Source organism: Thermomonas sp., from assembly GCF_025993755.1.
Lineage (GTDB): Bacteria > Pseudomonadota > Gammaproteobacteria > Xanthomonadales > Xanthomonadaceae > Thermomonas.
Genome location: NZ_JAMQHN010000136.1, coordinates 1 through 55,622 on the forward strand (window position 1 = coordinate 1; position 55,622 = coordinate 55,622).

At 68.9% G+C, this 55,622-nt stretch carries 54 protein-coding genes and 1 other RNA gene; 40 read left to right on the top strand and 15 right to left on the bottom strand.

The window, feature by feature from the left end; all coding sequences use genetic code 11:
- The 13 genes from Q0X16_RS09770 to Q0X16_RS09830 all read left to right on the top strand — a co-directional run.
- A partial coding sequence (locus Q0X16_RS09770) for an ATPase, T2SS/T4P/T4SS family (protein WP_297833562.1) occupies positions 1-820 on the top strand: 820 nt, incomplete at its 5' end.
- Positions 821-824: 4 nt separating this feature from the next.
- Entirely contained in the window at positions 825-2,042 is a 1,218-nt protein-coding gene (locus Q0X16_RS09775) for a type II secretion system F family protein (protein WP_297833563.1), read from the top strand.
- A gap of 99 nt (positions 2,043-2,141) precedes the next feature.
- Positions 2,142-2,573 (top strand): type II secretion system major pseudopilin GspG, encoded by a 432-nt coding sequence (gene gspG, locus Q0X16_RS09780; protein ID WP_297833564.1) that lies wholly within the window; start codon positions 2,142-2,144, stop codon positions 2,571-2,573.
- A 14-nt stretch (positions 2,574-2,587) separates the two neighbouring features.
- On the top strand, positions 2,588-3,112 hold the full coding sequence (locus tag Q0X16_RS09785) for a GspH/FimT family pseudopilin (protein WP_297833565.1): 525 nt from the start codon (positions 2,588-2,590) through the stop codon (positions 3,110-3,112).
- On the top strand, positions 3,109-3,579 hold the full coding sequence (locus Q0X16_RS09790; protein WP_297833566.1) for a type II secretion system protein: 471 nt from the start codon (positions 3,109-3,111) through the stop codon (positions 3,577-3,579). Before Q0X16_RS09785 ends, Q0X16_RS09790 begins: the two co-directional genes overlap by 4 nt.
- Positions 3,576-4,271, top strand: coding sequence for a general secretion pathway protein GspJ (locus Q0X16_RS09795; RefSeq protein WP_297833568.1), 696 nt, complete (start codon positions 3,576-3,578; stop codon positions 4,269-4,271). Before Q0X16_RS09790 ends, Q0X16_RS09795 begins: the two co-directional genes overlap by 4 nt.
- Positions 4,268-5,095 (top strand): type II secretion system protein GspK, encoded by an 828-nt coding sequence (locus Q0X16_RS09800; RefSeq protein WP_297833570.1) that lies wholly within the window; start codon positions 4,268-4,270, stop codon positions 5,093-5,095. The genes Q0X16_RS09795 and Q0X16_RS09800 overlap by 4 nt, the downstream gene beginning before the upstream one ends.
- Complete coding sequence (locus Q0X16_RS09805; RefSeq protein WP_297833573.1) at positions 5,092-6,252, top strand: PilN domain-containing protein; 1,161 nt, start codon at positions 5,092-5,094, stop codon at positions 6,250-6,252. The genes Q0X16_RS09800 and Q0X16_RS09805 overlap by 4 nt, the downstream gene beginning before the upstream one ends.
- Positions 6,242-6,841: a type II secretion system protein GspM gene (gspM, locus tag Q0X16_RS09810; protein WP_297833575.1), complete on the top strand. Its 600-nt coding sequence runs from the start codon at positions 6,242-6,244 to the stop codon at positions 6,839-6,841. Before Q0X16_RS09805 ends, gspM begins: the two co-directional genes overlap by 11 nt.
- Positions 6,831-7,568, top strand: a complete 738-nt coding sequence (locus Q0X16_RS09815; protein WP_297833577.1) for a general secretion pathway protein GspN — start codon at positions 6,831-6,833, stop codon at positions 7,566-7,568. Before gspM ends, Q0X16_RS09815 begins: the two co-directional genes overlap by 11 nt.
- Positions 7,565-9,808, top strand: coding sequence for a type II secretion system secretin GspD (gspD, locus tag Q0X16_RS09820; protein WP_297833579.1), 2,244 nt, complete (start codon positions 7,565-7,567; stop codon positions 9,806-9,808). Before Q0X16_RS09815 ends, gspD begins: the two co-directional genes overlap by 4 nt.
- On the top strand, positions 9,805-10,659 hold the full coding sequence (locus Q0X16_RS09825) for a glycosyltransferase (protein WP_297833581.1): 855 nt from the start codon (positions 9,805-9,807) through the stop codon (positions 10,657-10,659). The genes gspD and Q0X16_RS09825 overlap by 4 nt, the downstream gene beginning before the upstream one ends.
- A gap of 20 nt (positions 10,660-10,679) precedes the next feature.
- Positions 10,680-11,486 carry a glycosyltransferase gene (locus Q0X16_RS09830; protein ID WP_297833711.1) on the top strand — a complete coding sequence of 269 codons (807 nt, stop codon included), beginning with the start codon at positions 10,680-10,682 and terminating at the stop codon, positions 11,484-11,486.
- Positions 11,487-11,532: 46 nt separating this feature from the next.
- Here the strand turns inward: Q0X16_RS09830 and Q0X16_RS09835 are convergent, their stop codons facing one another.
- The 4 genes from Q0X16_RS09835 to Q0X16_RS09850 form a co-directional block, all read right to left on the bottom strand.
- Positions 11,533-11,874, bottom strand: coding sequence for a carboxymuconolactone decarboxylase family protein (locus tag Q0X16_RS09835; protein ID WP_297833583.1), 342 nt, complete (start codon positions 11,872-11,874; stop codon positions 11,533-11,535).
- Between the two features lie 76 nt (positions 11,875-11,950).
- A complete protein-coding gene (pyrF, locus tag Q0X16_RS09840; protein ID WP_297833713.1) occupies positions 11,951-12,766 on the bottom strand; it encodes an orotidine-5'-phosphate decarboxylase in 816 nt (271 codons plus the stop codon).
- A 146-nt stretch (positions 12,767-12,912) separates the two neighbouring features.
- On the bottom strand, positions 12,913-14,577 hold the full coding sequence (ettA, locus tag Q0X16_RS09845; protein ID WP_297833585.1) for an energy-dependent translational throttle protein EttA: 1,665 nt from the start codon (positions 14,575-14,577) through the stop codon (positions 12,913-12,915).
- A gap of 102 nt (positions 14,578-14,679) precedes the next feature.
- Positions 14,680-15,693 (bottom strand): YeiH family protein, encoded by a 1,014-nt coding sequence (locus Q0X16_RS09850; RefSeq protein ID WP_297833588.1) that lies wholly within the window; start codon positions 15,691-15,693, stop codon positions 14,680-14,682.
- A 148-nt stretch (positions 15,694-15,841) separates the two neighbouring features.
- Here Q0X16_RS09850 and glyA point away from each other — a divergent pair, with 148 nt between their 5' ends.
- From glyA to thiL, 8 genes are read left to right on the top strand one after another with little or no spacing between them, the layout of a single operon-like run.
- Positions 15,842-17,110 (top strand): serine hydroxymethyltransferase, encoded by a 1,269-nt coding sequence (glyA, locus tag Q0X16_RS09855; protein WP_297833591.1) that lies wholly within the window; start codon positions 15,842-15,844, stop codon positions 17,108-17,110.
- A gap of 12 nt (positions 17,111-17,122) precedes the next feature.
- The gene (gene nrdR, locus Q0X16_RS09860) at positions 17,123-17,683 is read left to right on the top strand and encodes a transcriptional regulator NrdR (protein ID WP_297833594.1); all 561 of its coding nucleotides are present in this window, start codon (positions 17,123-17,125) and stop codon (positions 17,681-17,683) included.
- A 35-nt stretch (positions 17,684-17,718) separates the two neighbouring features.
- A complete protein-coding gene (gene ribD, locus Q0X16_RS09865; protein ID WP_297833716.1) occupies positions 17,719-18,780 on the top strand; it encodes a bifunctional diaminohydroxyphosphoribosylaminopyrimidine deaminase/5-amino-6-(5-phosphoribosylamino)uracil reductase RibD in 1,062 nt (353 codons plus the stop codon).
- Positions 18,780-19,382: a riboflavin synthase gene (locus tag Q0X16_RS09870; protein ID WP_297833597.1), complete on the top strand. Its 603-nt coding sequence runs from the start codon at positions 18,780-18,782 to the stop codon at positions 19,380-19,382. The genes ribD and Q0X16_RS09870 overlap by 1 nt, the downstream gene beginning before the upstream one ends.
- Positions 19,379-20,485, top strand: coding sequence for a 3,4-dihydroxy-2-butanone-4-phosphate synthase (ribB, locus tag Q0X16_RS09875; protein WP_297833599.1), 1,107 nt, complete (start codon positions 19,379-19,381; stop codon positions 20,483-20,485). Before Q0X16_RS09870 ends, ribB begins: the two co-directional genes overlap by 4 nt.
- Before the next feature lie 32 nt (positions 20,486-20,517).
- On the top strand, positions 20,518-20,997 hold the full coding sequence (ribH, locus tag Q0X16_RS09880; protein ID WP_297833602.1) for a 6,7-dimethyl-8-ribityllumazine synthase: 480 nt from the start codon (positions 20,518-20,520) through the stop codon (positions 20,995-20,997).
- A 40-nt stretch (positions 20,998-21,037) separates the two neighbouring features.
- The gene (gene nusB / locus Q0X16_RS09885; protein WP_297833605.1) at positions 21,038-21,493 is read left to right on the top strand and encodes a transcription antitermination factor NusB; all 456 of its coding nucleotides are present in this window, start codon (positions 21,038-21,040) and stop codon (positions 21,491-21,493) included.
- 33 nt (positions 21,494-21,526) lie between these two features.
- The gene (gene thiL / locus Q0X16_RS09890; RefSeq protein WP_297833606.1) at positions 21,527-22,468 is read left to right on the top strand and encodes a thiamine-phosphate kinase; all 942 of its coding nucleotides are present in this window, start codon (positions 21,527-21,529) and stop codon (positions 22,466-22,468) included.
- A 43-nt stretch (positions 22,469-22,511) separates the two neighbouring features.
- Here thiL and Q0X16_RS09895 read toward each other — a convergent pair whose 3' ends face one another.
- The 5 genes from Q0X16_RS09895 to Q0X16_RS09915 form a co-directional block, all read right to left on the bottom strand.
- Entirely contained in the window at positions 22,512-23,387 is an 876-nt protein-coding gene (locus Q0X16_RS09895) for a hypothetical protein (protein WP_297833608.1), read from the bottom strand.
- A gap of 90 nt (positions 23,388-23,477) precedes the next feature.
- Entirely contained in the window at positions 23,478-25,439 is a 1,962-nt protein-coding gene (locus Q0X16_RS09900; RefSeq protein ID WP_297833610.1) for a M1 family metallopeptidase, read from the bottom strand.
- Positions 25,440-25,534: 95 nt separating this feature from the next.
- Positions 25,535-26,908: an FAD-linked oxidase C-terminal domain-containing protein gene (locus tag Q0X16_RS09905; protein ID WP_297833612.1), complete on the bottom strand. Its 1,374-nt coding sequence runs from the start codon at positions 26,906-26,908 to the stop codon at positions 25,535-25,537.
- An 11-nt stretch (positions 26,909-26,919) separates the two neighbouring features.
- Positions 26,920-27,303: a YraN family protein gene (locus Q0X16_RS09910; protein ID WP_297833615.1), complete on the bottom strand. Its 384-nt coding sequence runs from the start codon at positions 27,301-27,303 to the stop codon at positions 26,920-26,922.
- Positions 27,290-28,636 carry a penicillin-binding protein activator gene (locus Q0X16_RS09915; protein WP_297833617.1) on the bottom strand — a complete coding sequence of 449 codons (1,347 nt, stop codon included), beginning with the start codon at positions 28,634-28,636 and terminating at the stop codon, positions 27,290-27,292. The genes Q0X16_RS09910 and Q0X16_RS09915 overlap by 14 nt, the downstream gene beginning before the upstream one ends.
- Before the next feature lie 69 nt (positions 28,637-28,705).
- Between Q0X16_RS09915 and rsmI the strand changes: the two genes are divergently transcribed.
- Positions 28,706-29,530, top strand: a complete 825-nt coding sequence (gene rsmI / locus Q0X16_RS09920; RefSeq protein ID WP_297833619.1) for a 16S rRNA (cytidine(1402)-2'-O)-methyltransferase — start codon at positions 28,706-28,708, stop codon at positions 29,528-29,530.
- A gap of 276 nt (positions 29,531-29,806) precedes the next feature.
- Here rsmI and rnpB read toward each other — a convergent pair.
- Positions 29,807-30,157, bottom strand: an RNA gene (gene rnpB / locus Q0X16_RS09925) — RNase P RNA component class A.
- A gap of 27 nt (positions 30,158-30,184) precedes the next feature.
- A complete protein-coding gene (locus tag Q0X16_RS09930; RefSeq protein ID WP_297833719.1) occupies positions 30,185-30,946 on the bottom strand; it encodes an NRDE family protein in 762 nt (253 codons plus the stop codon).
- Positions 30,947-31,259: 313 nt separating this feature from the next.
- On the opposite strand from Q0X16_RS09930, the gene mraZ reads away from it, so the two are divergent.
- The 15 genes from mraZ (at position 31,260) to lpxC (ending at position 48,166) form a co-directional block, all read left to right on the top strand.
- Positions 31,260-31,706 (top strand): division/cell wall cluster transcriptional repressor MraZ, encoded by a 447-nt coding sequence (mraZ, locus tag Q0X16_RS09935; RefSeq protein ID WP_297833622.1) that lies wholly within the window; start codon positions 31,260-31,262, stop codon positions 31,704-31,706.
- On the top strand, positions 31,703-32,689 hold the full coding sequence (gene rsmH, locus Q0X16_RS09940) for a 16S rRNA (cytosine(1402)-N(4))-methyltransferase RsmH (RefSeq protein WP_297833625.1): 987 nt from the start codon (positions 31,703-31,705) through the stop codon (positions 32,687-32,689). Before mraZ ends, rsmH begins: the two co-directional genes overlap by 4 nt.
- Positions 32,689-32,952: a cell division protein FtsL gene (ftsL, locus tag Q0X16_RS09945; RefSeq protein WP_297833722.1), complete on the top strand. Its 264-nt coding sequence runs from the start codon at positions 32,689-32,691 to the stop codon at positions 32,950-32,952. Before rsmH ends, ftsL begins: the two co-directional genes overlap by 1 nt.
- Before the next feature lie 56 nt (positions 32,953-33,008).
- The gene (locus Q0X16_RS09950) at positions 33,009-34,796 is read left to right on the top strand and encodes a penicillin-binding transpeptidase domain-containing protein (protein ID WP_297833725.1); all 1,788 of its coding nucleotides are present in this window, start codon (positions 33,009-33,011) and stop codon (positions 34,794-34,796) included.
- The gene (locus tag Q0X16_RS09955; RefSeq protein WP_297833629.1) at positions 34,793-36,265 is read left to right on the top strand and encodes a UDP-N-acetylmuramoyl-L-alanyl-D-glutamate--2,6-diaminopimelate ligase; all 1,473 of its coding nucleotides are present in this window, start codon (positions 34,793-34,795) and stop codon (positions 36,263-36,265) included. The genes Q0X16_RS09950 and Q0X16_RS09955 overlap by 4 nt, the downstream gene beginning before the upstream one ends.
- Positions 36,262-37,641 carry a UDP-N-acetylmuramoyl-tripeptide--D-alanyl-D-alanine ligase gene (murF, locus tag Q0X16_RS09960; RefSeq protein ID WP_297833632.1) on the top strand — a complete coding sequence of 460 codons (1,380 nt, stop codon included), beginning with the start codon at positions 36,262-36,264 and terminating at the stop codon, positions 37,639-37,641. Before Q0X16_RS09955 ends, murF begins: the two co-directional genes overlap by 4 nt.
- A 75-nt stretch (positions 37,642-37,716) precedes the next feature.
- On the top strand, positions 37,717-38,802 hold the full coding sequence (mraY, locus tag Q0X16_RS09965; protein WP_297833635.1) for a phospho-N-acetylmuramoyl-pentapeptide-transferase: 1,086 nt from the start codon (positions 37,717-37,719) through the stop codon (positions 38,800-38,802).
- Positions 38,802-40,139: a putative lipid II flippase FtsW gene (ftsW, locus tag Q0X16_RS09970; RefSeq protein ID WP_297833640.1), complete on the top strand. Its 1,338-nt coding sequence runs from the start codon at positions 38,802-38,804 to the stop codon at positions 40,137-40,139. The genes mraY and ftsW overlap by 1 nt, the downstream gene beginning before the upstream one ends.
- 26 nt (positions 40,140-40,165) lie before the next feature.
- On the top strand, positions 40,166-41,221 hold the full coding sequence (gene murG / locus Q0X16_RS09975) for an undecaprenyldiphospho-muramoylpentapeptide beta-N-acetylglucosaminyltransferase (RefSeq protein WP_345780289.1): 1,056 nt from the start codon (positions 40,166-40,168) through the stop codon (positions 41,219-41,221).
- Positions 41,218-42,675, top strand: coding sequence for a UDP-N-acetylmuramate--L-alanine ligase (gene murC / locus Q0X16_RS09980; RefSeq protein ID WP_297833642.1), 1,458 nt, complete (start codon positions 41,218-41,220; stop codon positions 42,673-42,675). Before murG ends, murC begins: the two co-directional genes overlap by 4 nt.
- On the top strand, positions 42,672-43,619 hold the full coding sequence (locus Q0X16_RS09985; RefSeq protein WP_297833644.1) for a D-alanine--D-alanine ligase: 948 nt from the start codon (positions 42,672-42,674) through the stop codon (positions 43,617-43,619). Before murC ends, Q0X16_RS09985 begins: the two co-directional genes overlap by 4 nt.
- On the top strand, positions 43,616-44,389 hold the full coding sequence (locus Q0X16_RS09990; protein ID WP_297833647.1) for a cell division protein FtsQ/DivIB: 774 nt from the start codon (positions 43,616-43,618) through the stop codon (positions 44,387-44,389). The genes Q0X16_RS09985 and Q0X16_RS09990 overlap by 4 nt, the downstream gene beginning before the upstream one ends.
- Positions 44,386-45,624 carry a cell division protein FtsA gene (ftsA, locus tag Q0X16_RS09995; RefSeq protein WP_297833649.1) on the top strand — a complete coding sequence of 413 codons (1,239 nt, stop codon included), beginning with the start codon at positions 44,386-44,388 and terminating at the stop codon, positions 45,622-45,624. The genes Q0X16_RS09990 and ftsA overlap by 4 nt, the downstream gene beginning before the upstream one ends.
- Before the next feature lie 76 nt (positions 45,625-45,700).
- Positions 45,701-46,963: a cell division protein FtsZ gene (gene ftsZ, locus Q0X16_RS10000; RefSeq protein WP_297833652.1), complete on the top strand. Its 1,263-nt coding sequence runs from the start codon at positions 45,701-45,703 to the stop codon at positions 46,961-46,963.
- 288 nt (positions 46,964-47,251) lie between these two features.
- A complete protein-coding gene (lpxC, locus tag Q0X16_RS10005; RefSeq protein WP_297833655.1) occupies positions 47,252-48,166 on the top strand; it encodes a UDP-3-O-acyl-N-acetylglucosamine deacetylase in 915 nt (304 codons plus the stop codon).
- A gap of 155 nt (positions 48,167-48,321) precedes the next feature.
- Here lpxC and Q0X16_RS10010 read toward each other — a convergent pair whose 3' ends face one another.
- Positions 48,322-48,840 (bottom strand): DUF721 domain-containing protein, encoded by a 519-nt coding sequence (locus Q0X16_RS10010; RefSeq protein ID WP_297833658.1) that lies wholly within the window; start codon positions 48,838-48,840, stop codon positions 48,322-48,324.
- A gap of 5 nt (positions 48,841-48,845) precedes the next feature.
- Between Q0X16_RS10010 and Q0X16_RS10015 the strand changes: the two genes are divergently transcribed.
- The 3 genes from Q0X16_RS10015 (at position 48,846) to Q0X16_RS10025 (ending at position 53,227) form a co-directional block, all read left to right on the top strand.
- Positions 48,846-49,799 carry a M23 family metallopeptidase gene (locus Q0X16_RS10015; protein ID WP_297833661.1) on the top strand — a complete coding sequence of 318 codons (954 nt, stop codon included), beginning with the start codon at positions 48,846-48,848 and terminating at the stop codon, positions 49,797-49,799.
- A gap of 148 nt (positions 49,800-49,947) precedes the next feature.
- Positions 49,948-52,653 carry a preprotein translocase subunit SecA gene (secA, locus tag Q0X16_RS10020; RefSeq protein WP_297833663.1) on the top strand — a complete coding sequence of 902 codons (2,706 nt, stop codon included), beginning with the start codon at positions 49,948-49,950 and terminating at the stop codon, positions 52,651-52,653.
- Between the two features lie 184 nt (positions 52,654-52,837).
- The gene (locus Q0X16_RS10025; RefSeq protein WP_297833666.1) at positions 52,838-53,227 is read left to right on the top strand and encodes an NUDIX domain-containing protein; all 390 of its coding nucleotides are present in this window, start codon (positions 52,838-52,840) and stop codon (positions 53,225-53,227) included.
- A 33-nt stretch (positions 53,228-53,260) separates the two neighbouring features.
- Here Q0X16_RS10025 and coaE read toward each other — a convergent pair whose 3' ends face one another.
- From coaE to Q0X16_RS10040, 3 genes are read right to left on the bottom strand one after another with little or no spacing between them, the layout of a single operon-like run.
- Positions 53,261-53,881, bottom strand: coding sequence for a dephospho-CoA kinase (gene coaE, locus Q0X16_RS10030; protein ID WP_297833668.1), 621 nt, complete (start codon positions 53,879-53,881; stop codon positions 53,261-53,263).
- Between the two features lie 41 nt (positions 53,882-53,922).
- Complete coding sequence (gene proC / locus Q0X16_RS10035) at positions 53,923-54,798, bottom strand: pyrroline-5-carboxylate reductase (RefSeq protein ID WP_297833670.1); 876 nt, start codon at positions 54,796-54,798, stop codon at positions 53,923-53,925.
- A gap of 21 nt (positions 54,799-54,819) precedes the next feature.
- The gene (locus Q0X16_RS10040) at positions 54,820-55,515 is read right to left on the bottom strand and encodes a YggS family pyridoxal phosphate-dependent enzyme (RefSeq protein ID WP_297833727.1); all 696 of its coding nucleotides are present in this window, start codon (positions 55,513-55,515) and stop codon (positions 54,820-54,822) included.
- Between the last annotated feature and the right edge of the window lie 107 nt (positions 55,516-55,622).

Here is a 55,622-nt window from a genome sequence, read left to right on the forward strand (position 1 = left end):
GAATTTCGACAAGCTCGGTTTCAGCGACCACTTCATGTGGCGTTTCAACAAGGTGCTCGAGCAGCCGCACGGCATCATCCTCGTCACCGGCCCGACCGGCTCGGGCAAGACCACCACCCTGTACACCGCGCTGTCGCGCCTGAACACGCCGGGGGTCAAGATCATCACGGTCGAAGACCCGATCGAGTACCAGATCGAGGGCATCAACCAGATCCAGGCCAAGCCGCAGATCGGGCTGGATTTCAACAATGCGTTGCGCGCGATCGTCCGCCAGGATCCGGACATCATCATGATCGGCGAAATGCGCGATCTGGAAACCGCGCGGATCGCGATCCAGTCGGCGCTGACCGGCCACCTCGTGCTCTCGACCCTGCACACCAACAATGCCGCCGGCGGCATCACCCGCATGCTCGACATGGGCGTCGAGGACTACCTGCTGACTTCCACCGTCAACGGCATCCTTGCCCAGCGGCTGGTGCGGCGGCTGGAACCGACCCACGCCGAGCGCTACCTCGCCACGCCGGAGGAAATCCAGAAGTTCGGACTGCGCAAGTTCCATCCGGACGGCGAGATCTACCTGTATCGGCCACGCCCGTCCGAGCTGTCGCCCACCGGCTACCTCGGCCGCACCACCATCATGGAATTGCTGGTGATGGACGACGAGATCCGGCGCGCGGTGATGCGCCACGCCGGGATGGAGGAGATCGAACGCCTGGCCCGCCGCAGCGGCATGCACACCATGTACGACGTCGGCATCGCCAAGGCGCTGCGTGGCGAAACCACCATCGAGGAAGTGCTGCGCGTGACCGAGGGCAATTGATCCCATGGCGCTGTATCGCTACAAGGCGCTGAACGCGCGCGGCGAAACCCTGACCGGGCAGATGGAGGCCGCCAGCGGCGCCGAGGTGGCGGCGCGCCTGCAGGAGCAAGGCCATCTTCCGATGGAGGCCAGCCTCGCTTCCGAAGCCGGCGGCGATTACAACTGGCGCGCGCTGTTCAAACCCAGGCCGCTGGCCGGCCCGCGGCTGGTGCAGTTCACCCAGCAGCTGGCAACCCTGCTCGGCGCCGGCCAACCGCTGGATCGCGCCCTCACCATCCTGCTCGAGCAGCCCGACGACGACGCTTCCAGGCAGGTTCTGGGGGACGTCCGCGACACCGTGCGCGGCGGCGCTTCGCTGTCCTCGGCGCTGGAACGCCACCACGATACCTTCGGTCGCCTGTACGTGAACATGGTGCGTGCCGGCGAGGCCGGCGGCAGCCTGCAGGACACCCTGCAGCGGCTGGCGGACTATCTCGAACGCGCCCGCGCGTTGCGGGTGCGGGTGACCAACGCGCTGGTCTATCCGGTGATCCTGCTGGTGATGGTCGGGCTGTCGCTGCTGTTCCTGCTCGGCTACGTGGTGCCGCAGTTCTCGGCGATGTACGACAGCCTCGGCGCCGACCTGCCGTGGTTCTCGCGGCTGGTGCTGGGCGTGGGCGATTTCGTGCGCAATTGGTGGATCGTGGTGTTGGCGGTGCCGCTGCTGGTGCTGCTGTGGATCGATCGCAAGCGCCGCGACCAGGAATTCATGCTGCGGCTCGACGGCTGGCTGCTGCAGAACAAGCTGGCCGGTCCGCTGGTCGCCAAGCTCGATACCGCGAGACTGGCGCGCACGCTGGGCACCTTGCTGCGCAACGGCGTGCCGATGCTGTCGGCGCTGGGCATCGCCCGCAACGTGGTCGACAACCGCGTGCTGGCCGCCGACGTGGAAGCCGCCGCCGACGAGGTGCGCAACGGCCGCGGACTGTCGCTGGCGCTCGCGAAGGGCAAGCGCTTCCCGCGGCTGGCGCTGCAGATGATCCAGGTGGGCGAGGAATCCGGCGCGCTGGACGCGATGCTGCTCAAGACCGCCGACACCTTCGAGCAGGACACCCAGACGGCGATGGATCGCCTGCTGGCGGCGCTGGTTCCGGCGGTCACGTTGCTGCTGGCGGTGGTGGTCGGCGTGGTCATCCTGTCGGTGCTGGCGCCGATCTACGACCTGACCAATGTCGTCGGCTGAATGAAGGGGCGTGATTCCGCGCCCAGCGACCGACGTCGTTTCGCCACGGATGGCCGCGATCACGCACAATGCGTTGTTGATTTCAATCCAGAGGCATCCATGCGCAATCCTCAGCTGATTCGACCGGTTCCACGGGCCACCCAGAGCGGTTTCACCCTGATCGAGATCATCGTCGTCGTGGTGCTGATCGGCGGCATCGTCGCTTTCGCCGCTTCGCGCATCCTCGGTGGCGGCGACCGCGCCAAGGTCCGGCTGGCGCAGGCGCAGATCCAGACCCTGGCCGACAAGGTGCAGGAATACCAGAACGACACCGGCACCCTGCCGCCGACGCTGGATGCGCTGGTGAACCAGCCGGGCGACGCGCAGGGGTGGCTGGGGCCGTATGCCAAGCCCGGCGACCTCAATGATCCCTGGATGCACCCGCTGCAGTACAAGGTGCCGGGCGATGGACGACCGTTCGACCTGATCAGCTACGGCGCCGATGGCCAGCCCGGCGGCGACAGCGTCAACGCTGACATCAAGTTCGAGTAAACCCGCCCGCTGCCATGCGCGCAAGCAAGCAGCCCCCCGGATCGTGGCGAAGCGGCGCGGAGCCGCCGCCGCTGGTGGCCGGCTTGGCTGGCGTGCGGGGGTTCACCCTGCTGGAAATCCTGGTGGTGATGGTGCTGATCGCCGCCGGCAGCCTGCTCGCGGCAGGTATTTTCAACGGCGGCGGGATGCGTGGGGCGAAGCTGCATACGGCAGCGCGCGAGGTGGCGGCACAACTGCGCTTCACCCGGGCGGCGGCGATCAGCAGCGGCCAGCCGCAGGAATTCAGGATCGACCCGCACGCGCGCTCCTGGAGCGCCGCCAAGGGGCGTCACGGCAGCCTGACCTCGACCGGTGAACTGGTGTTCGTCGGTGCGCGCGCGCAGCAGGGCGCGGACGGCGAGGGCGTGGTCCGGTTCTTCCCCGACGGGGCGGCCACCGGCGGCCGGATCCGGTTCCTTGCCAATGGCGCCGGCTGGGACGTGGACGTGACCTGGCTGACCGGCGAGGTGCGCGTGCGCCGCACGCAAGAGCGTCGATGAGTCTGCGGCTCCAGGCATCGCGTCGTTCCGGATCGGGCCCGTCGTGCGCGCGCCGGCAGGGCGGCTTCACCCTGCTTGAGATCATCGTCGCCTTCGGCATCCTCGCCATCGGCCTGACCCTGCTGCTGGGCACGCTGTCCGGCGCCAGCCGCCAGCTGCGCGACGCCGGCGATGCCGGCAATGCGGCGCTGGTGGCCCAGTCCCTGCTGGCCAGCCATGCCGAACTGCTGGTCCAGCCCGTGCGCCTGAGCGGGGATGCGGAGAACGGTCGCTATCGGTGGCAACTCGAGGCGACGCCCTGGCAGGATCCGAGCCTGCGGGGGGTGAAGACCCCGGTCGACGCTGGCGCCGCGCACCTGCTCCACGTCCGGCTCGACATGGAATGGGGCGAAGGCGGCCCGCGCCAGCAGTTGCATCTGTCGACGTTGCGGCTGGCGCTGCCGCCGCGCGATCTGGAAATGCGATGAACCGGCCCGCGCGAATCGGCGATCGCAAGATCCACCGTGACGGCGGCCTGCTCCGTCGATCCGCCGCTGCCGGTTTCACGCTGCTGGAAGTGGTGCTGGCAACCGCGCTGCTGGCCGCCGCGCTGGCGCTGGCGTTCGGCATCCTGCGCGCGGCCGGCGCGACCGTGGAACGCGGCGAAACCATTGCCGCCCGCAACGAACGGATTCGCGCCGTTTCAAGTTTCCTTCGTGCACGCATCGCCGGCAGCGAGGGCATGGTGTTCGGCCTGGATCCCGGCAGCGGACGCTCGCTGCGGTTCGAGGGCGACGAGCGTTCGATGCGGTTCGTCGCCAGCCTGCCCGATTATCTCGGGCGCGGCGGGCCTTATCTGCATGAAATCAAGCTCGGGCAGGACGCGGGCAAACGCGCGCTGATGGTGGATTTCCGCATGATCCAGGGCGATGAAATCCTGCCGCCGGAGCGGCCGCCCGAGGCGCTGGCCAACGACGTTGCCGAGGTTGAATTCGCCTACCGGTCGGTGGATGCCGCCGGCAACCTGGGGCCGTGGCTGCCGCGCTGGACTGCCACCGATGCCCTGCCGCAGCAGGTCCGGGCACGGATTCGCGATGCCGGTGGTGCGTGGCCGGAACTGGTGGTGGCGATCAAGATGTCCACGCCGGTGCCCGATGCGGGGCAGGGGGGAGGTCCATGAAGCGCGCACAAGGTGCCGCACTGCTGATGGTGCTGTGGATCATCCTGATGTTGGCCGGGCTGGTGTCCGGCTATGCGCTGAGTGCGCGGGTCGAATCGATGCAAGGCAACGGGCTGGCGCGCGAACTGGCGGCCCGCGAAGCGGCGCGGGCGGGCGTGGAGTACGCCGTCAAGCGAATGCTCGAGCCGAATGCCAATCGCCGCTTCGCCGCCGACGGCCGCGTCAACCGCCTCGTGTTCGAAGGCACGCCGGTGGATGTCGAGGTGCGCGACGAGACCGCCAAGATCGACCTCAACGCCGCCGCGCCCGAACTGCTGCAGGCCTTCTTCCAGGCGCTGGGCGAGCCGCGCGAGCGCGCCGTCAAACTCGCCCTCGCCATCGTCGATTGGCGCGATCCCGACAGCCTGACCCAGCCAGGCGGCGGCGCGGAGGATGCCGACTACGCGGCCGCCGGGTTGGCCTGGGGCGCCAAGGACGCGCCGTTTTCCAGCGTTTCCGAACTGGAGCAGGTGCTGGGCATGCGTCCGGCGCTGTTCAAGGCCGCGGCGCCGTTCCTGACCGTCTATACCGGCAGCGCGATGCCGGATCCGCAGTTTGCCGACGGCATCGTGCTTCAGGCGATGGGGATGAACGGCAAGATTCCAGCCGCCGATCCGGATGCACCTCCCCGTCCGGGCAGCGGAACGTATAGTATCGACAGCCGTGCACGACGCACCGACGGGCGCATCGCCCGGATATCGGTGGTCTTGCGAATGGGAGGCAACGGTTTGCCGGGATCGACATACACACCCCTGCGCTGGCAGGCGGACGGAGGGTGGCAGTGACCGCTGCCGCTTCCCTGACTGCGTCCGGCGCCCGGCTTGGCAGCGGACTGCGCGGTTTCTTCGATTGGTGGGGTGCGGGCCTCGCGCAGTGGTTGCCGGCGCGCCTGCGCGCCGTGCTGGCGGCGCGCGGCGATCGCCTCCTGCTGGTGCCGCAGGGCGATGAACTGCTGCTGCAGCGCTGGCACGAGGGGCAGGTCAGGGAACTGACGGCGTTGCCGCTGCCGCTTCCTTCCGACCGTGACGCGCTCGATGGCGTGCTGCGCGAACCGCTGGCGGAACTGCCGCGCTGGCTGCTGCTGCCGGCCGCGCAGGGTCTGCGTCGCCCCCTGAACCTGCCGGCCGCGACGCGGGATCGGCTGCGCGCCGTGCTGGGATTCGAGATCGAACGACAGACGCCGTTCGCCGCCGATGCGGTGCTGTATGACGGCCGCCTGCTCGGCGAACGCGCCGACGGTTCGCTGCAGGTGGAACTGGTGGTGGTGCCGCGCCAGCGTTTCGACGCCGTGGGCGCGCGGCTGGGAGGGTTGGGCGCACGTCTGGCCGGGATCGACCTTGCCGACGGCGAGGGTCGGGCGCTGGGCGTCAACCTGCTGGCGCCGGCGCAGCGCTTCCTTCGTCGCGATCCCTGGCGTTGGCTGAATCTGGGGCTGGGGCTGGTGGCGCTGCTGGCGCTGGTGCTCGGGCTGCATCAACTTCTGGCCAATCGGCGTGCGGCCGCGGTTGAACTGCAGGCGACCATCGCCCGGCGCCAGACGCAGGCGCAGGGGATCAGCGCCGCCCGTCAGCGGGTGGTGGATTCGGTCGAAGGCGAAACGTTCCTTCGCGCCTTGCGCAGCGGAAGGCCGGCATCGGTCGAGGTCATGGAAGCCCTGGCGCAGCGCATTCCCGAGGGTACCTATCTGGAGAAACTGTCGATCGAAGGCAACCAGCTGACCATGATCGGCCTGTCGAACCAGGCGGCCGCACTGGTCGGGCAGCTGGAGGGCGCGCCACAGTGGACCTCGGCGGCGCTCAGCGGCGCGCTGCAGGCCGATCCGCGTTCGCGACTCGATCGATTCACCATGGTGGCCCAGCTTGCGAAGCTTGGGGCGCCAGCGGCCGCGCCGGCCGCACCGGCGCCGGCGGCGGCCGGGGAGGAGGCCGGTGATGCGCGCTGAGCCGAACCGCTGGTACGCGCTGCTGTTGCTGCTTGGCGTGCTCGGGCTGGCCTACCTGCTGGTGCTGCGGCCGCTGTTCGCGGTGCCGCTGGCCGAAGTCGAGGGCAGGATCAGCGATTTGCAGATGCGCAATGCGCGCCTGCGCAGCCTGCTGCTGTTGCGCCCGCAAATCGAGAAGCGCCTGGCCGATCTGGATGCCGAGGGCAGCGGTTTCCTGCCCCAGCCCAGCGCCGAACTTGCGACCGCGGCATTGGTCCAGCAGCTCGAACAGGTGGTCAGCGAGGCAAGTCCCGGCAGTCGCGGCTGCGCCATCGTCAACCGCGAACCGCTGGCGGACGATCGCCAGCAGGAGCGCTATCGCCGGGTGACGGTGCAGGTACGACTGCGTTGCGGCAACGCGGAGACCCTGAAAGTGCTGCACGCGCTGGAGTCGGCGCGTCCCTACGTATTCGTCGACAACCTGCAGATCACCGCGCAGCGGTATTTCGCGGTGCCGGGAAGCAACGAGCCGCAGGAAGGCGGTCTCGACGTCAGCTTCAATCTCTACGGCTACGTGCTGCCGTATCCGGAGGCCGCCCGTGGCCGTTGATCGCAGCGACAACCGCCACCTGCTCCAGGCCGGCCCGCTGACCTGGCTGCTGGCGGCCATCTGCGGCTGGGCGCTGCTGTTGTGGCTGTCGGCCCTGTTCGGGCTGGGTGGCCGGGCTGGATTGGTGAAGTCGCCCAAGTCGATGGCGTTGCCGCCGCCGCTGCCGGCAGCGAGCGAACGGATCGGTCCGCTTTCGGACTACCCGCAGGCCGCCCAGCACCCGTTGTTCACCCAGGATCGCCGCCCGCGCGCCTTCCTTGCCGCCGGTGCCGATGCGGCCGTCGCCGGCGCCGGTGGCGGCGACCTCGATTTCATTCTGACCGGAACCCTGATCACGCCCAGCCTGCGGCTGGCCGTGCTGCAGCCCAGCGCTGGCGGCGATGCCCAGCGCGTGCGCGAAGGCGAGGTGCCCGAGGGTGCGGCCGGATGGCGGCTGATCGAAGTGCAACCGCGACGTGCGGTGTTTGAAGGCAGCGGTGGCCAGATGACCCTGGACCTGCGCACCTTTGGCGCCCCCGGCGCGCCACCTTCGGCAACGCCTGCGGAAGCCGGCAGCAACGCCGCCGCACAACCGCCGGCAGGCGATGATGCGGCGACTGCCACGTCGGTCGAAGACATTCGTCGCCGCATCGAGGAACGACGCGCCCAACTGCGCGCGCAGGGCGAAATTCCGGCCGATGCTGGCCCACCACCTTCACGGCCGATGTCGGGGCCGGACAGACGATGACCGAAGCCAAGATCATGAAACCCGAACGCACTTTGTCGAGATTCCGCCCACTGCTGGCCGCCCTGCTGGCGGGTCTGCTGGCAGCCTGCGCCAGTGCGCCCACCGCACGGATGGAACGCAGCGAACAGGTGACCAACCAGAGCACCCTGCCGCCCGATGCCAACGCCATCCGCCGCGATGTGCTGGAGGAACTCGGCAACGAAAGCCCGCGCCCGGTGATCCGCCGCGGCACCGCGCCGCGCATCAACGACCGCGTTGCCGCGCTGCCGCCGCCGGCTTTGGCCAGCAGCGGTCAGGCCACCTTCAATTTCGAGGGCGAATCGGTCCAGGCGGTGGTCAAGGCGATCCTTGGCGACATGCTCGGCCAGAGCTACAGCATCGCGCCCGGCGTGCAGGGCACGGTGACGGTGGCCACCCAGCGGCCGGTCGGCGCCGCCGGCGCGCTCAGCCTGCTCGATCAGGTGCTGGCGCAAAACGGCGCGCGCATGGTTTACAGCGACGGCCGCTACAACATCGTGCCGGCCGACCAGGCGCTGGTGAACGGCGTGGTTCCGCGCACCGGCTCGCCGGCACTGGCGCGCGGCTACGAGTCGCGGGTGATCACCCTGCGCTACATCTCGGCCGCCGAGATGGAGAAAATCCTCAAGCCTTACGCGCGCCAGGGTTCCATCGTCAGCGTCGATTCCGGACGCAACATCATCACGATCGCCGGCACCCGAGCCGAGCTGGAGAACTACCAGCGGACCGTGCAGATTTTCGACGTCGACTGGATGTCGAGCATGTCGGTGGGCGTCTATCCGCTGCAATCCGGGCGCGCCTCCGACGTGGTGCAGGATCTGGAACGGGTGTTCGGTGAGCAGGGCCATACGCCGGTTGCGGGGATGTTCCGCTTCATGCCGCTGGATTCCACCAATTCGGTGATGGTGATCACCAGCCAGCCCGCCTACCTCGACCAGATCCAGCAATGGATCGATCGCATCGAGGGTGGCAGCGGCGACGGCCGCCTGTTCTCGTATGAGCTCAAGTACATTCGCGCCCGCGATCTGGCCAACCGACTGGCCGAGGTGTTCGGCGGCGCTCCCGAGCGTGACGGCGGCGGTTCCGGCCCGGTGTCGATGATGCCGGGTCTGGAATCGACCGAGATCCGCGACTCGGGCGTCGATGACCGTTCCGGCGGCTCGGCGGCCACGATCGGCGGGTCGCGCGAGGGCGATGCCGGCGGCGTTGGCGGCGGCACCGGCGTCGGGCGCGGCGAAGGCGCCAGCCTCCCGCAGAACACCGCTTCCGGCGGCAGCCGCGTCACGCTGCAGGTGGATGGCAGCCGCGTCGGCGTGTCGGCGGTAGACGACACCAATTCGCTGCTGGTACGCGCCACGCCGGGGCAGTGGCGCTCAATCCGGCAAGTGATCGAACGTCTCGACGTGATGCCGATGCAGGTCCACATCGAGGCCCAGGTGCTCAGCGTCGCCCTCAAGGGCCAGCTGCAGTACGGCGTGAACTGGTTCTTCCGCAATTCGCTGCCGACCGCGCTGCTGCCGTATCCGACCGGGCGCAACAGTTTCGGCGGCTATGCCGGCAGCCTGACGCCACCAGCGCTGGGCGGCGACAGTGCGCTGAGCTGGACCTTCCTCGGCCACAGCGCGGCCGCGATCGTCAACGCCCTGGACAGCGTGACCGACGTGCGCACGCTGTCCTCGCCGTCCGTGCTGACCCAGAACAACCGCGAGGCCACGCTCAACGTCGGCCAGAAGATTCCGATCGCCTCGGTCAGCTTCAATCCGGCCATGGGCGGCGCCAACGGCACCTACAGCCAGGTCCAGTACCTCGATACCGGCATCATCCTGAAGGTGCGCCCGCGCATCACCCGCGACGGCATGGTCTTCCTCGACATCGTGCAGGAAGTCAGCCGGCCGACCGGCATCGCCGACGCCAACGGCAATGTTCGCATCGACACCAGCCGGGTCAGCACCAGCGCGGTGGCGCCCAGCGGCGAGACCGTGGTGCTGGCCGGCCTGATCAGCGACGGCACCACACAGGGCTCCTCCGGGATGCCGGGGCTGAGCCGGATCCCGGTGCTGGGTGGACTGTTTGGCCAGCAGGGCAACAGCAAGACGCGCGACGAACTGGTGATCCTGATCACGCCGACGGTGGTGCGCGATCCGCTGGAAGCGCGCGCCCTGACCGACGAATATGGGCAGCGTTTCCGCGCCCTGGAGCCGATCTACAAACCCAAGCAGTGAGCCCGTCCGGCGCGTCCCCGCCCATCGTCCTGGTGCCGGTCGGCAGCGATGAGGGCGCGCTCGATGCCTGCCTCGCCGCGCTGGATGCGGGGACGCCGGCCGGCACCCGCGTCTGGCTGGCCGACAACGCGCAGTCGGGTCCGCGCGGCGGTGCCCTGATCGATGGCTGGCTGGCGCGTACGCGGCTGCAGGCGGCCTATACGCGGCGGGCGACGCCGGTGTCCGAGGCGGCCCACCTGGACGAGGCGCTGCGCGCCTGTGGAAAAGCGAACGTCGCGATTCTCAGCCACGATTCCCGGCCGCTGCCGGGTTGGCTGGATGCGCTCTCCGGCTGTTTCGAGCGCGAAGCGTTGATCGCGACAGCGACGCCCTGGTGCAACGCCGGCGAGACCGCCGCCTGGCCGCGGGTCGGGGATATCGAACTGGAACTGCCATCACCGCAGAGATTGGCCGACGCCTGCCGACAGTTGCCTGCCGAAGCACCCGGGCTTCCGGCAGCCGTCGCGCACGCGGTGCTGCTGCGTGGCGACGCCTGTGAGGCGGCCGGAGGCCTGGATGCGGTCAGCTTCCGTTCCTGGCCGGTGGCGCTGGCCGACCTGTCGCTGCGGCTGGAAGGGTTGGGCTGGCGCAACGTGCTGTGTCCTTCGGCATTCGTCCTGCGCGATGGCGAGAGCGTCCCCGGCAATGGCGACATGGACGCGCTGGCGGCGCGCTGGCCGAACTGGAATGCGCGGATCGCCGGCTTCCTGATGGACGATCCGCTGCGCGCGCTGCGGGAGCAGTTGAGCACGGTCCTTGCAGGCGATTCCCGGCAGTCCCCGCAACTCGACCTGTTTCCGGGCGTGGCGTGAACTGCGCCGACATCGCCGCCGTGGTGGTGTCCTGGGACAGCGAGGAAACGCTCGACGGCTGCCTGACGCGGCTGCGTGGCGCCGAGGGCGTGGCCGAAATCCGCGTGGTCGACTGCGGCTCGACCGATAGCACCCTCACGATCGTGCAGCGGCACGCGGTGGCCGATTCCAGGTTCCACTTCATCGCCAATCCGGATCCGCCCGGACTGGGCGCCGCGCGCAACCAGGGCATCGCGGACTGTCGTGCTCCCTGGCTGGCGCTGCTGGATGCGGGCTGCCTGATCGAGCCCGATGCGCTTGCGCGCCTGCGCGATCTTGCTGCGCGGTACAACGCACTGGTGGGGGCCGATCTCGCGGATGAGTCAGGCGTTCGCGATCCGGCGGCGCGACTGGACGCCGGGCGTGGTGGTCCCGCCGGATGGTGGCGCTGGCTGGAATTGGCGCCAGCGGTCGCGACCCATGAAGAAGTGCAGGATGTTGCTGCGGTGTCGGGTGCGGTGATGGTGTTGCCGCGCGTGCTGTTCGATACGTTGAACGGGTTTGATCCGGCTCTGGCCACCGGAATCGCGAACCTCGACCTGTGCCGGCGTGCACGCGCCTCCGGCGTGCGGATTGCATGCGCGAACGCGGTGCGGGTCACCCACGTACGGGGCATGCTCGCGCGAACGCATCCTGTTCACCTGATCTGGCATCGGCGCTTCGATGCCTCGCGCTTTCTTTGGCGTCGGGGCTCCAAAGCCTCAGCCCTGCTGGCATGGCCACGCATCTGGGTGGGCTTCCCGCTGGACCTGCTGCGCGTCCTCGCGCGCGTCGGTTCCGCGCCATGAGGTAACGCCGCAGGGCTCGACGCTGCGCTCCAGGAAGACCTTGCCTTCAGTCTTTCTCGTGCGCGTGCAGCATCGTGTCCAGCGCAAGGTTGGAGTGCGCGTAGGCGCCGCCGGCGCGCATTTCGGCCGCGACCCAGATCGCCTCCATGATCTGCGCTTCGGTGGCGCCGTGCTTGAGCGCCTCCGCGGTGTGGCCCTTGATGCAGTACGGGCACTGGGTGGTGTGCGCCACCGCGACCGCGATCAGCTGCTTGGTGGCGTTGGGCAGCGCGCCGTCGGCGAACACCGCCGCGCTGAAATTGCGAAACGCTTCCAGTTGCTTCGGCGCCAGCTCGCGGCGTTTGCGCGACAGCTCGCCCCCCGGGGGCGGATACATTGCGTTGTCCATGACGATCCTGTTTTCGATTGGCCTTTGCGAGTGTGCGATCGCGAGCGTGTGCGGAACGTGAGCCCGAAGCGGCCTTTCAGCGGTGGCGGTTGATCGTGTCGCGCAAATCGCGCGCCGCTTCCGCCGCCGCCTCGGCATAACCTTCGCCGGAGGACGCATACAGGATGCCGCGCGAGGAGTTGATCATCAGGCCGGTGCCGTCGGCGGTCCTGCCGTTTCTCACTACCGCCGCCACGTCGCCGCCCTGGGCGCCAACGCCTGGGATCAGCAGCGGCATGTCGCCGACGATGCCGCGGATCACCTTCAACTCCTCCGGGAAGGTGGCGCCCACCACCAGCGCGCAGTTGCCGTCCACGTTCCAGTCGCTCGCAATGGTGCGGGCGATGTGCTGGTACAGCGGTGCGCCATCGATCAGCAGTTCCTGGAAGTCGCGCGCGCCGGGGTTGGAGGTATGGCAGAGGAACACGCAGCCGCGGTCGTTGTACGCAAGGAACGGTTCGGCGGAATCCTTGCCCATGTACGGGTTGAGCGTGACCGCGTCCGCCCCGAAGCGCTCGAACGCCTCGCAGGCGTACTGCGCCGCCGTGCTGCCGATGTCGCCGCGCTTGGCGTCGAGGATCACCGGCACGTCGGGATGGGCGCCGTTGATGTGCGCGATCAGCCGCTGCAATGCGTCCTCGCCGCCGTTGTTCGCGGCGAAGTAGGCGATCTGCGGCTTGAATGCACAGGCGTACTCCGCCGTGGCATCGACGATGTCGCGGCAGAACGCGAACAGCGCATCGTCGTCATCGACAAAGCGATCAGGAAATTTCGCCGGATCCGGGTCGAGGCCGACGCAAAGCAGGGAGTCCGCCTGCTGCCAACGGTCACGCAGTTTGTCGATGAAGCCCATGTCGTTGCCCTTGCTCGAAGCCCTCCCCTTCAAGGGGAGGGTTGGGTGGGGATGGTGTGAGGGAATGCTGCCGGGAGCAACCCCATCCCCATCCCGGCCTTCCCCTTGAAGGGGAAGGGGAAAAGTGGGCCGCCTGCAACGGGGCGCTATTTCAACGCCTTGAACCGCAGCCGCTTCGGTGCGGCGTCATCGCCCATGCGGCGCTTCTTGTCTTCCTCGTACTCGCGGTAGTTGCCCTGGAAGAACTCCACATGCGAGTCGCCCTCGAAGGCGAGGATGTGGGTGGCGATACGGTCGAGGAACCAGCGATCGTGGCTGATCACGAAGGTGTTGCCGGGAAACTCCAGCAGTGCGTCTTCCAGCGCGCGCAGGGTTTCGATGTCGAGGTCGTTCGACGGTTCGTCCAGCAGCAGCACGTTGCCGCCCTGCAGCAGGGTCTTGGCCATGTGCAGGCGGCCGCGTTCACCGCCGGAGAGGCTGCCGACCAGCTTCTGCTGGTCCTGGCCCTTGAAGTTGAAGCGACCGATGTAGGCCCGCGACTGGATCTCGACGCCGTTGATGTTGAGGATGTCCAGCCCGCCGGAGACTTCCTGGAACACGTTGTTGTTCGGGTTGAGCGCGCCGCGGCTCTGGTCGACGTAGGCCAGGTTGACGGTCGGGCCGATGTTGATCGAACCCGAATCCGGCTTCTCCTGTCCGGTGATCATCTTGAACAACGTGGACTTGCCGGCACCGTTGGGGCCGATGATGCCGACGATGGCGCCCGGCGGCACGATCATCGACAGATCATCGATCAGCAGGCGGTCGCCGAAGCTCTTGCTGACGTTCTTGAATTCGATCACCGAATTGCCCAGGCGCTCGCCCGGCGGGATGAAGATTTCGTTGGTCTCGTTGCGCTTCTGGTAATCGACCGACTGCAGTTCCTCCAGCCGCGCCAGCCGCGCCTTGCCCTTGCTGCGGCCGCCCTTGGCGTTCTGGCGGGCCCATTCCAGTTCCTTCTGGATGGCCTTCTGGCGCGCCTTTTCCTGGTTCTCTTCCTGCTTCAGGCGCTCGTCCTTCTGCATCAGCCAGTCGGTGTAATTGCCCTTCCACGGGATGCCGCGGCCGCGGTCCAGTTCCAGAATCCACTCGGCGGCGTTGTCGAGGAAGTAACGATCGTGGGTCACCGCCACCACGGTGCCGGTGTAGCGGTGCAGGAACTGCTCCAGCCATTCCACCGACTCGGCGTCGAGGTGGTTGGTCGGCTCGTCCAGCAGCAGCATGTCGGGCTTTTGCAGCAGCAGGCGGCACAGCGCCACGCGGCGCTTCTCGCCGCCCGAGAGCTTGCCGATGACGGCATCCCACGGTGGCAGCCGCAGCGCGTCGGCGGCCACTTCCAGCTGGTTCTCCAGCGTGTGCGCGTCGCCGGCGGCGAGGATGGCTTCCAGACGCTCCTGCTCCTTCGCCAGCGCGTCGAAATCCGCGCCTTCCTCGGCGTAGGCGGCGTACACCGCGTCCAGCGCGGCCTGCGCCTGCAGCACTTCACCCACGCCTTCCTCCACCGCCTGACGCACGGTGTGTTCCGGATTCAGTTCGGGCTCCTGCGCCAGATAGCCGACCTTGATGCCGGGCTGCGGGCGCGCCTCGCCGTCGAAGTCCTTGTCCACGCCGGCCATGATCTTGAGCACGGTGGACTTGCCGGCGCCGTTCAGGCCCAGCAGGCCGATCTTGGCGCCGGGGAAGAACGACAGCGAGATGTCCTTGATGATCTGCCGCTTTGGCGGGACCACCTTGGACACGCGGTTCATGGTGTAGATGTATTGCGAAGACATGGGGATCCTGCAGGCGTCGGGCCGCGCATGCACGGAGCAGGCGCGGCATCTGGAATTGGTGGACCGCCGATTATAGCCGTTTGACGTGTCGGCCTTGCCGGTTCAGATCTGCCCGGTGCCCACTTGTACCAGCAGACTGGCCAGCGCCACCGCCGCCCACACGCCCAGCCCCAGCAGGATCGGCCGTGGTCCGGCCGCCGCCATCCGTCGCAGCTGGGCGGACAGGCCGATCGCCGTCAGCGCGGCAACGATCAGGAACTCCGCCAGGTCGTGCAGGTCCGGCAGCGCCGCCGCCGGCACCGCGCCAGCGCTGCGTGCCGCGGAGGCGGCCAGAAACCACAGGATGAACCACGGAAACGACGGCAGCAGCCGGAAACCGCCGCCACCCTCGCGCTGGTGCCGCCAGGCCTGCCATGCGACCAGCGCCAGGCACACTGGCACGATCAGAGTGGCGCGGGTCAGCTTGATGATGGTGGCGTAGTCACCAGCCACCTGGCTGTATTGATAACCGGCGGCAACCACCGACGAGGTGTCGTTGATCGCGGTGCCCGCCCACAGGCCGAAGCCGGTATCGCTCAGTCCCAGCAGGTGGCCCAGCGTCGGGAACAGCAGGACCGCTGCCACGTTGAACAGGAAGATGGTCGAGATGGCGTAGGCGGTTTCGTGTTCTTCGGGCTTCAAGATGGGGGCCGCCGCGGCGATCGCAGAGCCGCCGCAGATCGCGGTGCCCACGCCGATCAGGGCGGTCAGCTTGCCGGACACCTTCAGCCATCGACCCATCGCCCATGCGCTGAGGAAGGCCACCCCAAGAGTGACCAGAGTGACCGCCAGCGAATGCAGGCCGGTGCGCGCCACCTGGCCCAGGTTGAGCCCGAACCCGAGCAGCACCACTGAAGCCTGCAGCACATGTTTGGCGGCGAAGGCGATGCCAGGGACGAAGCGTGGCGTCGGCGGGAAAACCGTGGTCAGGACGATGCCCAGCACGATGCCGATCACCGCGCCGCCGATCAGCGGGAATGCGCTCCCCAGTGCCATCGCGATGCCCGCCAGTGCTGCGGCCAACAGCAGCCCCGGCCAGAATCGGGCGGTGGGCGGTCGCGAGGCGGTGGTGTGCATCGAAGATGGAAAGACGGTGGAAGGCGCGAGTATGCCCCGAGCCGCCCTGCGGAACATCGCCGTCACCGGGTGGCGGGCTACAATTGGCGCAGCCAAAGGCCGGGTTCCCGGCCCGTTTCTTCGTCATTTCCCCTGCCCAGGAGTTGCGATGTATCCGCGAGACGCCCGCATTGAAGGCTATGACCCCGAACTGGCCCAGGCCATCGCCGACGAAAACAGGCGACAGGAGGATCACGTTGAACTGATCGCGTCGGAAAACTACGCCAGCCCGCGGGTGATGGAGGCGCAGGGCAGTCAGCTGACCAACAAGTACGCGGAAGGCTACCCGGGCAAGCGCTACTACGGCGGCTGCGAATTCGTGGACGTGGCCGAGCGGCTGGCGATCGAGCGCTGCAAGCAGCTGTTCGGCGCCGACTATGCCAACGTCCAGCCGCACTCGGGCTCGCAGGCCAACCAGGCGGTGTATTTCGCGCTGTTGCAGCCCGGCGACACCATTCTCGGCATGTCGCTGGCGCATGGCGGGCATTTGACCCACGGGGCCAAGGTCAATGCGTCGGGCAAGCTGTTCAACGCCGTCCAGTACGGCGTGAACGACCAGGGTCTGATCGACTACGACGAAGTGGAGCGTCTGGCCCAGGAGCACAGGCCGAAGATGGTGGTGGCGGGCTTTTCCGCCTATTCGCAGGTGGTCGACTGGGCGCGTTTCCGCGCCATCGCCGACAGGGTGGGCGCCTACCTGTTCGTGGACATGGCGCACGTGGCGGGCCTGGTCGCCGCCGGGGTCTATCCCAGTCCGGTGCCGCATGCGCACGTGGTGACCTCCACCACGCACAAGACCCTGCGCGGCCCGCGCGGCGGGATCATCGTCGCCAGCCGCGCGGCGATGGGCGAGCAGGCTGAGGACATCGAGAAGAAACTGCAGTCCATCGTCTTCCCCGGCATCCAGGGCGGCCCGCTGATGCATGTGATTGCGGCCAAGGCGGTGGCGTTCAAGGAAGCCCTCGATCCTGCGTTCAAGGAGTACCAGCAGCAGGTGGTGAAGAACGCGCAGGCGATGGCGCGCACCCTGCAAGCGCGCGGCTACAAGATCGTCTCCGGGGGCACCGAGGACCACCTGATGCTGATCGACCTGATCGGCCGCGAGGTCAGCGGCAAGCAGGCCGAGGAAGCGCTGGGCAAGGCACACATCACGGTGAACAAGAACGCGGTGCCGAACGACCCGCGCAAGCCCTTCGTCACTTCCGGCCTGCGCATCGGCACCCCGGCGGTGACGACCCGCGGCTACAGGGAGCCGGACTGCGTGGCGCTGGCCGAGTGGATCTGCGACGTGCTGGACAACCCCAATGACGAAGACGTGATCGCCGGCGTGCGCGAGAACGTCGAGAAACAGTGCCGGCAGTTCCCGGTCTACGGCTGATCCGCGCCAACGATGCACTGCCCCTTCTGCCAGCACGCCGACACCCGGGTCATCGACTCGCGGGTGAGCGAGGACGGGGCGACGATCCGCCGCCGGCGCGAGTGCGAGGCCTGCGGCGAGCGGTTCTCGACACTGGAGGCGGTCGAACTCAAATTGCCGGCGATCGTCAAGTCCGACGACCGGCGCGAGGCGTTCGATGCGCGCAAGCTGCGCGTCGGCTTCGATCGCGCGCTGCAAAAGCGGCCGGTGTCGGAAGAACAGATCGAAGCGGCGGTGCGGGCCGTTGTGCACCAGTTGCGCATGACCGGTGAGCGCGAAGTTGCGGCGCGGCGCGTTGGCGAATTCGTGATGGCCGAACTGCGCAAGCTCGACCACGTCGGCTATGTGCGCTTCGCCTCGGTCTATCGCAGTTTCGAGGACGTGGCCGACTTCCGTGAAGAACTGGATCGGCTGGAACACGACTTGCCGAGCGAAGGCCAGCTGTCGCTGCTGGGTGACGGCGCCGTCAAGAGCGGATCCGATCCCCATTGGCGGCGCGCCGAGGCGAAAGCCGCAAAGGAACGGGAAAAGTGACTTCAACCGACTTCACCACCATCGACCACGTGCATATGGCGCGCGCGCTGCGGTTGGCCGAACGCGGCGCCTACACCACCCGCCCGAATCCCGTGGTCGGTTGCGTGATCGCGCACGGCGATGCGGTGGTTGGCGAAGGCTGGCACCAGCGCAAGGGCGGGCCGCATGCGGAGGTGTTCGCGCTGCAGGCTGCCGGCGATCGCGCGCGCGGCGCGACGGCGTATGTCACGCTGGAACCCTGCGCGCACACCGGCAGCACCGGCCCCTGCGCCGACGCGCTGATTGCCGCCGGCGTGGCGCGCGTGGTGGCGGCGATGCGCGATCCGTTCCCGAAAGTGGACGGGGCCGGCTTCGAGAAGCTGCGCGCGGCCGGGATCGAGGTCGCTTCCGGCCTGATGGAAGCGCAGGCGCGCGAGCTCAACAACGGATTCATCGCCCGCATGGAGCGCGGCTGGCCGTGGCTGCGGGTGAAGCTGGCGACCACGCTGGACGGACGCACCGCCACCGAATCCGGCGAGTCGCGCTGGATCAGCGGCGAAGCCGCGCGCCGCGACGTGCACCGCTGGCGCGCGCGCTGCGGCGCGCTGCTGACCGGGGCCGGCACGGTGCTGGCCGATGATCCGCACCTGACCGTGCGGCTGGGCGACGACACACCGTTCGTGCCGCCGCTGCGGGTGGTGCTCGACCCGGGCCTGGCCACCGTCGCCCGCGGCCACGTCCGCGAAGGCGATGCGCCCACGCTCTACCTGCATGCGCCGGACGCCAAGGTGCCGCGTGGCGTGGAAATCGATCACGTCGCGGTGCCGGTCGAGAAGGGCCGTTTCGATCCGGGCGCCGTGCTGCGGCTGCTGGGTTCGCGCGAGATCAATGAAGTCCAGATGGAAGCCGGAGCGACGCTGGCTGGCGCCTTCCTCGACGCCGGACTGGTGGATGAGCTGCTGCTCTACGTCGCCCCCGTGCTGCTGGGCGCGCGCGCGCGCCCGCTGTTCGACGGGTTGCACATCGACGCGATGGCGCAGCGGCTGAAAATGCGGCGCATCGACAGCACCATCCTCGGGGAGGATTTCCGCTTGCAGCTGCGCCCGGAACCGCGCTGATGTTTACCGGACTGGTGGATGGCATCGGCGCGCTGCGCGCGCGCGAGCCGCGCGGCGGCGACGCTCGGCTGGTCATCGCGGTCGGCGACCTGCCGTTTGCCGATGCCGCGCTGGGCGAGAGCATCGCGGTCAGCGGCTGCTGCCTGACCGTGGTCGAGTTCGATGCGGTCTCGTTTGCGGTCGATGCCTCCAACGAAACGCTGGCGTTGACCACGCTGGGGCAGCTGCCCGTCGGCGCGCCGCTGAACCTGGAACGCGCGCTGCTGCCGACCGATCGGCTCGGTGGCCATCTGGTCAGCGGACACGTCGATGGCTTGGCGACCGCGGTGCGGCGCCGGGAAGATGCGCGCGCCGTGCGCTGGCGGTTCGAGCTCGATCGACGGCTGCTGCGCTATGTCGCGCACAAGGGCTCGATCTGCGTGGATGGCGTCAGTCTGACCGTCAATGCCGCGGACGACGCCGGGTTCGAGGTGGCGTTGATCCCGCATACCGTTGCGCACACGACCTTCCATGCCCTGCGTGAAGGGGATCGGGTGAATGTCGAAGTGGATTTGCTGGCGCGCTATGTCGAGCGGCTGCAGGCCACGAAGGGAGAGTCATGAGTTTTGCAAGCATCCCCGAACTGCTCGATGAACTGCGCGCGGGGCGCATGGTGGTCATCGTCGACGACGAGGATCGCGAGAACGAGGGCGACCTGATCATGGCCGCCGAACTGGTCAAGCCGTCCGACATCAATTTCATGGTGACCCACGCCCGCGGGCTGGTCTGCCTGTCTCTGACCCGCGAACGTTGCGCGCAGCTGGGCCTGAACCCGATGGTGCGCGACAACACCTCGCAGCACCACACCAATTTCACCACCAGCATCGAGGCCGCCGAAGGCGTGACGACCGGCATCAGCGCCTACGATCGCGCCCATACCGTGCGCACCGCCGTGAGGCCCGACGCCCGGCCGTCCGACCTCAGCCAGCCCGGCCACATCTTTCCGCTGATGGCGCAGCCCGGCGGCGTATTGAGCCGCGCCGGCCATACCGAGGCGGCGGCGGATCTGGCGCGGCTGGCTGGCTTCGAGCCGGCTGGCGTGCTGGTGGAGATCCTCAACCCCGACGGCAGCATGGCGCGCCGGCCCGAGTTGGAGCTTTTTGCCCGCGAACATGGGTTGAAGATCGGCTCGATCGAAGACCTGATCCGCCACCGCCTTGAAACCGAACACACGGTGGAGCGCATCGACAGCCGCGCCATCTGCACCGATCACGGCGAATTCACCCTGCACACCTGGCGTGATCGCCTGACCCGCGGGCTGCATTACGCGCTGGCGCAGGGCGCGGTCGATGACGGCGAGCCGGTTCTGGTGCGGGTGCAGCCGCAAAATCCGCTGGCCGACGCGCTGCACTGGCGGCGCGAGGACTTCGGCCCGCTGGTGGGCGACGTGCTGGCGCTGATCGCGTCCGAGCGCCGCGGCGTGCTGGTGCTGCTGGGCGATGCGCCGGATGCCGAAGCCACCCTGGCCCGCATCCGCGAACAACCGGCGGCGCCGGCCAGCAAGGCGGGCGCACTGGCGCAGTGGCGGCGCAATGGCGCCGGCGCGCAGATCCTCGCCGACCTCGGCCTGCGCCATCTGCGCGTGCTCGGCACCCCGCGACGGCAGGTCGGCCTGGCCGGCTACGGGCTGGAAGTGGTGGAGTACGTGGTGTTGCCGGCACGGTAAACTGATCAGCCCGATCTTCCCTTGTTCGAGCGATGACTCTTTACGCAGGCGAACTGCGCGTCCATCCGGATGCGCGCTTTGCGATCCTCGCCAGCCGCTGGCACCCGCGCGTCGTCGATGCGCTGGTGGATGGTGCGCTGGCGGCGCTGGTCGACAACGGAGCCGACGCGTCGAGGATAGATATTGTGCGCGTTCCGGGCGCCTGGGAACTGCCGATGGCAGCGCAGGTTCTGGCGCGGGCCGGGCGGTACGCGGCGATCATCGCGCTCGGCTGCGTGGTGCGCGGCGATACCCGCCATTACGAACAGGTTGCCGATGGCGCCGCGCAGGGGTTGATGCGGGTGGCGCTGGATACCGGCGTGCCGGTGCTCAACGGCGTGCTGGCGGTGGAGCGCAGCGAGGACGCGCTGGCGCGTGCCGGCGGTGCGCGCGGCAACAAGGGTGCGGATGTGGCGCTGGCGGCGATCGAAATGGTCGATCTGCAGCGCAGGCCGGTGGGCGTGTCATCATGAACGCCAGGCGCGGCGCCGCTTCGGCGCAGGAGTCGAACCGATGAGCAGACATCGCAAGGGCGGCATCGACCCGGTCGCGCGCTCGCGTTCGCGTCGGCGCGCCCTTCAGGCGCTGTACGCGTGGCAGGTCAGCGGCGGCGATGCGCGTTCGGTCATTGCCCAGTTCGCACACGAACAGGCGCACGAAGAAGCGGATCTGGAGTATTTCGAGGATCTCGTGCGCGGCGTCCTGCTGCACGCCGACGAGCTGGATGCGACGCTGGCGACGCACCTGGATCGGGAGATCGGCACGGTCGATCCGGTCGAACGCGCCGCGCTGCGCATCGCCGCCTACGAACTGGTCTATCGCCCGGACGTGCCCTATCGGGTGGTCATCAACGAAGCCATCGACTCCACCAAGCGCTTCGGTGCCGAGCACGGCCACACCTACGTCAACGGCGTGCTGGACAAGGTGGCGGTCGCGCTGCGCGGACTCGAGGCGCAGCGTTCCGGCTGAGTCGCGTCGGGCCGGGGTGAGGGAAGGGCTGACATGCGCGAGTTCGATCTGATCGCCCGCATCCGCGAACGCGTAACCGCACGCGGCGACGTGCTGCTCGGCATCGGCGACGACTGCGCGCTGCTGGAAGTGCCGGTGGGCCTGCAACTGGCGATCACCTCGGACACGCTCAATGCCGGCGTGCATTTCCCGCCCGAGACCAGGCCGTTCGACATCGGCTGGAAATCGCTGGCGGTCAATTTGTCCGACCTTGCGGCGATGGGCGCGCAGCCGGCGTGGTGCACGCTGGCGCTGGCCCTGCCGGAGGCCAGCGCCGAATTTGTCGACGGGTTTCTCGACGGATTCCTCGAACTGGCGGCGCAGCATGGCGTGGCGCTGATCGGCGGCGACACCACCGCCGGCCCGCTGTCGGTCAACGTGACGGCGCACGGCTTCATCGAGCCGGGCCAGGCCTTGCGCCGCGATGGTGCGCGGGCCGGCGACGAGGTCTGGGTCAGCGGCACGCTGGGCGATGCCGCCGGCGCACTGTCGCAGTGGCGGAGCGCAGAGAGAGTCGATCCGACGTTGCGCCTGCGTCTTGACCGTCCCGTGCCAAGAGTCGCACTGGGCCGCGCGCTGCGCGGTGTGGCGACCAGTTGCATCGATATTTCAGACGGCCTGCTGGCCGATCTTGGCCACGTTTGTCGCGCCAGCGACCTCGGGGCACGTGTGGATGCGCTGCCGACCAGCGCCGCACTGCAGGCTGCATTCGATCCCGAGCAACGACGCGCGCTACAGATGACTGGCGGCGACGATTACGAACTGTGCTTCACCGCGCCGGCAGCGTGTTGCGGTGCCGTGCTTGCGGCTGCCGAAGCAGGTGCTGTTCCGGTGACTCGAATCGGCGTCATCATGCGGGGCAAGGATGTGCAAGCGATTCGTGCCGATGGCGATTCATGGAAACCTCCGCACGCGGGGTTCGAGCATTTCGCTTGAAGGCAATTCGTGTGGTGCCATTGCAGCCTTGGCTGGCGGTGACTCAGGGCCTGTGGCGGGAGTCCTGAGCTTCGTGCGAAGCGGGGGGCAGGGACTCGATGATGGGTGCAATTAGCGCTGCAGGCACCACCGTCACCTTGCCGTCTCCGGCAATGGCGGCCTGTTCCTCGATGGCCCGATCCGGAGTGACTGCGATGTTGGCCGGATACAGCGGCGCCCTGATCCGGAGATCTCTCGCGACCGGGGTGGTGCCGGTGATGTCGCGATAAAGCGCCAGCGCCAGCGCCAGCGATGCATGGATGTTCGGGTGAATTCCATCCGGCAGTGGGTTGTCGTTCGGCTGTGCTCTGCGGACTGTATCGATGATCTCGGCGGCATTGAACAGCTGGCCATCGACCTTGCGCGCAATCATGCCCACGCTGCGCGCCGTCCGCTGGTCCCACCTGCGGTCCGGCCCCCAGGTCGAAAACAGCAGGACGCGCGCTCCCTGCGCGTGTGCCAGTTTCGCGAACGTTTCGTAGGCGCGCATGCTGGCCGCGCAGGGGGCTTTTCTGGAAGAGGATGAGCCTGCAACGCAGACCGCCAGGTTGCCGCCTTGCTCCTGCAGCAGGATTGCGTCGTAGTGACCGCGTCCCAGTTCGGCGCTTGCGAATCCATCGGACGCGCGATCGCTGAGCTTGCCGCCCGGCGCGGCGAAGGTTCGCGTCACCAACGGAGTTCCCTGCGCTTCGCCGATGGCCCGGAGCATGGCGGGCAGGTTGTTGGAGTAAATCAGTGAATTCCCGACCAGGAGGATCCGGTATTCGTGCGTCGTGGGTCCGTTGGCCGCGGCCTGTGCCTGTACTGGTGGTGGGGCAAGGGCGGTGAGCGGAAGGACGATCGCGAGAGAGGCGATTGCAAGAAACGGGTTGCGCGACATTGGGGCGACTCCGGCGAAGGGAAACGGGATGGCAAGTGACAAATGGACCGATGGCAAGTGCGGCGACTGGAACCTGAGCCGGAACCGGTTTCAAGGTGAGCAGATGTTGTTGCCGCGATCCGCGTCCGGCAGCTTGTGTTCGGGATCGAGGGTCAGCGTGGCCACCGGGCGATCGCTGTCGAGGGTGAGGGTGGGCGTTGCGCCGAAGCGCCAGGCTTCCACCGGCACGCGGATGTCGCGGTGGCCGCCATCGGCGAAGGCGATCCGCAGCGTGGCCGGCATCACCAGTTTCTGGCGGCTGACAAGCTGCACTCGCAGGCCCTTTGCCGGGTCGCCGTCCACATAGGCGGCGCTTGCGATGCCCATGTCGAGCGGCCAGTTGTTGATGTACCAGCCGCGCCACCACCACGACAGGTCTTCCCCGGCCGCGCTTTCCATGAAGCGGAAGAAATCCGAGGACGTCGGGTGCTTCCACGACCAGGTCCGGATGTAGGCGCGAAACGCCGGGTCGAAGCGCTCGGGGCCGAGGATCTGCTCGCGCAGCAGCACCAGGCCGAGCGCGCCCTTGAAGTAGGTGACCGGGTGCCGGTATTTCTCGCTGACGGTGTCGGGCGGCGCCATCAGGGTCGGCGCCTGCGCGTCGGCCAGCAGCGGCAGGATTTCGTCGACGGGATTGCCGCCGCCGGGCGCATATTCGCCGTCGCGCTTGGGCGCGTACTCGCCGTGGTTGAAGGCGTCCTGCGCGTAGACGTCGATGAAGGTGTTGAACGCCTCGTCCATGAACGCCTCGCGGCGCTCGTTGGAGCCGACCATCATCGGGAACCAGGTGTGGCCGATTTCGTGCGCGGTGATCCAGAACAGGAACTTGCCGCCGTCGTCGAAGCCGTCGAACACGATGCCCGGATACTCCATGCCGGCGCCGTGGCCGCCGAGGTTGATCGCCACCGGCCACGGGTAGGGCGTCCATGTTTCGGAAAAATGTTCGAGCGCGCCTTTCAGGTATTCGGTGGAGCGGTCCCACTTGTCCGGACCGACGCCTTCGACCGGGTACACCGACATCGCCAGCGCCTGTTTTCCCTGCGGCAGGTTGACGCGCGCGGCGTCCCAGACGAAGGCGGGCGAGGCGGCGAAGGCCACGTCGCGGGTCGGATTCATGCGGAAGCGCCAGGTCAGGGTGCCGCTGCGGGTGGGCCGCGAGGCCGGGTCGCCGACTTCTTCCGGCTTGCGGATGTAGGCGGTGGCGTCGCTGGCCCGCGCCGCGGCGAGGCGGCGCTGTTGCTCCGGCGTCAGCACGTCCTGCGGGTTCACCAGTTCGCCGGAACCGGCCACGATCCAGTCCCACGGCACCGTCACGGCATAGTCGATGCGGCCGTATTCGAGATAGAACTCGGAGCCGAGGTAGGGCAGGGTGTCCCAGCCGCGCAGATCGTCGTACACGGCCATGCGTGGGAACCACTGGGCGATCTCGTAGATGTCGCCGTTCTTCGTCGGCGTGATCGCGGTGCGCCCGCCCCAGGTGCCGGGCACGGTGTAGTGGTAGCGGACGTGCAGGCGCAGCTGCCCGCCGTGACCGCGCAGTGCGGTCGGCAGATCGATGCGCAAGCGGGTGTCGTCGACGAGATGGGAAACGGGCTTGCCGTCGATCTCGATGGCATCGAGCTGGTAGCCGTCGGAGGCCATGCCCGGCTTCTTCGGCCACGGCGAGGTCAGCGCGCCGCGCGAGTCTGGGCGATAGATGTTCTGGTCGAGCTGCAGCCACAGCGCGTCCAGCGCGTCCGGGCTGTGGTTGGTGTAGGTGATGGTTTCCTCGCCATACAGGGTGCGCGTGGCGGGATCGATCCGCGCGTCGATCGCGTAGTCGGCGCGGTTCTGCCAGAACGCCGCGCCGGGACGGCCGGCGCCGTCGCGGATCGAGTTGGCCGGATGGGGCAGCTGCAGCGGCGCGAACAGCGCCTGCGGGTCGAACGGGCCGGTCGGCTCGACGGCGGTCGCGGGCAGGCAGGCGAACAGCGCAAGCGCCGTCGAGAGGCTGGCGAAATGGCGCAGGGACATGGACGGGCTCTCGCAGGGCCGAAGCGGCATTGTGCGAAAGCCCGGGGGTGGCCGTATCGGCCGGAAGTCACCGTTGGCCGTCGGGTCGGTCGGCTTCAGTCGGGATCGGGCAGCAGCTTGCCCGGATTGAGGATGCCGTCCGGGTCCAGCGCATTCTTGACCGCACGCATCGCGTCCAGCGTGGCGGCGTCGAAGGCGTCGGCCATGAACGCCTGCTTCGACAGCCCGATCCCGTGTTCGCCGGACAGCGCACCGCCCAGCCGCAGGGCCAGCGCGAACACCCGGAGCAGGGCGGCACGGGCGCGCGCGGTTTCGTCGGCATCGTCCGGGTGGTAAAGGATGTTGACGTGCAGGTTGCCGTTGCCGGCGTGGCCGAAGCTGACGATGGGCAGCGCGAATTCCGCCGCCAACGCCTCCACCCCGGCGACCAGATCGGGGATGCGTGAGACCGGCACCACCACGTCCTCGTTGATCTTGCCCGGCGCGATCGTGCGCAACGCCGGCGACAGCGCGCGCCGCGCCGCCAACAGCCGGTCGCGGGCGCTGCCGTCCTGCGCCACGTCCATGTCGATCAGGCCATCGCCCTCGGCGGCGGCCGCCAGCGCGGCGAGGATATCGGGCAGCGCATCAAGGCTGCCGTCGGCCTCCACCAGCAGCATCGCGCCGGCGTCGGGCACGTCGCTGCCGTTCTGCCGCAGCAGGGCCAGGCTGCGCCGGTCCAGGAACTCCAGCATCGCCGGCACCGCCGGCTGCGCCATCAGCCGCGACACGGCGGCGGCGGCGCTGGCGGCATCGCGGTAGAAGACGCGCAGGCCGGCCTGCGTCTGCGGAAGCGGGGCGAGTCGCACTGTCGCTTCCACGATCAGCGCCAGCGTGCCTTCGCTGCCGACGAGCAATCGCGTGAGGTCGAACCCGGAGGAACACTTGGTATAGGCACCGCCGACCCGGATCAACTCGCCCGCGCCGGTGACGGCCACCAGCCCCAACACATTGTCGCGGGTGGCGCCGTATTTCACCGCGCGCGGGCCGCCGGCATTGGTGGCCAGGTTGCCGCCCACGGTGCAATTTTCGAAACTGGACGGGTCTGGTGGCCAGAACAGCCCGTGTGCCTGCAGCGCGGCCTGCAGATCGCCATTGCGAACGCCCGGCTCCACCACCGCGCAGCGGTCCGCGGGGCGGATGGCGAGGATGCGGTGCATGCGTGCGAACGACACGACGATCCCGCCCGCCGTCGGCACTGCGGCGCCGGTGGTGGCGGTGCCGGCGCCGCGCGCGGTCAGCGGCACGCGATGGCGGCGACAGGCGTGGACGATGGCGACCACCTGTTCGCGGCTCTGCGGCAGCACCACCGCGTCGGGCAGCGCCACGCGGCGTGAATCGTCGCTGGCGTGGGCCTGGCGCGTGGCGGCATCCACCCGCCAGCCGCCGCCCAGCAGACTCGACAGTTCAGCGACGAAAGCTGCGGGCATCGGCATCGACGTCAACACTCGTCGGCGCGGAAGGCGTCGCGCAACCATTCCATGCGGGGCGCGTGCGGGTCGCCGCAGGCGGCGATCACGTCGAAACGGCAGGGGGCATCGGCCAGGCGCGGGTTGCGGGCCAGATACAGCTGCGCGGCACGCACCAGCTTGCGGCGCTTGCCGCGATCCACCGAGGCCGGGGCGCCTCCGAAGGCGAGGTCGGAACGGTAGCGCACTTCGACGAACACCAGGCTGGCGCCGTCTTGCATCACCAGGTCCAGTTCACCGCCACGGGCACGGGCGTTGCGCGCCAGCAGGCGCAGGCCTTGCGCCTGCAGGAAGGCCAGCGCGGCATCTTCGCTGGCCGCGCCGCGGGCGCGGCGATCGGGCTCAACGGGCGTCATCGCCCAGCGGAACCGGGACGCCGCCCTGGATGCGCGACCAGCTCGGCCGCCGCAGCACGTTGCCGAAACCGTCCAGGCTCAGGCGTCCGGTGGCGCCTGCGATCCGCGCGTTCGGATCCAGCGCCAGCTGCTCCAGATGACCGGTCAACAGCCAGGCGTCGAAGCCGAAGGCGAACAGGCGCGCTGCGGGGCCCTTGGCGGTCCTGGACTGGGCCGCGGCGCTGGATTGCGAAGGCAGGCCGGGAACGCGCTCGATCAACCAGGTCTCGGTGGGGAAGACGATGCCGTCCAGCGCCGCGTCTTCGTCCGGCTTGCCGGTGCCGGACGTGATCTGCGAGCCGGCCAGCCGCAGCAGGCCGGACAATCCCGCTGCCGCCAGCTGGGGCGCCAGCGTGCGCGCCTGCGGCCCCTTCAAGACCATCAACACGGCATCGGGTTTGGCGACGGACTGGGCTTGTGCGCGCAGCGCATCGGTCATCTGCGACGCGTAGCCGAGGCTGGCGGCGATGTGGATGCCGCGGCGTTGCAGAGCGGTTCGCGCCGCATCCGCCGTGCGCTTCTGCGTATCGTCGCCGCCGGCGATCAACAGGACCGAACGGCTGCCGCGATCGATCAGCGCCTGCGCGAGGCTGACGCCCTCGTCTTCGGGCGACAGCGAGAACGCAGCGCTGCCCGAAGGCGGCGTCGTGCTGCCGCGATTGAGGGCGAGCACGGGAATGTCCGCAGCCTCGTCGCCAAAAATCGCGTCCACGTCTTCCTTGACCAGAGGGCCGACCAGCAGGTCGTTGCCGTCCGCGGCCGCGCGCGCGTAGGCCGCCCGGTAGCCGGCGCCGGTGTCGTAGAAGCGCAGGGTCGGACGGCGGCGGGATTCGCCGTAGTAGCCGGTCAGGTAGCCGTCGCGAACCGATGCGGCGGCGGTGGCCTGACTGCCGGAGAGCGGAAGCAGGATGCCGACCCGCAGCGGCGGGCGGTAGCCGTCGCGGTCGGCGGGCGGACGCGACGCGCTGCCGAACGACACGTCGCCGCGGTCGAACGCGCGCGGCAGCGGCAGGCCGCGGCGCTGCAGTGCACGGCCGGCGAAGTTGTAGAGCGGGTCGCCGGCCGGCAGCCGGGCGGCGTCGCGGGCCAGCGTGGCGTTGTCGATTGCGGCCAGCAGACGGTCGATGGCGGCGGCATTGTCGCGCCTGGCCTGGCCGCTCAGGCCGGCATGCCCGAGAGCCAGCGATCGCGCCTGGCTGAACGCACTGTCGTAGGCGGCCACCGGTGCGTGGGATACCGAAACTTCGGCGCAGCCTGTCAGGGTCAGCGCCAGAACGAGGAAAAGCGATCGCATGGAAAACACGGCCTGGGTCGCCTGTCGATAGACTTGGACGGGATTCTAACCGGGTGGGCGCAGACAGGCATGGACGAACCGGGAACGCTGTACGTGGTCGCCACGCCGATCGGCAACCTGGGCGATATCGGCGCGCGCGCCCTGGACACCCTGCGCCAGGCCGCCGCGATCTGCGCCGAGGACACCCGCCGCAGCGGCCAGCTGTTGTCGCACTTCGGCATCCGGACGCCCTTGCTGGCGCTGCATGAGTACAACGAAGATGCGATCGCGCAGAAAATCGTCGTCCGGCTGTTGTCCGGCGAATCGCTGGCGCTGGTGTCCGATGCCGGCACGCCGCTGGTCTCCGATCCCGGCTACCGACTGGTGCGTGCAGCGCGGTCCGCCGGGGTCAAGGTCAGCCCGGTGCCGGGGCCCAGCGCCTTGATCGCCGCGCTCAGCGTGGCCGGTTTGCCCAGCGATCGCTTTGCCTTCGAGGGCTTCCTGCCGGCCAAGGCCAGCGCGCGCCGCGATCGGCTGCAGGCGCTTGCCGGCGATCCGCGCACGCTGATTTTCTACGAGGCATCGCACCGCATCGACGAAACCCTGGGCGACATGGCGGCGGAACTGGGCGGGGATCGGCCGGCGGCGCTGGCGCGCGAGCTGACCAAATTGTTCGAAACCGTTCTGGACGGCACGTTGGCCGAACTGTCGGCACGCGTGCGGTCCGATCCCGACCAGCGCAAGGGTGAGTTCGTGGTGCTGGTGCAGGGCGCGGGCGAGGATGCCGACGCCAAGGTGGCTGAAGGCCGCCGCCTGTACGCGAAACTCAAGGAGCACCTGCCGCCCTCGACGGCGGCGAAGCTGGCGGCGGAACTCTCCGGCGCTCCGCGCAAGGCTCTGTACGGATCGGAGTAAGGATGTTTCGATCCTGCTTGTCACTCCCGCGAAGGCGGGCGTCGTTTCGTAGATGAATGTCTGCGTGTCCTTGATTGTGACGGTTGAACGCACTGGATGCCCGCCTTCGCGGGCATGACGGGAGTTGTTCAGAGGTTTCCGGGCTGTTTGGATTGCCATAGCCCCCTTTGGTAAAGGGGGCGCGCCGACAGGCGCGGGGATTCGGAAGGCAAGGGCCCGGGGCCCAAAGTTTGCTGCGCAAACTTTGGGAACTTTTCCGCCTGCAGGCGGAAAAGTTGGCGGAGCCGGCCGATAAGCCGGGTTCTGTCGTGGACAGTCATTCCTCTGGGCGCAGGGTCACCCCTACGCTCGAGCAACCTACCCGGAGGCTCTGCGGGTCGCATCACCGCCTCCCTATTTGGTCTTGCTCCCGGTGGGGTTTGCCGTGCCGGTCCGTTGCCGGACTCGCGGTGCGCTCTTACCGCACCATTTCACCCTTGCCCGCATCCCGAAGGACCGCTGGCGGTATCTTTCTGTTGCACTGTCCGTCGGCTCGCGCCGCCCAGGCGTTACCTGGCACCGTACCCTGTGGAGCCCGGACTTTCCTCGACACCGGTTGCCCGATGCCGCGACTGTCTGGCCGACTCCGCCGCCGCCATTGTACGTGCGGAAACTTCAACCGTGGCTTTCCAGCGTGGTTTCTCCGAGGAAGGCGCCCCCCGGCCCGAAGCGGCGTTCGATGATCGTGCCGCGACCGTTCTGGTCGACCAGCACCAGCGTGCTGGCGCGGGTGCCATAGGTTTCGCCACGCACGAAGGCCGACGACAGGTGGCGCTCCATGGCCAGCGGGATGCCCGTCCGCGGCAGTGAATCGTCGGGTGCGATACGGGTGTCTGCCAGCGCAGCCCACAGCGGGTCCAGCGCCGTGCTTCCGGATTCGGCCCAGTCCTGCAGCACGGCTTGCAGCTGCCGGGTCTTGGGCCAGGGCGCGTCGAACGGGCCATTGGACAGGGCGTGGACGCCCGGCGCGACCTCGCGGGCTGCCTGCAACGGATGGTTGCCGACGTAGGCGCAGCGATCGGCATCGGCCAGCACCAGGTTGAAGGGTGCGTACTGCGCGGCGCGGTGCGCGATGCCGCTGGCGCAATCGGGGGCGCTGGCCCCGCCGGTCAGGAACCGGGAGGGCAGGTCGCCGCGCGAGGGTCCGTCGAAAGTTGCCGGAGGGCCGTCGCGCACGTTGGTGACGACGGCGACACGCCCGTCCGGCCCGAGGCCCATCCAGGTCCCGCCCGAACGCAGGTCGCGGCCTGCCAGCACCGGGACATCCGCCCAGGCGGCCAGCGCGGCGGTCGGCCGTTCGTGCATTTCGTCGCGGTTGCCGGCCATGACCAGACGCCAGAGCGGGTGGATTTTCCAGGCAAAGCCGACCAGGCACATGGCCGGATTGTGGCGCATTCCTCTGATTGGCGATTTGTGCGATGCAGCATCCACCGGAAAGTCGGATATTCCCGACATGCGCCGATGTGGAGAAAAACCGCAATCTCAAAATTTGAGATCAAACATCGGGTTGTGGATAACTCTTGAGTAATTTCTTGAAGTTTGACGCAAGTCCTTGACCGGACAATGAAAAATTCTTGCAAAAGGTGTTGACAGAGATGTGGACGCTGCCTAATGTGGCGAAACGTGGGAAAACCGGGAAATTTGTGGTTTTCTGCTGCGAATTTTGCATGTTCCGGGGTGCCGAGGCCAGATGTTCCAGGGTGAGACCGTCATCAGCGTTGACGACAAGGGCCGATTGGCGATTCCGACCGCCTATCGTGACCTGATCGCGCACGAGTGCGGCAACCGCCTGGTGCTGACCTACAGCCCGTTCGATGCCGGCTGCCTGTACCTGTACCCGCAGTCGGTGTGGGAGAAGGTGCGCGATCAGGTCAACGCGTTGCCGCGGATCCGCCAGGACAGCCGACTGCTGCAGCGCAAACTGGTGGGTGCGGCGGCCTTCGTCGAGCCGGATGGCAATGGCCGCATCTCCTTGCCAGCCAGCCAGCGCGCGGCCACCGGCATCGACCGCAAGGCGGTGCTGCTGGGCATGGGCGACAAGTTCGAGTTGTGGGGCGAGCAGGCACACCACGGCCAAGTGCAGCTGACCTTCGGGGATGGCGACCTGGGCGAACACCTGCTGGGCCTGGAGTTGTGAGCGGCGGTGGCGCGGACGCCGCGTCCGCCCACCTGCCGGTGATGTTGGCCGAAGTCATGGACGGTCTGGCGGTGAAACGGGACGGAACCTATCTGGACGGCACCTTCGGGCGCGGTGGGCACGCCCGGAAGATTCTGCAACAGCTTGGGCCGGAGGGGCGGTTGTTGGCGATGGACAAGGATCCGGACGCGATCGCGGTGGCGGCCAGCCTCGCCGAAGGCGAACCGCGGCTGACCCTGCGTCGCGGCAGCTTCGCCGACCTGGCCGGCTGGTCGCCGGCGCAGGCGGGGCTGGATGGCGTCCTGTTCGATCTCGGCGTCTCCTCGCCGCAGCTGGACGTGGCCGAGCGCGGATTTTCCTTCGCCAAGGATGGCCCGCTCGACATGCGCATGGATCCCGAGTCCGGCGAAAGCGCCGCGCAATGGCTGGCGCGCGCGGACGAGCGGGAGATTGCCGACGTGCTTTGGCGCCATGGCGAGGAGCGCCAGAGCCGGCGGATCGCGCGGGCGATCGTGGCGCGCCGCCAGGAGCAGCCGCTGCAGCGCACCGCCCAGCTGGCGGCGCTGATCGCGTCCGTGCTTCCTCGCGGCGGGTCGAAGATTCATCCGGCGACCCGCAGCTTCCAGGCCATCCGCATTCACGTCAACCGCGAGCTGGCCGATCTGGAGGTCGGGCTCGACGCCGCGCTGTCCTGCCTGAAGCCGGGTGGACGGATGGCGGTGATCAGCTTCCACTCGCTGGAAGACCGCATCGTCAAGCAGTTCATGGCGCGGCACGCCAAGGCACCGCCGGCCGACCGCCGGCGCCCCGCCGTGGAGAATTTCGTTCCATCCCTGCGTCTGGTCGGTGGCGCGACCAAGGCCGGCGAGGCCGAGCTGTCCGCCAACCCCCGCGCCCGCAGCGCGGTGCTGCGGGTGGCCGAGAAGTTGGCGGCGGTCGAGCCGTCTTCCCGCCGCCCGCCCGGCGCGGAGCGGCGGCCGTGATCCGGGGCTTCCTCATCGCCGTGCTGCTGCTGGCCAACGTCGCCACCGCGCTGCTGGTCGTCCGCGATCGTCACGAGCACCGGCAGGCGTTCATTGTGCTGACCCGGCTGGAGAAGGCGCGCGACGAGTTGAACATCGAGTTCGGCCGTCTCCAGATCGAGCAGGCGACCTGGGCGGAAAGCGGTCGCATCAACCAGATGGCGACCACGCGGCTGGGCATGGTGTTCCCGCGCACCGAAGACATCGAGGTGCTGCGCCGATGATGTCCCGTTTCCGCAAGCGTCCGCGTTGGCTGGGCGGTGGCGATCGACGCGAGCGGATGTCTGCGCGTCCACGCGCCCACGCCGGCTTCGACCTGCACAAGCGGATGTGGGTGGTCGGTATCGGGCTCGGCCTCGGCTCGACCATCCTGGTCGGGCGGGCGATGCAGCTTCAGGTCATCGACCGCGGCTTCTACCAGCAGCAGGGCGACGCGCGTTTCGTGCGCGAGCTGCCGATCGTGGCGTCGCGCGGAATGATCCTCGACCGCAACGGCGAACCGTTGGCGATTTCCTCGCCGGTGGAGTCGGTGTGGGTCAACCCGAAGGAACTGTTGCGGGCGCCGGAGCGGATCCCGGAGCTGGCCGATGCGTTGGGCATCCCGCGCGACGAGCTGGCCAGTCGACTGAGCGCGCGGGCCGACAAGGAATTCGTCTATCTCAAGCGGCGCATGAACCCGGATGACGCGGCGCGGGTCGTCGCGCTGGACATCCCCGGCGTGTCCAGCCAGCGCGAATACCGCCGCTTCTACCCGCAGGGTGAGGCGATGGCGCACATCCTCGGGTTCACCAATATCGACGACCGTGGCCAGGAAGGCCTGGAACTGGCCTTCGACGACTGGCTCACCGGCAAGCCGGGCGCCAAGCGCGTGATTCGCGACAACCGCGGCCGGATCGTCGAGAACGTCGACCTGGTGCGGGCGGCGCAGCCGGGGCGCGATCTGACGCTGAGCATCGACCGCCGCATCCAGTACCTGACCCATCGCGAGCTGCGCAACGCGATCGCCGAAACCGGCGCCAGCAGCGGGTCGGCGGTGGTGCTCGACGTGCACACCGGCGAAGTGCTGGCGATGGCCAACCTGCCGACCTTCAATCCCAACTCGGTCGGCAGCGCGCCCAGCGACGCCCATCGCAATCGCGCCGTGACGGATCTGCTGGAGCCCGGTTCGACGATGAAGCCGCTGACCGTCGCGGCGGCGCTGGAAGCCGGGGTGATCGCGCCGGAAACCCTGTTCAACACCAGCCCGGGCTGGATCCCCAACGGCAAGTACCGGACGACCGACACCCACAACTACGGCGTGCTCGACACCACCGGCGTGATCCGCAAGAGCTCCAACGTCGGCGCGGCGCTGATCGCCAGGCGCCTGAGCGACGTCCAGTTCAACGACTTCCTGCGCCGCTTCGGCTACGGGCGGAGCACCGGCAGCGGGTTCCCGGGCGAGGCCGCGGGGTTGTTCCCGCAGCCGGCGCGCTGGAGCGGCACCACCAAGCAGACCATGAGCTACGGCTACGGACTGTCGGTGACGCCGCTGCAGATCGCCACGGCCTACGCCGCCTTGGGCAACGGCGGCCTGTTGCACCAGCCCAGCTTCATCCACGGCGAGAACAAGCCGGCGCATCGGGTGCTTGATCCCCGGATCGCGGCCGAAGTGCTGCGGATGATGCAGACCGTCACCGAACCCGGCGGCACGGCGACCCGCGCGGCGATCCTCGGCTACCACGTGGCCGGCAAGACCGGGACCTCGCGCAAGGCCAGCGGCGGCGGATATTCCCGACGCTACATCGGCTATTTCGCCGGGCTCGTGCCGGTCGATCGCCCGCGCTTCGCGATGGTGGTCGCGGTGAACGACCCGGATCCGGCGCGCGGGAGCTATTACGGCGGCGTGGTCGCCGCGCCGGTCTTCCACAACGTGATGGAAGGCGCGCTGCGGCTGATGGACGTGTCTCCGGACAATCTCGATGCCTGGCTTGCCGCGCAGGCGTCCGCAGACGCGAAGAGGCAGCGCGCAGGTGGGTCTGCGGCACCCGCGATGCCGGCACCTGCAGCCGTTCCAGGGAGGGCGCCATGACCCGCGCCATGCTGCTGCATGATCTGCTGCCGGAACTGGAAGGGCTGTCGGCGGATCTGGCCATCACCGGGCTGGTGCAGGACAGCCGCGAGCTGAAGGCAGGCGATGCCTTCGTCGCGATCGGCGGCTTCGGAACCCACGGGCTGACGTTTTGCGACCGGGTGCGCGCCGCCGGTGCGTCGGCGATCCTTTACGAACCGCCGGCGCCGGGCGACCTGCCGGCGCCCGCCGATGCGATCGCCGTGCCCGGATTGCGCGCGCGCATGGGTGCGATGGCCGACGCCTTCCACGGCCGTCCCAGCGCCGGCATGACGATGGTCGGCGTCACCGGAACCAACGGGAAAACCTCCACCGTTCAATTGCTGGCGCAGGCGTGGACGCTGCGCGGGCAGACGGTCGGCACCATCGGCACTCTGGGTGCGGGCATCTGGCCGAACGTCGTGCCGACCGGCTTCACCACGCCGCTGGTGCTGCGCCTGCACGCGCTGCTGGCCGAATTGCGCGACGAGGGCGCGGCGGCGGTGGCGATGGAGGTGTCCTCGCACGCGCTCGACCAGGGGCGGGTGGATGGCGTGCATTTCGACGTCGCGGTATTCACCAACCTGACCCGCGACCATCTCGACTACCACGGCGACATGGCGCACTACGGTGCCGCCAAGGCCAGGCTGTTCGCGATGCCGGGCCTGCGCGCCGCGGCGGTCAATCTGGACGATGCCTTCGGGCGCGAGTTGCACGCGGCGGTGGCCGGCAAGGTGCGCGCGCTGGGCTTTTCCTCACGCGACGCCGCCGGTGCCGCGGTGCGCGCCGAGGACCTGGTGCTGGATGGCGCCGGAATCGGCTTCATGCTGCACGCCGGCGGTCAGGCGCATGTGGTGCGTTCGGCGCTGCTCGGGCGCTTCAACGTCGACAATCTGCTCGGCGTGGCCACCACCCTGTTCGCGCTGGGCATGGCGCCGGCGCTGATTGCGCAGACCCTGTCGGAACTGTCGCCGGTGGACGGGCGCATGAATCGGCTCGGCGGCGAAGGCGGACTGCCGCTGGTGGTGGTGGACTACGCGCATACGCCCGACGCGCTGGAACAGGCGCTGGCGTCGCTGCGCGCCCACACCGTGGGCAAGCTGACCTGCGTGTTCGGCTGCGGCGGCGAGCGCGACACCGGCAAGCGCCCGCAAATGGCGGCGATCGCCGAGCGCCTGGCCGATCGGGTGTTCGTCACCGACGACAATCCGCGCCACGAGGACGGCGATGCGATCGTCGCCGGCATCGTCGCTGGTTTCGCCGATCCGGCGAGGGTGATCGTGCAGCGCGACCGCGCCCGCGCCATCGCGCAGGCGATCGAATCCTCCGGCGCGCAGGACGTGGTGCTGATCGCCGGCAAAGGCCACGAGCCCTATCAGGACGTGGCGGGCGTCAAGCATCCGTTCGAGGATGCGGCAGTGGCGCGCGAGTGCCTGCGGAGGCACGCATGAAGCCGCTGGCGCTGTCCTGGATCGCGCAGGCCACCGGCGGTCGCCTGCAGGGTGAGGATCGCACCATCGATGCCGTGGCCACCGACACCCGCGCCCTGCCGCAGGGTGGAACGCCGCTGTTCGTCGCGCTCAAGGGCGAGCAGTTCGACGGCCATGCGCACGTGCAGGCCGCCGCCGACGGCGGCTGCGTCGCCGCGCTGGTCGCGCGTCCGGTGGATGCGGCGCTCCCGCAGGTGATCGTGGCCGACACCGAGCGCGCGCTCGGCGATTTCGCGGCGGCGGTCCAGCGCGAACGCGCCACCCGGGTGCTGGCCGTCACCGGCAGCAACGGCAAGACCACGGTCAAGACCCTGCTGCACTCGATCCTCACGGAACTGGGCGCCGCCTACGCCAATCCCGGCAACCGCAACAACGAGATCGGCCTGCCGCTGGCGGTGCTCGACGCGCCCGAGGACGCCCGCTTCGCCGTCTATGAAATGGGCGCCGGCAAGCCCGGCGACATCGCCTACCTCACCGCGATCGCGCGTCCGGACATCGCGCTGGTCAACAACATCGGTGCCGCGCATCTGGAGCGAATGGGCAGCCTGCAGGGCGTGGCGGAGACCAAGGGCGCGATCTACGACGCGCTGGCGGAAGACGGCGTTGCGGTGATCAATGCCGACGATGCGTTCGCACTGTATTTCACCGAGCGTGCGAACGGACGGAAGCTCCTGAGCTTCGGCATTGAGTCGCGCGCCGATGTGACGGCCCGCGACGTGCATGCCGGACTGGGCGGTTCCCGCTTCACGCTGGATGCGCCGGTCGGAACGAGCGTAATCACGCTTCCGCTGCCGGGACTGCACAACGTCCGCAACGCGTTGGCCGCGGCGACCATGGCCATAACTGCCGGTGCCGATATCGACCACGTCCGCGCCGGACTGGAGCAGTCCGCGCCGGTGGCCGGGCGACTGGTGGTGCGTCGCCTGGATGACGGCAGCGCGCTGATCGACGACAGCTACAACGCCAATCCAGGTTCGCTGGCGGCCGCGATCGACGTGCTCGCCGGCGCGGCGGGAACGCGCTGGCTGGTGCTGGGCGACATGCGCGAGCTGGGCGGGGACGCCGCCGTGCTGCACGCGCAGGCCGGCGAACATGCGCGCCAGGCCGGAATCGAACGCCTGTACGTGCTGGGCGAACTGAGCGCGCATGCGGCTGCCGCGTTCGGCGCCGGTGCGCGCGTGTTCGACAGCCACGAGGCCTTGATCGCATCCCTGGATGCCGACCTGCGGTCCGCTGCGGCCGACGCCTCGCGCGTCACCGTCCTCGTCAAGGGCTCCCGCGGCAGCGCGATGGATCGGGTCGTGCGCGGCCTGCTCGAGCGCGGAGGTGGCCAGTGACCGTCTTCCCGAACCCGATGCGCCGGCAGGTCCCGAGTCTGTCCGACCAACTCCTTCGAATCCCGGTGCCTGCCCATGCTGCTTGAACTTACCCGCTGGCTGGAGCAGTTGCAGCGCCACTTCGGGCTGTTCAACTACCTCACCTTCCGCGCCATCCTTGCGGCGCTGACCGCGCTCGTGCTGGCGCTGTGGTGGGGGCCGGCGATGATCCGCTACCTGTCCACACTCAAAGGCGGCCAGCCGATCCGCAGCGATGGCCCGCAGTCGCATTTCTCCAAGGCCGGCACACCGACCATGGGCGGTTCGCTGATCCTGGCGTCGATCACCGCCACCGTGCTGCTGTGGGGCGACTTGCGCAACAAGTACGTGTGGGTGGTGCTGGCGGTGATGCTGGGTTTCGGCGCGATCGGCTGGGCCGACGACTGGATCAAGATCGTCAAGCGCGACCCCAACGGCATGCGCTCGCGCACCAAGTACGCGCTGCAGTCGCTGCTTGGCCTGGCGGCGGGCATCTACCTGTTCGCCTTTGCCGACGTGCCGGCGGCGACCACCTTCTATGTCCCGCTCTTCAAGTCGATCGCGCTGCCGATGGCAGGGGTCGGATTCGTCGCAGTCGCCTACTTCTGGATCGTCGGTTTCTCCAATGCGGTCAACCTGACCGATGGGCTCGATGGCCTGGCGATCATGCCGACCGTGCTGGTCGCCTGCGCGCTGGGCGTGTTCGCCTATGCCTCCGGCCATGCCACCTTCGCGCAATATCTGCAGATTCCGAAGGTGCCGGGCGCCGGCGAGCTGATCATCATCTGCACGGCGATCGCCGGCGCCGGCCTGGGCTTCCTCTGGTACAACACCTATCCGGCGATGGTGTTCATGGGCGACATCGGCGCGCTGGCGCTGGGCGCGGTGCTGGGAACCATTGCGGTGATCGTGCGCCAGGAACTGGTGCTGGTGCTGATGGGCGGTATCTTCGTCATCGAGACGCTGTCGGTGATGATCCAGGTCGCCAGCTTCAAGCTGACCGGCAAGCGCGTGTTCCGGATGGCGCCGATCCACCACCACTTCGAGCTCAAGGGCTGGCCGGAGCCGCGCGTGATCGTGCGCTTCTGGATCATCAGCGTGGTGCTGGTGCTGGTCGGTCTTGCCACGCTGAAGGTGCGCTGATGAACGCGGCCGTCCTCGACAACGCCCGCCAGGCCACCCGCATCCACGAGATCGGCGGACGCTACGACCACTGGCTGCTGGGCAGCGTGCTGGCGCTGGCCTGCCTCGGGGTGGTGATGATCGGTTCGGCGGCGATCGCCGGTGGAGGGCAGGGCGCTGGCCCGTGGTATTTCCTCGACCGCCACGCGATCTATCTGTGCCTCGGCCTGGCGCTGGCGGCGGCGGCGATGCGGATCGAGCTGAAGCTCGTCGAGAAGTACGGGCAGTGGCTGCTGCTGGCCTGCTTCCTGGTGCTTGCCGTGGTGTGGGTGCCCTTCGTCGGCAAGTCCGTGAACGGCGCGCGGCGCTGGATCAACCTCGGCCCCGCCAGCTTCCAGGCGGTGGAGATGGTCAAGGTCTTCTACATCATCTGGCTGGCCAGCTATCTCAAGCGCTACAGCGAAGACGTGGTCGTCACCTGGTATGCCATGGCCAAGCCGGTGGGTGTGGCCGTGCTGCTGGTCGGCATGCTGCTGGCGCAGCCGGATTTCGGCTCTTCGGTGCTGCTGCTGGGGATCACCGCCGGGATGCTGCTGCTGGGCGGTGCGCCGATCAAGCGCCTGATCCTGCCGGTGCTGGTGCTGGTTCCGGGGCTCGTCCTGCTGGTGGTGTTCGAGCCTTACCGCATGCGCCGCGTGACGTCGTTCATGGATCCCTGGCAGGATCAGCTCGGCGCCGGCTACCAGCTCAGCAATGCGCTGATGGCGATCGGCCGCGGCGAGTGGTTCGGGGTCGGGCTGGGCGGATCGGTGCAGAAGCTGTCCTATCTGCCCGAAGCGCACACCGACTTCATCTTCTCGGTGATGGCCGAAGAACTCGGGCTGGTTGGCGTGTGCGCCGTGGTGGGCCTGTACGTGCTGCTGGCGGGACGCGCGTTCTGGCTGGGCCTGAAGTGCGTGGAGATGAAGCGCCATTTCTCCGGCTACCTCGCCTTCGGCATCGCGCTGTGGATGACCTTGCAGAGCTTCGTCTCGATCGGGGTCAATCTCGGGATCCTGCCGACCAAGGGGCTGACCCTGCCGCTGGTGTCCTACGGCGGATCCAGCGTGTTGATGACCTGCGCCGCGCTGGGGCTGCTGCTGCGGGTGTCCTGGGAATACGAGCGTGCGGCGCGGCAGGTGGCCTTGCGTCGCGCCGTGGGGTCCACGCCGGCCCAGGGCGCCGCGCCGCAGACGGCGCAGCCGCCCGCCGACGGCGGTGTGCGAAACAGCGCGCGCGGGCGTGGCCGGATCGAGCCGGCGTTTGCGCACACGCCGGCGGAATCCGCCGCCCAATCCGCACTCCGGAGGGCACGTTGAAAGCGATCGCGCCACTGGTGGTGGTGATGGCCGGCGGCACCGGCGGCCACATCTTTCCCGGCCTTGCGGTGGCCCAGGCGCTGCGGGACGCCGGGGCGCGCGTGCGCTGGCTGGGCGCGGACGGCGGCATGGAAACGCGGCTGGTGCCGCAGCAGGGCATCGCCATCGACACCATCGCGGTCAAGGGCGTGCGCGGCAAGGGCCTGCTGACCCTGCTCGGCGCGCCGCTGCGGGTGCTGCAGGCGGTGCGCGCGGCGGCGGCCGTGCTGCGGCGCGAGCGTCCGGACGCGGCGATCAGCTTCGGCGGCTATGCGGCAGGCCCGGGCGGCATCGCCGCGCGGCTGGCGGGCATTCCGCTGCTGGTGCACGAGCAGAACCGCGCCGCCGGGATGACCAACAAGGTGCTGGCGAAGCTGGCGCGCAAGGTGCTGGTCGGCTTTCCGCAAACCTTCGCCAAAGAAACCCTGGTCGGCAATCCGGTGCGCGCGCAGATCGCGCAGGTGCCACCGCCGGAAGCGCGTGGATTCGATCACGGCGGCCCGCTGCGGCTGTTGGTGCTGGGCGGCAGCCAGGGCGCGCGTGCGCTCAATGCGGCAGTGCCGGCGGCGGTGGCGGCGCTGGGGCTGCCGGTGGACGTGCTGCATCAGGCGGGCGAGAAACTTCTCGATGAGGCCCGCGCCGCCTATGCGAAGGCCGGCGTGCAGGCGCGGGTGGAGCCGTTCATCGCCGACATGGCCGCGGCCTACGGTTGGGCCGACCTGGTGGTGTGTCGCGCCGGCGCGCTGACCCTGGCCGAGCTGTGCGCGGTAGGCGTGGGCGGCGTGCTGGTGCCGTTCCCGCAGGCGGTGGACGATCACCAGACCCGCAATGCGCAATATCTGGTCGAGCGCGGCGCGGCGCTGCTGTTGCCGCAGTCCGACGATCTGGCATCGCGTCTGGGCGAAGTCCTGAAGACGCTGGCGACCGATCCCGGCCGCCGCGTGGGCATGGCCCGCGCCGCCCGGGCGCTGGCGCGACCCGACGCCGCGCGCGATGTCGCCGCTGCGGTTCTGGAAACCCTTTCCCCCGAGGTGGCGCGATGAACGCGCATGTTCCCTATCTGCGCCAGATCGGCGATGCCAGCCGGGCGCTGCCGTGCGTCCACTTCGTCGGCATCGGTGGCGCCGGCATGAGCGGCATCGCCGAAGTGATGCGCACCCAGGGCTATCGCGTGACCGGCTCCGACGCCGCCGAGACCCCGGTGACGCGGCGGCTGGCGGGGCTGGGCATCGAAATCCGCAAGGGCCACGCCTCGGCGAACGTGCTGGGCGCCGACTGCGTGGTGATCTCCAGCGCGATCAAGCCGGATAACCCCGAATTGCTGGAAGCGCGCGCGCAGCGCATCCCGGTGGTGCCGCGCGCGGAGATGCTGGCCGAGCTGATGCGCTTCAAGCGCGGCGTCGCGGTGGCCGGCACCCACGGCAAGACCACCACCACCTCGCTGACCGCCAGCGTGCTGGCCGAAGGCGAACTCGATCCGACCTTCGTGATCGGCGGCAAGCTGCTCGCCGCCGGCGCCAACGCGCGGCTGGGCAAGGGCGACTGGCTGGTGGCCGAAGCCGACGAGAGCGACGGCAGCTTCCTGCGCCTGAATCCTGCGGTGGCGGTCATCACCAACATCGACGCCGACCATCTGGAGAACTACGGCGGCGATTTCGAGCGGGTGAAGCAGGCTTTTGCAGAATTCCTGCACCGGCTGCCGTTCTACGGGCTGGCGGTGCTGTGCATCGACAATGCCGAAGTGGCGGCGCTGGCCCACGGCATCACCCGCCATCTGGTCACCTACGGGTTCGATCCCGAAGCCGACGTGCGGGCCGCCGACGTGCGCCAGCAGGGCGGGCGGATGTTGTTCACGCTGTGCCTGCCGGACGGTTCCCGCACGGCGTGCAACCTCGCCTTGCCGGGGCGCCACAACGTGCAGAACGCGCTGGCCGCGGCCGCCATCGGCTGGCAGCTGGGCGTGCCGAACGCGGCGATCGCACGCGCGTTCGAGAACTTCCAGGGGATCGGCCGGCGTTTCAACCAGCTGGCGACCCTGCGGCTGCCGGAGGGTGGCGAAGCGATCCTGGTCGACGACTACGGCCATCACCCCAAGGAACTGGCGGCGGTGTTCGCGGCGGCGCGCGGCGGCTGGTCGGAAAAACGCCTGGTGGTGGCGTTCCAGCCGCACCGCTACACCCGCACCCGCGATTTGTTCGACGACTTCGCGGCGGTGCTGTCGAGCGTCGATGCGCTGCTGTTGACCGAGGTGTATCCGGCCGGCGAGGCGCCGATCGTGGGCGCCGACGCCAAATCGCTGGCGCGCTCGATCCGCACCCGCGGCCGGGTCGATCCGGTGGTGGTCGGCAGCGTCGCCGAACTCGGCGAGGCGCTGGCGGGAATGCTGTGCGACGGGGACCTGCTGCTGATGATGGGCGCGGGCGACATCGGCGCGGCCGCGCAGCAGCTGGCGCGCGACGGGCTGCCGGCCAGCCCGGCCCAGGGAGAACAGACATGAGCCAGGACAAGTTGCCGCCGCTGCGGATCACCGATGCGTCGGCGTTCGGCCGGGTCGCCGTGCTGATGGGCGGCACCAGCAGCGAGCGCGAGGTGTCGCTGGATTCCGGCCGCAACGTGCTGGCCGGACTGCAGGCGCGCGGCATCGACGCGCATGCGGTGGACGGCATCCCGGCGTTGGTCGATGCGCTGGTGCACGGCCAGTTCGACCGCGTCTTCAACATCCTGCACGGCAACCGCGGCGGCGGCGAGGACGGCGTGCTGCAGGGCTTCCTTGCGGCCTTCGAGATTCCCTGCACCGGCTCGGGCGTGCTCGGCAGCGCGCTGACCATGGACAAGATCCGCACCAAGCAGGTGTGGATGAGCACGGGCCTGCCGACGCCGCGTTTCCTGCGCCTGCCGCCCGGCGCCGATCTGCGCGCGGCGGCGGAGGAACTGGGCCTGCCGGTGTTCGTGAAGCCGTCGTGCGAAGGATCCAGCGTCGGTGCCGTGCGGGTGGACAGCGCGGCGGCGCTGGACGAGGCAGAGCGGGTTCAGCGCGAGTATGGCGGCGAAATGCTGATGGAGTCGCTGGTTGTCGGCGACGAATTGACCGTCGCCATTCTCGGCGAGACCGCGCTGCCCTCGATCCGGATCGTGGCCAGGGAAGGCTGGTACGACTACAAGGCCAAGTACCTCGTCGAGGACACCCAATACCTGTGCCCCGGGCTGGAAGGGAACGAGGAAGCCGCGATTCGCGCGCTGGCGCTGCGCGCCTTCCAGGCCGCCGGCGCCAGCGGCTGGGGTCGGGTCGACGTGATGCGCGACGGCGACGGCCGGTTGTGGCTGCTCGAAGTCAACACCGCCCCCGGGATGACCAGCCATTCGCTGGTGCCCAAGGCCGCCCGCGAATTCGGGGTGTCCTTCGAGGAGCTGTGCTGGCGGATCCTGGAGCAGACGCTATGACCGCCGTCACGCGCCTGCTGGCCTGGCTGCTGGCGCTGGCGCTGGTCGCGCTGCCGGTGGCGGGCGTGGTCCAGGGCTGGTGGGGTGGAGCCTACTGGCCGCTGCGGACATTGCGCGTGCAGGGGCCGTTGCAGCGGGTGGATCGGGCGCAGTTGCAGGCGGCGGTGCGGCCGCTGGCGCAGCGCGGTTTCTTCGCCGTCGATCTGGGTGGGATCCAGGCCGCGGTCGCCGCGGTGCCCTGGGTCGAGCATGCGGAAGTGCGAAAGCAGTGGCCGGATGTGCTCGAAGTGCGGATCCGCGAATACCGGCCGGTGGCACGCTGGGGCCAGACGCAGGTGCTGTCCGAACGCGGCCACCTGTTCCCGGTCGGTGCGCTGCGCCTGCCCGCGGGCCTGCCGTTGCTGGACGGGCCGGAGGCGCGGGTGCCCGAGGTCGTGAAGCTGTACAACGAAGCGCGCGGGCAGCTGGCCCGTTCCGGCGGAGTGCGCGGGGTGGCGATCGACCGGCGCGGCAGCTGGTCGATCACCCTGCAGGACGGCACCGATCTCGTGCTGGGCCGCAACGATCCGGAAGCGCGGCTGGCCCGCTTTGCGCCCTTGCTGCCGCAGTTGCAGGCGCAGAACCCGCAGCGCCGTCTGGCGCTGGCCGACCTGCGCTACACGAACGGCTTTGCCCTGACCTGGGTGAAGGCCGAGCCCGCGCCCGAGAACGCATCCGGCAGTCGCGACGCTGCCCCCACGACAAACCCGAGACCCGGCACCAGGACATGAATTCCAAAGGCGGCAAATCCCTCATCGTCGGCCTCGACATCGGCACCTCCAAGGTGACGGCGCTGGTCGGCGAATACGCGCCCGGCGAGCCGATCGAGGTGATCGGCATCGGCACCCACGAATCCCGGGGCATGCGCCGCGGCGTCGTGGTCGACATCGATTCCACCGTGCAGTCGATCCAGCGCGCCGTCGAGGAGGCCGAGCTGATGGCGGGCTGCGAGGTGCGCAGCGTCTATGCGTCGATCTCCGGCAGCCACGTGCAGTGCCTGAACTCCAACGGCGTGGTGCCGGTGCGCGACGGCGAAGTGAGCTACGACGACCTGGCGCGGGTGCTCGACGCCGCCAAGGCGGTGGCGATTCCGGCCGACCAGCGCATCCTCCACGCGATCCCGCGCGAGTACGTGCTCGACAACTCCCAATCGGACATCAAGAACCCGGTCGGCATGACCGGCGTCCGGCTGGAAGTCCATGCCCATCTCATCACCTGCGCGCAGTCGGCGGCGCAGAACATCGGCAAGTGCGTGCAGCGCTGCGGGCTGCAGGTCGACGAGATGATCGTCTCCTCCCTGGCCTCCAGCACCGCGGTGCTCACCGACGACGAGCGCGACCTGGGCGTGGTGCTGGTCGACATGGGCGCCGGCACGACCGACATCGCGGTGTTCGTGCAGGGCGCGATCTGCCATACCGCCAACCTGCCGGTGGCCGGCGACAAGGTGACCGAGGACATCGCGCACATGCTGCGCACGCCCTCGCCGCACGCCGAGGACATCAAGGTCAAGTACGCCTGCGCGCTGGCGCAGCTGGCGCGCGCCGAGGAGAGCATCCAGGTCGAGAGCGTCGGCGACCGCCCGCCGCGGCGGATGCCGCGCCAGAGCCTGGCGCAGACGGTCCAGGCCCGCTACGAGGACATCTTCGAACTGGTGCAGGCCGAACTGCGGCGTTCCGGCTTCGAGGAGCGGGTGCGCGCCGGCATGGTGCTCACCGGCGGCGCTTCGAAGATGGAAGGCGTGGTCGAGCTGGCCGAGGAAATGCTGCAGATGCCGGTCCGGATCGGCGTGCCGCAGCACGTCACCGGGCTGGGCGAAGTGGTGGGCAATCCGGTCCACGCCACCGGCGTGGGGCTGCTGCTGATGGGCAGCAGGGTGGAGGCGCCGAGGCGACCGAAGAAATTGACGGCGGGCAAGCCGGGCGGGCGTGTGGACAGGCTTTTCAAGTGGTTTCGGGGCGAGTTTTAGAGGACAGGGCAGGCAGGCGCGCGGTTCACGAAGCACCAATTACCAATCACCAATCACAACTAGAAAGGACACGGACATGGCACATTTCGAATTGATCCAGCAGGCGGCGCCCAATGCGGTGATCAAGGTCATCGGCGTCGGCGGCGGCGGCGGCAACGCGGTCGCGCACATGGTCAACAGCAGCGTCGAGGGCGTGGAATTCATCACCGCCAACACCGACTCGCAGGCGATCAAGAACTGCGGCGCCAGCCAGCAGCTGACCCTGGGCAGCAACGTCACCAAGGGTCTCGGCGCGGGCGCGAATCCGGAGGTGGGCCGTCAGGCCGCGCTGGAAGACCGCGACGCGATCATGGACGCGCTGCAGGGCGCGGACATGGTGTTCATCACCGCCGGCATGGGCGGCGGCACCGGCACCGGCGCGGCGCCGGTGGTGGCGCAACTGGCCAAGGAAATGGGCATCCTCACCGTCGCCGTGGTCACCAAGCCGTTCCCGTTCGAGGGTCGCCGGCGCATGCAGGTGGCCGCCAAGGGCATCGAGGAGCTGGGCCAGCACTGCGACTCGCTCATCACCATTCCCAACGAAAAACTGATCACCGTGCTGGGCCGCAATGCCACGATGATCCAGGCGTTCCGCGCGGCCAACGACGTGCTGCTGGGTGCGGTGCAGGGCATCGCCGACCTGATCGTGCGCCCCGGCCTGATCAACGTCGACTTCGCCGACGTGCGCACGGTGATGTCGGAAATGGGTCTGGCGATGATGGGCACCGGCAGCGCCCGCGGCGACGACCGCGCGCAGGCGGCGGCCGAGGCGGCGATCCAGAACCCGCTGCTGGACGACGTCAACCTCACCGGCGCCAACGGCATCCTGGTCAACATCACCGCCGGTCCGGATTTCACCATGGCCGAGTTCGACGAGGTCGGCCGCACCGTGGAGCAGTTCGCCTCCGAGGATGCGACCGTGGTGATCGGCACCGTGCTCGATCCGGAAATGCAGGACGAGGTCCGCGTCACCGTGGTCGCCACCGGCCTGAGCCGCGCGACCAGCAGCGTCCGCCTGCCGCAGTCCGAGCCGCGCAACGTGCGCTTCGAGCCGACCGGCGATGCGCCGCGCCGGCCGCATGTGCAGTTGATCAATTCCCAGCCGCGCCGCGACGGCACTACCGGGCTGGCGATCGACGCCGTCGCCGATCCGTTCGAGCCGACCGCGACTTCGTTCGCCAGCGCGCTGCGGCGCGGCAGCGCAGGCACGGCCGCTGCGCCTGCGGCGCCAGTCAGCGCGGAGCTGCCCAAGGACGATTATCTGGACATCCCCGCCTTCCTGCGTCGCCAGGCGGATTGAGGTTGCTTTGTGCAAGTCGCGCCGACCGGGATCGGTTGGCGCGTGGGCGTCGGGCCGCAGCTGCAGCGTCCCGGACTCCAGCGTGGTGCCGGGGACCAGGACGGACCTGACGGCATCGATCCAGGGCCCGCAGGGATGCGGGCGTCCGGTCCATGCACGTCGGACGATCGTCTGGCGTGCCTTTCGGCCGGTCGGTTCGCCGACCGGCCGCTTTCATTGCATCGGCGCAATCCCGCGCCCGCATGCGCTTCCGGCTGGGTTCAGCTACCTGCGTGCTAGGCTTCCACGATGCTTCGTCAACGCACCCTCAAGAACGTCGTTCGCGCCACCGGCGTGGGCCTTCACGGCGGGGAAAAGGTTTTCCTGACCCTGCGGCCGGCGCCGGTCGATGCCGGCATCAGCTTCCGCCGCACCGATCTGGAACCGGACGTGGTGCTGCCGGCCAGCGCGGTGCTGGTCAACGAAACTACCCTGTGCACCGGCCTTGGCCGCGATGGCGTCAAGGTGCAGACGGTCGAACACCTGATGTCGGCGCTGGCGGGGCTGGGCATCGACAACGCCGCCATCGACCTGACCGCGCCGGAAGTGCCGATCATGGACGGCTCGTCCGGGCCGTTCGTGTTCCTGCTGCAATCGGCCGGGATCGTCGAACAGGACGCGCCCAAGCGTTTCATCCGCATCCTCAGGCCGGTGGAAGTGCGCGACGGCGACAAGATCGCCCGCTTCGAGCCCTACGACGGCTTCCGGCTCGGCTTCACGGTCAAGTTCAACCATCCGGCGATCCCCGAGGCGCTGTCCCGCGTCGAACTGGAGTTTTCGACCGAGAACTACATCCGCGAGATCAGCCGCGCCCGCACCTTCGGCTTCATGCGCGACCTGGAAGCCATGCGCGAGCACAACCTGGGGCTGGGCGGCTCGATGGACAACGCCATCGTGCTCGACGAGTTCCGGGTGCTCAACGAGGACGGCCTGCGCTACGCCGACGAATTCGTGCGGCACAAGGCGCTGGACGCGATCGGCGACCTGTACCTGGCCGGGCACGCGATCCTGGGCTCCTACGAGGGCTACAAGTCGGGGCATGCCCTGAACAACGCCCTGGTGCGTGCACTGCTCGTCGACGCGGAAGCCTGGGATGTGGTCAGTGGCGAAACCGCCGAAGCGCTGCCGCTGCCGCGCTATGGCGTCGCGCTGCCGGCGACCTGAAGCACGCCAAAAGGCCGGTTTGCGGCCGAGGCAGGGCCGCCCCGCCACCGTGCAGGCCGCTTCCGCACGGGCCGCTGCCAGTCCGGCGGTCGATCTGCGCGACGTTTCCTGAACGCCGATTACGGCTTTCTTAACAATTTCCGGCAGTTGCGCGGTTAGGATGCGCCGTGGCCGGTTCTGGGAGTGTTCTGCGTTCCCCGATCTTTCCGGCCCGACGACCGTCGCGTCGGAGCTTCTTCCCCGGCGTCCGGTCGCAGCAGATCCAGTGCAGCCGCCAGCCCCGTGCGGGCGGCTGCCGAGATCGGGGCATGACCTCCCGCGTCCGGCGGTAGCGGGCGCAGCGGGCCGGCGGTCGTCTTGACGCCAAGGTCGTTCACCTCGAGCCCGACGGAGCGGGCGGCGTCGATCAATGCGGGTGAGGCCAGCCGAAGCTTGGCGTGCCACATCGGGGAATCGACGACGAAAACCAGCTTGTCCTTGCGGATGTTGGCAAGGCGGGCGTGCGCCGCCAGCCCCTGAGGCAGGTGGGGTCGCAACAACTGGTCCACCGCGTCGAGCCACCGGGCGCGGCGCAAGGTGTCACCGGCCGAGCCGGCGAACAGCGCCTCCAGCGCTGCGCGCGGGCCAGAGGTCGGGGCATCGCCCCGCGGGGGCGTGGATCGCGAGCCAGGCATTGCAAATGATCGAATCGAACGAGCTCCAGGACAACCCGCACGATACCCGCAACCGCGCCGAGCTGTCGCTGGAGCGTTTCCGCCATTGGGCCACCGCGCGCCCGCTGGCCGCGCTGGCGCTGCTGCTCGGCGCCGGCATGCTGTGCGGCGCGGTGCTGCGCAGCGCGGTGGGCATGGCCCAGGTCCAGGTGCTGCAGGCGTCGAACTCCGAGAAGCAGGCCGAGCTGGACCGCGCCAGGCGCGATGCCCAGCGCGAGGTCAATGCGCTGGCGGCGCGGCTGGCCGAACTGCAGGCACAGGCCAACCGCTTGAACGCACTGGGCAGTCGCCTGACCCAGACCGGACAACTCGAGGACGGTGAATTCGACTTCCAGCGGCCGGTGGGTCAGGGTGGCCGCGGCCGCAGCAGCGACATGCCGGTGGCTGAACTGAAGCAGCGGCTGTCGGCGCTGGAAGCCGACTACCGCAATGCCGACACCCAGCTGTCGGTGATCGAATCCCTGCTGTTCAACCGCCAACTCGACCTGCGCGCCACGCCGTCGCGCTACCCGGTGTCCGGCAGCTACATCACCTCGGGCTTCGGCCGTCGCGCCGACCCGTTCGGCGGCGGCGGCGAATACCACAGGGGCATCGATTTCGAGGCCAACCCGGGCGATCCGGTGCTGGCGGTCGCCGATGGCGTGGTCAGCTTTGCTGGCGTGCGCAACGGCTACGGCAACACGATCGAAGTCGACCACGGCAACGGCTACGTCACCCGCTATGCCCACAATTCACGCCTGACCCATCAGGTCGGCGATCTGGTCCGCGCCGGGCAGCAAATCGCCAGCGCAGGCTCCACCGGCCGTTCCACCGGCACCCACGTCCACCTCGAAGTCTGGCAGGACGGCGTGGTGGTCGATCCGCGCCGCTTCCTTGGCCACAACGACGCCCTGGCCCGCCACGGGCCGGCGCAAGGCTGACCAGACGGACGGCGCGCCGGCAGGGCACGCCGCATCCCGTTAAACTGTCCGGCTTCGCTCGGGATTCATGCCCGCAGCGGGACCCGACGTTGTCGCCGATTCCGATGCCGCGCCGCAGGCGCGCATCCCGCCAAGGACTGCATCACCCATGTTCAACAGTTTGCTCACCAGCGTTTTCGGCAGCCGCAACGACCGCCTGCTCAAGCAGTACGGCGGCATCGTCAAGAAGATCAACGCGCTCGAACCGAAGATGCAGGCGCTCTCGGACGACGAGCTCAAGGCCAAGACCGCCGAATTCCGCGCCCGGATCGCCGAAGGCCAGACCCTCAACCGGATCCTCCCGGAAGCCTTCGCGGTCTGCCGCGAAGCCTCGGTACGGGTGTTCGGCATGCGCCACTTCGACGTCCAGCTGATCGGCGGCATGGTGCTGCACGCCGGCAAGATCGCCGAGATGCGCACCGGTGAGGGCAAGACCCTGACCGCGACCCTGGCCGTCTATCTGAACGCGCTCGAAGGCAAGGGCGTGCACGTCGTCACGGTGAACGATTACCTCGCCCGCCGCGACTCGGCGCAGATGGGCAAGCTCTACAACTGGCTCGGGCTGACGGTCGGGGTGATCTATCCCGGCATGAACCACGCCGAGAAGGGCCCGGCCTACGCCTGCGACATCACCTACGGCACCAACAACGAATTCGGCTTCGACTACCTGCGCGACAACATGGCGCTGGCCAAGGAAGACCGGTTCCAGCGCGGGCTGAATTTCGGCATCGTCGACGAGGTCGATTCGATCCTGATCGACGAGGCGCGCACGCCGCTGATCATTTCCGGTCCGGCCGACGAGTCGCCGGAGCTGTACATCAAGGTCAACCAGATCGTCCCGTCGCTGGTGCGGCAGAAGGAAGAGGACGGCGAGGGCGACTACTGGGTCGACGAGAAGCAGAAGCAGATTCACCTCTCCGAAGACGGCCAGGAGCACGCCGAGCAGAAGCTGCGCGAGATCGGCGTGCTCGGGCCCGAGGAGAGCCTGTACGCGGCCCAGAACATCCACATCGTCCACCATCTGAACGCGGCGGTTCGCGCCCATGCGCTGTTCCAGCGCGACGTCGATTACATCGTCAAGGACGGCGAGGTCATCATCGTCGACGAGTTCACCGGCCGCACCCTGCCGGGGCGGCGCTGGTCCGACGGGCTGCACCAGGCGGTCGAGGCCAAGGAAGGCGTGCCGGTCCAGCGCGAGAACCAGACGCTGGCCTCGATCACCTTCCAGAACCTGTTCCGCATGTACACCAAGCTGTCGGGCATGACCGGCACCGCCGACACCGAGGCGTTCGAGTTCGACAACATCTATGGCCTGGAAGTGGTGGTCATCCCGACCAACCTGCCGATGGTTCGCGTCGATCATTCCGATCAGGTCTTCCTCAACCGCGCCGGCAAGTACCGCGCGGTGATCCGCGACATCGAGGATTGCGTGCAGCGCGGCCAGCCGGTGCTGGTCGGCACCACCTCGATCGAGGTGTCGGAATTGCTCAGCAACGCGCTGGATTCCGCCGGGATTCCCCACGAAGTGCTCAACGCCAAGCACCACGAGCGCGAGGCGCAGATTGTCGCCAACGCCGGCGTGCCGGGCGCGGTGACGATCGCCACCAACATGGCCGGCCGCGGCACCGACATCGTGCTGGGCGGTTCGCTGGACGCCGCGCTGGCGGCGCTGGGCGAAGACGCCAGCGAACTCGACCGGCAGCGGGTGAAGAGCGAATGGAAGCAGCGCCACGAGGCCGCCAAGGCCGCCGGCGGCCTGCACATCATCGGCACCGAGCGCCACGAGTCGCGGCGCATCGACAACCAGCTGCGCGGCCGTTCCGGTCGCCAGGGCGACCCCGGTTCCAGCCGCTTCTATCTGTCATTGGAAGACAACCTGATGCGCATCTTCGCCGCCGACTGGGTGCAGAAGGTGATGGCGAAGATGGGCCTGAAGGAAGACGACGTCATCGAGTCGCCACTGGTGACGCGCCAGATCGCCAACGCCCAGCGCAAGGTCGAGGCGCACAACTTCGACATCCGCAAGAACCTGCTCGAATACGACGACGTCAACAACGACCAGCGCAAGGTGGTCTACGGCCAGCGCCGGGAGCTGCTGGAAGCCGAGAGCATCAAGGAGAACATCGACGGCATCCGCGAGGACGTGGTCGCCGCGATGGTCGAACGCTTCGTGCCGCAGAACTCGATTGACGAGCAGTGGGACCTGCCGGGGCTGGAGGCCGAGCTGCTGGGCCAGCTGGGCCTGCAGTTGGACCTGACGGGCCTGCACCAGCGGGAAAGCGAGTTGGACGCGACCGGGATCCTCAGACACGTGGAGGATTCGGTGGCGATGCTGTTTGCCGACAAGGAGGCGCAGATCGGCAGCGACACCATGCGCATGCTGGAAAAGCACGTGATGCTCAATGTGCTCGACCAGAGCTGGAAGGAGCATCTTTCGCGCATGGATTACCTGCGCCAGGGCATCGGCCTGCGCGGCTACGCGCAGAAGCAGCCCAAGCAGGAATACAAGCGCGAGGCCTTCGAGCTGTTCACCGAGCTGCTGGAGAAGGTCAAGTCCGAGGTCGTGTCGCTGCTGGCGCGGGTGCGCATCCGCAGCGAGCAGGAAGTGGCCGACGCCGAGGCGCAGGAACGTGCCCGCGCCGAGGCGGCCGCGCTCCAAGCGCAGTTCCAGCATCCCGATATCGGCGGTCTGGGCGCGGACGAGGAAGCGGCGGACGTGGAGCGCGACCTGGCACAGGCCAACGTCGGCCGCAACGATCCTTGCCCCTGCGGCAGCGGCAAGAAGTTCAAGTACTGCCACGGGCGGCTTGCATAGCAAGCTGCCCGTGTCCAGCCCGCGTTGCGAGCTGGCCCCCCCCAAGGCCGCTGTGCGGCCTCGGGGCCCCACGTGGCGTACCTCCGATCCCTTGCGCCTTCGGCGCGCCCCCCTTACCAAGGGGGGGCTTGGGATGCCGAAATATTCTTGTGCGAACCAACGATGAAGTGCGGTTTGTGAGCCGATGAAGCAGATCCACGTCGTTGCCGCCGTTCTGCGCGATGTGCGCGGCCGGATCCTGCTGGCGCGCCGCACCGAGGGCCGCGAACTGGCGGGGTTGTGGGAGTTCCCGGGCGGCAAGGTCGAGCCGGACGAGTCGCCGGAGGCGGCGCTGGTGCGCGAACTGCGCGAGGAGCTTGGCATCGACGCCACGGTGGGCGCCGAAGTGCTGCAGGTCACCCACGAGGATGCCGTCAAGCGGCTGCTGCTGGACGTGCGCGAGGCGAGTTTCAACGGCAGACCGCGCGGACTCGAGGGGCAGGCACTGGCCTGGGTGCCGCTGCACAAACTGGCCGACTATCCGATGCCGCCGCCAGACCGGCCGGTGGTGGCGGCGCTGCTGGCGCAGGTCTGATTTCAGGACTGATTCCGGACCGGAAGGCCGTCGTCAGAATCCGGCTTCCGACGCCAGGTTGCGGTACAGGCGATCCAGCGCGGCGACCTGCGGCTCCAGCGCCTCGGGCGTCGCCTCGTTGGACAGGACATCGTCGGCGATGGCCAGCCGCTGCGCGCGCGTGGCCTGTGCTCCGATCATCGAACGCGCCAGCGCCGGGTCGATTCCGTCGCGCCGCAGCAGGCGCTGCAGCTGCGTTTCCGGCGAGACGTCGACGACCAGGATGCGCTGCAGCCAGGGATAGGCCTGGCCGCCGCCGCCTTCGGCCAGCAGGGGAATCGAGGCGATCGCGTAGGGCCCGTCCGCCGCCGTGCATTCGGCGTGCAGCGTCGCCCGCACGCGCGGATGGACGATGGCTTCCAGTTGTCGCCGCGCCTGCGGGTCGGCGAACACCCGCTTGCGCATCGCCGCGCGGTCGAGACTGCCGTCCGCCGCAAGCACCTCGGCGCCGAAGGCCGCGACGACTTCGGCCAGTCCGGACGTGCCGGTTGCGACCGCTGCGCGCGCCGCGGCGTCGGCGTCGGCGATGACGATGCCCAGCGCCCGGAACAGCGCCTCCACGGTGGATTTGCCGGAGGCCACGCCGCCGGTCAGGCCGAGGATGAAGCCGCTCATGGCCGGCGCGCCTTGCGCATCGTCGTCACGGTGCCGCCGCGTCAGTCGTTGGCGGCCGACAGCTCCGCGCCGCGCGTCCGCGCCGCGTGGATGGCGTCGGCCACCAGCCCGCGCAGGCCGCCGGCCTCGAACCGTTCCAGCGCGGCCTGGGTGGTGCCGTTGGGGGACGTCACGCGCTTGCGAAGCTCGGCGGCATCGACGCCGGATTCGACCAGCATGCGGCTGGCGCCGAGCACGGTCTGCAGCGCCAGCGCACGCGCCGCTTCCGGCGCCAGACCTTCCCGGATGCCGGCGTCGATCATCGCCTCGGCCAGCAGGAACACGTAGGCCGGGCCGCTGCCGGACAGGGCTGTGACAGCGTCCATCTGCGCTTCGTCGTCGATCCAGACGGTCGTTCCGGCGGCGGCCAGCAGCGCCTGCGCCAGCGCGCGTCCGTCGGCATCGACGCCGGGGCGGGCGTACAGCCCGGATGCGCCCGCGCCCAGCAGGGCGGGCGTGTTGGGCATCACCCGCACGACCCGGATGCCGCCGCCCAGCCAGCGGTCAAGCTGGTCGCTGGTGATGCCCGCCGCGATCGAGACGACCAGCGGCGCCTGCGCCTGCCGTGCCTGTGCGGCCAGCCCTTCGCAGACCGGCCGCATGACCTGCGGCTTCACGGCGAAGATCCAGGTGCCGGCGCCTTCGACGGCCTGCGCCGCCTGCTCGAACACGGCCACCCCGAAATCCCTGTGCAGTGCCTCGCGCAACGGCGATACCGGTTCGGCGACGCGGATGTGGGCCGGGTCGATGCCCTGGCGCAGCAGGCCTCCGATCAGGCTGCGCGCCATGTTGCCGCCGCCGATGAAAGCAAGTGGGCGGGAACTGGACAGCCGTTCGGCGATCGATTGCGGGGAGGCTGGGGTTTCGGAAGGACTCATGGGAATGGCGGATCCTGACAATCAGGGTTTGGGCGGGCGGGGGCCGAACAGGGCGCTGCCGACCCGGACCATGGTCGCACCTTCCTCGATGGCGGCGAGGAAGTCCTCGCTCATGCCCATCGACAGGGTGTCCAGATCGGGGTGGTTGGTCCGCAGCGCGTCGAATTGCGCGGCCATCGCCCGGAACGCGGCGCGCCGGCGCGTCATGTCGGGCTCGGGTGCGGGGATCGCCATCAGCCCGCGCAGACGCAGGCGCGGCTGGTCGGCGATGGCGGCGGCCAACGGGGCGATTTCCTGCGGCCGGCAGCCGTGTTTGCCGGCCTCGTCGTCGATGTTCACCTGGATCAGCACGTTGAGCGGCTCCAGCGCTTCCGGGCGATGGCGCGCCAGCGCGGTCGCCAGCCTGGCGCTATCCACGGTCTGCACCCAGTCGAAGGCGCGCGCGGCCAGATCGGCCTTGTTGGACTGCAGGTGGCCGATCAGGTGCCATTCCAGGCTGAGCGCGCGCAGCGCCTCGATCTTCGGCAGGGCTTCCTGCACGTAGTTTTCGCCGAAGGCGCGCTGCCCAGCCGCGGCGACGGCCGCGATCGCCTGCGCGTCGCGGGTTTTCGAGACGGCGACCAGGCGGGCGGCTGGCCTGCCGCCGGCGTGAGCTGCGTTAGCCATCGAGGAGAGGATTCGTCCGAGGGCGGGTCCGGGGTCGGGGATCGGAGGCATGGGCGGCGTGAGCAGCGTGGGCGCGGCGGTTGTACGTGGACGCATCTGGCGCTCATACTGCGGCATCGGGATCGCGGCGCCAACCGGCGGCCGGCGGTCAGGGGATC

Excerpts from the sequence above, each read along its gene's own strand:
- Q0X16_RS10040 (WP_297833727.1), bottom strand. The coding sequence starts at position 55,515 with ATGCCTCCGATCCCCGACCCCGGACCCGCCCTCGGACGAATCCTCTCC.
- pyrF (WP_297833713.1), bottom strand. The coding sequence starts at position 12,766 with ATGGGCTTCATCGACAAACTGCGTGACCGTTGGCAGCAGGCGGACTCC.
- Q0X16_RS09900 (WP_297833610.1), bottom strand. The coding sequence starts at position 25,439 with ATGTCCCTGCGCCATTTCGCCAGCCTCTCGACGGCGCTTGCGCTGTTC.
- glyA (WP_297833591.1), top strand. The coding sequence starts at position 15,842 with ATGTATCCGCGAGACGCCCGCATTGAAGGCTATGACCCCGAACTGGCC.
- Q0X16_RS10025 (WP_297833666.1), top strand. The coding sequence starts at position 52,838 with ATGAAGCAGATCCACGTCGTTGCCGCCGTTCTGCGCGATGTGCGCGGC.
- murF (WP_297833632.1), top strand. The coding sequence starts at position 36,262 with ATGAAGCCGCTGGCGCTGTCCTGGATCGCGCAGGCCACCGGCGGTCGC.
- Q0X16_RS09955 (WP_297833629.1), top strand. The coding sequence starts at position 34,793 with ATGACCCGCGCCATGCTGCTGCATGATCTGCTGCCGGAACTGGAAGGG.
- gspM (WP_297833575.1), top strand. The coding sequence starts at position 6,242 with ATGCGCGCTGAGCCGAACCGCTGGTACGCGCTGCTGTTGCTGCTTGGC.
- ribB (WP_297833599.1), top strand. The coding sequence starts at position 19,379 with ATGAGTTTTGCAAGCATCCCCGAACTGCTCGATGAACTGCGCGCGGGG.
- Q0X16_RS09990 (WP_297833647.1), top strand. The coding sequence starts at position 43,616 with ATGACCGCCGTCACGCGCCTGCTGGCCTGGCTGCTGGCGCTGGCGCTG.
- coaE (WP_297833668.1), bottom strand. The coding sequence starts at position 53,881 with ATGAGCGGCTTCATCCTCGGCCTGACCGGCGGCGTGGCCTCCGGCAAA.
- Q0X16_RS09835 (WP_297833583.1), bottom strand. The coding sequence starts at position 11,874 with ATGGACAACGCAATGTATCCGCCCCCGGGGGGCGAGCTGTCGCGCAAA.
- gspG (WP_297833564.1), top strand. The coding sequence starts at position 2,142 with ATGCGCAATCCTCAGCTGATTCGACCGGTTCCACGGGCCACCCAGAGC.
- secA (WP_297833663.1), top strand. The coding sequence starts at position 49,948 with ATGTTCAACAGTTTGCTCACCAGCGTTTTCGGCAGCCGCAACGACCGC.
- Q0X16_RS10010 (WP_297833658.1), bottom strand. The coding sequence starts at position 48,840 with ATGCCTGGCTCGCGATCCACGCCCCCGCGGGGCGATGCCCCGACCTCT.
- murC (WP_297833642.1), top strand. The coding sequence starts at position 41,218 with ATGAACGCGCATGTTCCCTATCTGCGCCAGATCGGCGATGCCAGCCGG.
- Q0X16_RS10015 (WP_297833661.1), top strand. The coding sequence starts at position 48,846 with ATGATCGAATCGAACGAGCTCCAGGACAACCCGCACGATACCCGCAAC.
- nrdR (WP_297833594.1), top strand. The coding sequence starts at position 17,123 with ATGCACTGCCCCTTCTGCCAGCACGCCGACACCCGGGTCATCGACTCG.
- mraY (WP_297833635.1), top strand. The coding sequence starts at position 37,717 with ATGCTGCTTGAACTTACCCGCTGGCTGGAGCAGTTGCAGCGCCACTTC.
- Q0X16_RS09870 (WP_297833597.1), top strand. The coding sequence starts at position 18,780 with ATGTTTACCGGACTGGTGGATGGCATCGGCGCGCTGCGCGCGCGCGAG.
- nusB (WP_297833605.1), top strand. The coding sequence starts at position 21,038 with ATGAGCAGACATCGCAAGGGCGGCATCGACCCGGTCGCGCGCTCGCGT.
- rsmI (WP_297833619.1), top strand. The coding sequence starts at position 28,706 with ATGGACGAACCGGGAACGCTGTACGTGGTCGCCACGCCGATCGGCAAC.
- ribD (WP_297833716.1), top strand. The coding sequence starts at position 17,719 with ATGGCGCGCGCGCTGCGGTTGGCCGAACGCGGCGCCTACACCACCCGC.
- Q0X16_RS09985 (WP_297833644.1), top strand. The coding sequence starts at position 42,672 with ATGAGCCAGGACAAGTTGCCGCCGCTGCGGATCACCGATGCGTCGGCG.
- Q0X16_RS09800 (WP_297833570.1), top strand. The coding sequence starts at position 4,268 with ATGAAGCGCGCACAAGGTGCCGCACTGCTGATGGTGCTGTGGATCATC.
- Q0X16_RS09930 (WP_297833719.1), bottom strand. The coding sequence starts at position 30,946 with ATGTGCCTGGTCGGCTTTGCCTGGAAAATCCACCCGCTCTGGCGTCTG.
- Q0X16_RS09905 (WP_297833612.1), bottom strand. The coding sequence starts at position 26,908 with ATGCCCGCAGCTTTCGTCGCTGAACTGTCGAGTCTGCTGGGCGGCGGC.
- Q0X16_RS09795 (WP_297833568.1), top strand. The coding sequence starts at position 3,576 with ATGAACCGGCCCGCGCGAATCGGCGATCGCAAGATCCACCGTGACGGC.
- mraZ (WP_297833622.1), top strand. The coding sequence starts at position 31,260 with ATGTTCCAGGGTGAGACCGTCATCAGCGTTGACGACAAGGGCCGATTG.
- Q0X16_RS09910 (WP_297833615.1), bottom strand. The coding sequence starts at position 27,303 with ATGACGCCCGTTGAGCCCGATCGCCGCGCCCGCGGCGCGGCCAGCGAA.
- ftsW (WP_297833640.1), top strand. The coding sequence starts at position 38,802 with ATGAACGCGGCCGTCCTCGACAACGCCCGCCAGGCCACCCGCATCCAC.
- gspD (WP_297833579.1), top strand. The coding sequence starts at position 7,565 with ATGACCGAAGCCAAGATCATGAAACCCGAACGCACTTTGTCGAGATTC.
- Q0X16_RS09850 (WP_297833588.1), bottom strand. The coding sequence starts at position 15,693 with ATGCACACCACCGCCTCGCGACCGCCCACCGCCCGATTCTGGCCGGGG.
- Q0X16_RS09790 (WP_297833566.1), top strand. The coding sequence starts at position 3,109 with ATGAGTCTGCGGCTCCAGGCATCGCGTCGTTCCGGATCGGGCCCGTCG.
- proC (WP_297833670.1), bottom strand. The coding sequence starts at position 54,798 with ATGAGTCCTTCCGAAACCCCAGCCTCCCCGCAATCGATCGCCGAACGG.
- ettA (WP_297833585.1), bottom strand. The coding sequence starts at position 14,577 with ATGTCTTCGCAATACATCTACACCATGAACCGCGTGTCCAAGGTGGTC.
- ribH (WP_297833602.1), top strand. The coding sequence starts at position 20,518 with ATGACTCTTTACGCAGGCGAACTGCGCGTCCATCCGGATGCGCGCTTT.
- thiL (WP_297833606.1), top strand. The coding sequence starts at position 21,527 with ATGCGCGAGTTCGATCTGATCGCCCGCATCCGCGAACGCGTAACCGCA.
- murG (WP_345780289.1), top strand. The coding sequence starts at position 40,166 with ATGGCCGGCGGCACCGGCGGCCACATCTTTCCCGGCCTTGCGGTGGCC.
- Q0X16_RS09915 (WP_297833617.1), bottom strand. The coding sequence starts at position 28,636 with ATGCGATCGCTTTTCCTCGTTCTGGCGCTGACCCTGACAGGCTGCGCC.
- Q0X16_RS09950 (WP_297833725.1), top strand. The coding sequence starts at position 33,009 with ATGTCTGCGCGTCCACGCGCCCACGCCGGCTTCGACCTGCACAAGCGG.
- Q0X16_RS09775 (WP_297833563.1), top strand. The coding sequence starts at position 825 with ATGGCGCTGTATCGCTACAAGGCGCTGAACGCGCGCGGCGAAACCCTG.
- ftsZ (WP_297833652.1), top strand. The coding sequence starts at position 45,701 with ATGGCACATTTCGAATTGATCCAGCAGGCGGCGCCCAATGCGGTGATC.
- ftsA (WP_297833649.1), top strand. The coding sequence starts at position 44,386 with ATGAATTCCAAAGGCGGCAAATCCCTCATCGTCGGCCTCGACATCGGC.
- Q0X16_RS09785 (WP_297833565.1), top strand. The coding sequence starts at position 2,588 with ATGCGCGCAAGCAAGCAGCCCCCCGGATCGTGGCGAAGCGGCGCGGAG.
- lpxC (WP_297833655.1), top strand. The coding sequence starts at position 47,252 with ATGCTTCGTCAACGCACCCTCAAGAACGTCGTTCGCGCCACCGGCGTG.
- Q0X16_RS09895 (WP_297833608.1), bottom strand. The coding sequence starts at position 23,387 with ATGTCGCGCAACCCGTTTCTTGCAATCGCCTCTCTCGCGATCGTCCTT.